Below are 57,100 nucleotides of genomic sequence, written 5' to 3'. Positions count from 1 at the left end.
CTGGTTTCAAGTCAGGCCTTTTCGACGGGTGTGTGTCTGAATATTCTGCGTCCGGACGGAGCTGTTAAATGCGGGTCTTTTGCCCATCACGCCCCGTCGGATGCTGAACGTGAAAGACAGCGCAAAATGCGCATCGCCGAAGGGCTTGCCTGATTTGATCGAAGCCTATGAGCAGGGTGGTCAAATTTAAAAAAAAGCAGCGGATAACCCGCTGCTTTTTCGTTTGTCGTGTGATCTGTGTTGCAGGTGGTGCGAGGGATCAGGCCTGTTCGCTGACAGCCGGGGCGGGGCGCAAGACAGCAGTAACAACGACCGAGGCAACGACAAGGGCGATGCCGCCAAGTTCAAAGACGCCAAGTGCGCCGATGAAATCAAACATCACGCCACCAATGATGGCGCCAGCCGCGATTGCGGTTTGGAAACCGGCAACCAGAAGCCCGCCGCCGCTTTCGGCTTCATCTGGAACCATGCGGGTGATCCAGGTCGACCAGGCGACCGGCACACCGCCAAACGCCATGCCCCAGATCGCGACAAGAACGATGGTCGGATTAAGCGCGCCATTGATCAGGACCATGGCAAGGGCGCAAAGCCCCATGATGAAGGGCATCAGGGCAATGGTCATGCGCAGTGATCGCGCAATCAGCACACCGGCCAGATGGGTGCCGAAAAAGTTGGCGACCCCGAAGCCCAGCAGCACCCCGGAAATCCCCGCCGTTGCCACACCCGTGACGTTTTCAAGGAACGGGCGGACATAGGTAAACAGGGCAAAGTGCCCGGTAATGATGATGACCAGTGACAGCAGCCCGAATTTCATGCCCGGACGATTGATCAGATCAACAAGGGTGCGTAACGATGCCCGTCCGCGCGGTGGCAGGGATGGCAGGGTTGCGAACTGTACGACGAAGGTAATGACGCCGATCCCCGCAGCCAGCAGGAAGACCGCACGCCAGCTGATGATATCGCCAAGGAAGCTGCCCACCGGGGCGGCAAAGACAGTGGCAGCCGAAACGCCACTGAACATGATGGCAAGCGCACGCGGCACATGGTTTTCTGGCACCAGTCGCATGATGGTTGCCGCCGACATTGTCCAGAAACCGCCAAGCGCGATGCCCAGAAGAACGCGGCCAACCAGCAGGAAGGCAAAATTTTCTGCCGACGCAACGATGATGCTTGAGACCACCAGCAATATCGAGAAGGAAAGCAGGACATTGCGGCGGTCAAACCGGCGGGTGACGGTGGCAATCAGAAGGCTTGTGATCAGGGCCAAAAAGGCCGTTGCCGAAATGGCCTGACCGGCGAGGCCTTCGGACACCGAAAGGTCCGACGCAATCGGGGTTAGAAGACTGACCGGCAGGAATTCGGCCGTGACCAGGCCGAATACCCCCAGTGTCATTGAAATGACGGCGGCCCATGCAGCAGGTGCTGGCGCGACGGCGGACGTCTGCGCAGGCCGGGCGTCGGATTGTGGTTCACTCATGCGGTAGTCCTTTTAAAGGTGTTTGTGCATTGCACCTAAAATAGACTGGACCGTTCGGACGATCTATGACAGTTTGTCTGAATTAATTGATCAATCGTCCGGAATGTCATGTCCCCCATCCCGAATGCCGCATTCAACAGCCCGTCAAACCATATCGAAGGCCAGTTCAACGAAGCGGGCCATGATATGGTCAATGACCTGCTGTCGGGGGTGCGATTGCGCGGACTGGATTATCGCCGGATCGAGATTTCGGCACCTTATGGCCTGCGCTTTGGCGAGGATATGGATGACACCCGCGCCTGGTTTCACTTTATCGGGCAGGGTACAGTTCATCTTCGCACCAAAAGCGGGGCGGTGCATGTTCTGGGTTGCGGGGATGCGGTATTGCTGCCTTGTGCGGGCATTCACGATCTTTACAGCGAAGATGGCGTTGCCATGCGCAGTGTCGATGCCTTTGAAAAGGCACCGCTTTGTGATGCGGCGTCTGAAATCCGGGCGTGCGAAGCGGATGCCTGCCGGTCAAAGGACAATCTGATTTTCAGCTGTGCGATGGAATTTGATCTGGGGTGGCTGCATCCGCTGGCGCATCTCAAACCGGAAATCATGCATATCGAAACCGTGCCCGATCATGATCCGCAAATTCCCGCGATCCTTGATGTCATGACCAGCGAATTGCGCGCCAAGCGCCCGGGTTATGGCGTGATCCTGACAAGGCTTGCCGATGTGGTGGCCGCCGCCATCCTGCGGCGCTGGGTCGAGGCGGGCTGTGATGTTTGCGGCTGGGTCGAGGCCGTGCGTGATCCCAAGCTTGCGCGGTTGCTGGCCGCCTTGCACAAGGAGCCGGGCCGCAACTGGTCGGTTGCCGATATGGCATCGGAAATGGGGATGTCACGGTCGGTCTTTGCCGAACGGTTTGTCGAGCTGACCAAGGCCACCCCGCAGCAATATCTGACCAATTTGCGCATGCGTCTGGCCAGCCAGTGGATCGGGCGTGAAAACCTGTCGCTTGACGAGGTTGCCGAACGGCTTGGCTATGCCTCGGTCGCGGCATTCAGCCGCGCGTTCAAGCGCACCACCGGAAAATCACCCGGCGCCATCCGTCACATGGATTATGCTGCGCCGTAAAGGGCCTGGCGGGCAGTTTGTGTTGCTGATCGCAGATGATCAAGCAGGCTGTCGCGATGCTGGCCAAGGATTGCCGGTGATGCGCCGAAAACCGAAAAGCCTGAAATCATTTTGCCATGCTGGGTCGTGATCGGAACAGCAATGGCATAAATATCATTTTCACGTTCGCCATTATTGGTGGCAAAGCCCTGTTGACGGATCGTTTGCAGTTCGTCCCGAAGGGTTTTTATGTCGGTGATGGTGTGCTCGGTCATGCCATGCAGTTGGGCGTTCTTGAAATAGCGGTCCTGATCTTCAGAGCCCATATGCGCCAGCCATAATTTGCCGTGCGCCGTGCAAAAGGCATCCAGTTTCGAGCCGATCCGGATATCGACATAAAGCGGCCGGTCGGGCAGGGACTTGGCGATGCAGACCGCCATGTCGCGATCAAATTCGGTCGCCATGCAGGCTTCCCCGGTGTCACGCGCCAGCTGATCAAGGATCGGTTGCAGAAGGGTTGGCAGATTGCCGTCATGCAAAACCCGTTCGCCCAGATCGGCAAACATATATCCCAACCGGAAGACCCCGCGTGATGATGCCCGCAACGCGCCGGCATGGACCAGCGTGTGCAGGAAACGATGTGCGGTAATCATATTGATGCCAAGCGCGTCTGCGGTTTCCTTTGCCGTCAGTTCGGACTTTCCCGCGGCAAAAAGATCCAGAATTTTAAAGGCCTTCAGGACAGATCCATTGAGCTGGCTGGTCATGATTTTCCATTCACATAAAACGCCACGGGTCAAAGTCGGACGCGATGCTTGACGCCGCCCGGATTTCAATAATAAACTATATTATAAATCATATTTCAAATATAGAAATATTGAAAGAGTAAAACAAGAGGCGTCTGATGACAAACGACACGCGTGACAAATCCGGTCAGATTACCCTGACCGCCGGCGGGGCGGTTCTGGCCCGCATGAAGGCGATCGGGATTGATTATATCTTTGCCAATTCCGGCACCGACTTTCCGCCGATCATCGAAGGTCTGGCCGAGGCGGCGGCAAAGGATATCGATCTTCCCAATGCTTTGATCATGCCGCATGAAAATGCGGCGATGGGCATGGCGCATGGCTATTACCTTGCGACCGGAAAAACGCAGGCCGTTATGGCGCACACCAATGTCGGTCTTGCCAATTGTGCGATTGGCGCGATCAACGCCGCGACCGAACATGTGCCGGTCGTTCTGATGTCGGGCAGAACCCCGGTGATGGAAAAGGGCCGCCTTGGCGCGCGCACCGTTCCGATCGGCTGGGGCCAGGAAATGCGCGATCAGGCGGCCTTGGTACGCGAAAGTTCGAAATGGGAATATGAACTGAAGTTCCCCGAACAGGTGCCCGAAGTCGTTGATCGTGCCTATGCCATCGCATCATCGGTGCCCAAGGGACCGACCTATGTCAGTCTGCCGCGTGAGGTTCTGTGTGAACCCTGCCCGGGGGACGAGATTGACGGGCCGCTTCGCATGCAGCCGGTACCGGTTGCCCCGCCGCAAGCCAGTGTCGAGCAGGCCGCCGACATTCTTGCCAATGCCAAGAACCCAGTGATCATTGCCCAGCGCGGGACGGGAACAGCCGAGGCATTTGGCCGTTTTTCCGAGCTGGTCGATCAATGGGGCATTCCGGTCGTGCAATATTGGGCGATCCAGCTTGCCATTGGCACCGAACATCCGATGTTTGCCGGGATGGATCCGGCACCCTGGCTTAAGGATGCCGATGCGGTGGTGGTGATTGATTGTCTGGCGCCCTGGTCACCCGATATCCACACATTGCGTCCCGATTGCAAGGTGGTTCAGATCGGTCAGAACCCGCTTTATTCCCGTTTCCCGGGGCGTAACTTTGCCGCCGATATCTCGCTTGTTGGCGAGACCGGTGATGTCATCATGATGCTGGCAGATGCCATGGATCGTCGTCATGCCGATCATGCTGCGACCTGTTCGGATCGTCGGGGCAAAATTGCCACGATCAATGCCGAAACCCGCAAGAAAGCACTGGCGATGGCCGATGCCGGGGCAGTGGACCCGATGACCAAGGCCTTTGTATCGCGCTGTCTGTCCGATGCGATTGCCGGTCGTGCGGCAACGGTGTTTTCCGAGCTTGGCTGTCCGTTGGAGCCACTTTCTCTGTCGGAACATGGCAGCTGGTATCAGGAACCGCATTCCGGTGGGCTTGGCTGGTCATTCCCGGCATCAATGGGCTATCAGCTGGCCGACAAGGACAAGCTTGTGGTCGCGACCATGGGGGATGGTTCCTACATGTTTGCCAACCCGACGGCATGTCATCAGATCGCCGAGGCGCTTGAACTTCCGATCCTGATCCTTGTTCTGAACAATAATGAATGGGGTGCGGTGCGCCAGTCGGTGGCGGGGATGTATCCGAACGGCTATGCGGCGAAAACCAATGAAATGCCGCTGACCGCGCTTAAACCCAGCCCGGATTTCACCAAGGTCGCCGAGGCCAGCCGTGCCTGGGTTGCCAAGGCCAAGCGTCCCGAAGACCTTCCGGGGATCCTGCTCGATGCCATCAAGCATATCGACACCAAGCGTACCCATGCGCTGGTCGAGGTAACGATTGCGCCGTAAGGCACGATCGTTGCAGTTGCCATGTTGTAGCGCCCGGCCTTGTGCCGGGCGTTTTGCGTATTAATGCCTGCTTTGTCGGCAGAATGGAATCCCTGCTTGCATCCTGTGCAATTTCATTATTTCATTGCGTAATGCTTTGAATTGCCTGCCCGGAAGGAGCCAGTATGGATCGTGTTGTCGGAACCTCGGGACGGATTGCGTTTGCCAGCGCGATGCGCAACCTGCTTGCAGATGTTTATCCCGAACACGATCACGAAGCACTGGTGCTGCGCGTTTTTGACGAACTTGGCCTGCCGGTCGAAGGTGACGGGCCGGAACCCAAAGAGGAAAACCTGCGCAAATGGGATCAGCGCGATGCGTTTCTGATCACCTATGGCGACAGCATCCATCAGGACGGCAAAAAGGGCCTGCAAAGCCTTGGCGAATTTCATCGTAAATGGCTGAAGGACTGGCTTACCGGCATTCATATCCTGCCATTTCATCCCTTTACATCCGATGACGGATTTTCAGTCAGCGATTTCAGCCAGCTTCGCACGGAACTTGGCGATTGGGATGATGTCGAGGATCTGGCAAAGCACGGCACGGTGATGGCCGATCTGGTGGCAAACCACATATCGGCGTCGCATCCCTGGTATCAGCAATTTCTGGCCGGTGAAAAACCCGGTGTTGACTACATCAAAACCGCAAGCCTTGAAGATGATCTTTCCGATGTGGTGCGCCCGCGCAGTCATGCGTTGCTGAATGATGTCGTGACCAAGGATGGCGAAAAGTTCGTCTGGTGCACATTCAGCTATGATCAGGTCGATCTGGATTATGGCAACCCGGATGTGTTTTTCGAAATGCTGCGCGTGGTGTTGAATTACCTGAAGCATGGCGTGCGCGTGGTGCGGCTTGATGCCATCGGCTTTATTTGGAAGGAAGTCGGAACGACATCCATCAATCTTGATCAGACCCATAAACTGATCAAGGCCATGCGCCTGGCCTGCAATGCGCTTTATCCCGATGTGCTGTTTATTACCGAAACCAATTTGCCGCTTCTGGAAAACCTGTCCTATTTCGGCAATCAGGATGAAGCACACCTGATTTACAACTTTTCGCTGCCGCCGGTGATCATTCATGCGTTGCTGAGCGGGCGGAGCGATTATATCCGCAAATGTATCATGGCGATGCCACCGGCACCGGCGGGCTGTACGTTCTTTAACTTTACCGCCAGCCATGATGGCATTGGTCTACGTCCGGCCGAGAACCTTATTCCCGATGAAGATATTGATGGCCTGCGCGAGCATGCGCTCAAGATGGGCGGCCAGGTCAGTTACCGTGCGCTTAAGGGGGGTGGGCAAAAGCCCTATGAGCTCAATGTGACGCTTTACAGCATGCTGGCGGAAAACTTCGCCGGAGAAGCGACCATGGGGCTTGAACGGTTTGTGATGAGCCAGGCAATTGCCATGTCGCTTGAAGGGATCCCGGCGATCTATGTCCAGACCATTCTGGCAACGGAAAATGATCAGGCGGCGTATGAGGAAACCGGTATTCCGCGCCGCCTGAACCGCAAGATCTGGAAGCTTTCCGATGCAGAACGGGTTCTGTCCGAAGATGGTCCGGCCAAATCGGCGTTTGATCAGTTGCGCGCGCTTATGTCGATCCGTATGGGGCAACCTGCGTTTCACCCCAATGCCACGCAATATACCCTTAATCTCGGTCCGGATTTGCTGGGCATCTGGCGGCAGTCGCATTTGAATGAACAAAGCATTTTCTGTGTCTTTAACCTGACCGAGACCCAACAGGATCTTGATCTTTCGAAGATCAATCTGATCATGACCGAAGGCTGGCAGGATTTGATCACCCAGCAAGTGATCGAAGATTACGACGGGATCATGAAACTGGCGCCCTATCAGATCGTGTGGATTTCCAACCGGGACGGGCGCAACCGTACCGAAAGCCGGTTGCTGCAACGCTATCGGGATGCCATGCCGGTCTGATCGGTTTTTCAGATTGTGCAAAAAATACGCAGCCGATGCGTTTATCGTTGCGTCACAAAATGTGCTTTGCAAAACTCGTGTCCAGATAGCAGGACATAGAGGGCAATTTACGCACATGGCGTATGCGCAGGAAATCGAAATTCCGCACTTGCCCGATGATACAGAAAGCCGCGTAAGATCCTATTTCGAGGTTTGGCAAGCGGCGGCAAAGGGTGGCAAGGTTCCTGACCGAAAGGTGCTGAACGGTCATGTTCTGGCGCCTTGGGTCGATGATATCTGTATCTATGAATATCTTCCGCAAAAGCGTGATTTTATCATCCGCATCGATGCCCCGAACATCATTGACGCCAGCGGCGAAGATTATCATGGCTGTTCACCCCGGCAGATTGATCTGGATTTTGGCACCACATTACACGCGACATTGCTTGAGGTGATCGATCACGGCAAGCCGGCCTTTCACCGCATCGGTTATGAACGCAAGGTCTGGGAAGAATGGCTGCGTCTTTTGTTGCCTATGCGGGCAACCGACCGGCAGGGGCGGGTTATCGAACAGGTTTTCGTCACCCACTTCTTTTATCGCGGGGCATCGTGATTATTTGGCTTTCATACTTGTTTCGGGGCGTGATTTCCCCACGTGCATATCTGGGAAAATGCCATGATACCATCACGCGCGCTTGAATCAGCAGACACCGAACTGGACGGGTTGCCCGAGGACGTTGATGTTCGGGTCATTGCGCTTGTCGATACATGGTATGATGCATGGACCCAGACCGGGATAAATAGCGTGCCGTCACGCGCCATTCTGAATGCGGAACGTCTGATCCGCTGGCGCGACGAGATCAGTGTTTACGAATATCTGCCGGTCCGGAATGACTTTTTGGTGCGTATTGATGCACCGTCAATTGTTGCAGCCACGGGCGAAAATTTTCAGGGATCTACCCCGCGCGAGATCGACCTGAAATATGGCACCTGTCTGATGGCGGCATTGCTAAAGACAATGTACGAAAAGCGGCCGACTTTCCATTATGTGAATGTGGCCGAAAATCATGCCAAACACCGTCATTGGTTGCGTGTCCTGTTGCCGGCGCAAACCATGGACCAGTTTGGTGACCCGATCTATCAGGTGCTTGGCGCACGTTTCCCCTACGAGCCGATGCACTATATCTGACGGATGTGCAATGGCCGGGCTTGGTGGTTCGCATGACAAGGAAGTGCCGCTGGATCGGCTTGGCGCGGATGCACCGGCCGGGGCGCATGCGCTTTTGGCATTGTGGGGCCAGGCTGCTGCACGCGGCAGAATTCCGACCCGTTGCGACTTTACCCCGGATACGCTGTCACCATGGATTGATGATATCAGCATCTATGAATATCACCCGGACAAGGATGATTTTCAGATTTTGCTAGAAGGTGAAAACATCATTGCGCTGACCGGCGAGGATTGGCGCGGTGCCTTTGCCCGTGAAGTGGATTGCCATTTTTCAACAGCATTGCATGCAGCCCTGTCCGCGGCACGCAAAACAGGCAAGCCACAAATCCATCATTTGCAGATCTTTCAAAAAGACTGGCGCAAAGGGGTGCGGCTGTTATTGCCGGTGGTTCTTGAACGAAAAGGCCAGGAAGACGTTCTTCAGGTCTTTCTGGCCATATTTCCATTCCCCGATCATACGCAATAGCAGCGAACCGCAAGCGCGTTCGACGCCGCGTGCCGGATCAAGCCCCGCTCTTAACCCTTGCCGATCTCGGTGTCGTTCAGATCGTCTTCGACCGCACTTGAAAGATGTTCGAAAATGTCGCCCATCGCACTTTCAACACGCTGCCAGCTGGGGATGAACGGGCTCTCAAGCGGGTTGTCGAGATAGTGCTGACCGGCACTGATGATGACTTCCGACAGAACCTCGACGCATTTTTCTTCTTCGTCGCGATTGATTTTAAGGCCGTTAAACAGGGCATCGGCACGGTATTGCTCAATCAGGTCGAGTGCCGCGCGATAATAGGTTGCCTTAAGGGTGCGGAATGTCTCGTGCGAGAAAATCGTGCCCTGTGTTGCCAGTTTGCGGAACAGGGATTTGGCGATGTCACCCGCCATGCGCGACAGACCGTCATCTTTTTGCGCCGGGTCGAATTCGCGGTGCTTGTGGTCATAGATATCGGCGATATCGACCTGGGCCAGACGATGGACCGTGTGATTGCGATACATTTCCGAAAGCATGGAAATTTCAAGTCCCCAATCGGACGCAACCCGCAGGCCATAGGCAACATCGGTGCGGATCGCCATTTCACCGGACAGGGAATAGCGGAAACAATCGAGATAATTCAGGAAATCGGTCTTGCCGACCACCTGTTTCAAAGCGCGGATCAGCGGGGTGACAAACAGGCGACATACCCGGCCCTTGAGGGTGCCATTGGCAACACGGGCGTAATATCCCTTGGCAAAGGCGAAATTGAATGCCGGATTGGCGATCGGGTACATCAGCTTGGCCGGAAGATCGGGCGTATAGGTCGCAATGTCGCAATCATGAATGCCGATCACGGAACTGCGCCCCGATGCCAGGGTGTAGCCCATGCAATACCAGACATTGCGGCCCTTGCCCGGTTCGTAACGGGCCAGACCAAATTCATCAAGCCGGTCATGAACACCGCGCAGGCGCGGCCCGTCATTCCACAGAATGCGCACATGTTGCGGCAGGTCTTTGAAAAATTCGCGCGCATGAAGATATTGCTGTGCATTGGCGCGGTCCAGACCGACGACGATCTGATCGATATAGGTCGCCTGTTTGAGACCATCGACAATGGTTGTCATGGCCGGTGTTTCAAGTTCCGAATAAAGGCAGGGCAAAATCAGGGTCTGGCGCCTTTGGCGGGCAAAGGCAGTCATTTCATAGGCGAGTTCTTCCGGGTTGCGGTCAAGAATGCGATGAAGGGTTGTGATCGGGCCACCCTGATGGAAATCAGCCATGAAGTACCTCGCTGTTTTTATTGGTATTGGTTAACTGGTCGAGAAGGTCGTTGATCGCAGCGTTCCAGCCCGCAGGTCCGGGGGCGGGCGCGATCCGAAGATTGGCATGGTCAAGCAGCGGCGATGTCCGCGCACCATGTTTGGTTGGAATCTGAATGGCAAAATCGGCCTCGGCCAGCATCGGGATGTCATTGGGGGAATCCCCAAGTGCGATGGTGGTGAACCGTTTGGGCGGTGAGGTTTCGTTTTTGCCGCTTTGCGACAGAGCAAGCCATTGCAGAATGCGTTTCATGGCTTCGCCCTTGGTTGACGGGCCGCACAAGGTGTGGAAACGGCCACCCTTGACCAGTTTCAGGGACCATTTTTCGGCAATGGCGCGCGCGGTGGTGACATCCTGCTTGCTGGGTTGCCAGATCAGCGGATCGGAACAATGGCGTTGACCGGCGCGAATGGCATCGTCAAGCGGAAGACCGGTCTCCGATGCAATGATTTCCGGCTCGACGGTTCGAAAACTGCCAACAGGGACGGAAACGGCATCGCGGATCTGATTGCGCGCAGCATCGATTGTTTCGGATGACGGGCCAGCCTGTTCGATTTCGCCATTCAGGGAAATGACGCCGCCATTTTCACCAATCAGCCCGTCAAACAGCATGGATTGCTGATTGATATGTTCAAGTTCGGCAAGTGTTTTCGAGGATACAGCAATTAAGGGGATGGCAAGCTGTTTCACGCGATCAAGCGCCGGACGGGCGGCGTCCCAGCCATAGGTGTCATGATCAAGCAATGTGCCGTCAAGGTCGGTAAAGATGGCGATGGCGCGGCTGTTTGGCATCATCCCGTTCTGTCGCGGTTTTTGACATGTGCAAGACCGTAAACTGGTCTCTTGGTCAGAAGCTTATCACAGTGATCGGGGCGGATCGACCTTTGGGAAGGTTAATTTTTGATCACAGCGATAATTTGATCAAAAAACATGCGATGGCGTCGGGTGCGCAATACCGGTTTGGGGGCGGACGCGCATTTTCCTCTTCAATATCACCAAATGATGTTATTGTTGGTATGGTATTGATCCATCAATGGTTTTTACAGCGCCTGTCACGGTCACATTTTCCGGAGATGCCTATGGGGTTATATCGGGAAGCGCATGTGCGATGGTTGCAAAGAACAGTTGTCATCGGGTTCATATGTGTTGCGGTCATCCTTGATGTCGCGGCAACCGCCCGTGCCGGATCGGTCATTATGCCGGCAAAAGGCCAGAATACCCACAACCAAGCCAACACCCACACTCAAACCAACACCGACCCCCATGCCGGTGGTAATGTTGGCGATGATGCCAGAAGCCGGGCAGGGGATGTGATCCGTATCGGTGATGCCCGGCAAACCGGTCCGGGCAAATTGAAACCCGGATATGAGGTCTGGGTGGCGGTGGGCGAATGGCCGCCGATGATCAGTGAAACACTTCCTGATTTCGGCAAACATGCCATACGGTTCCAGACGATTTTCAATGCGATGGGATTTGACGTCCGGTTCATTTTCGTCCCCTGGCAACGCGCTTATGAGCAAACCCGCCAGGGCATCTATGTCGCGACATTTCCGTGGCTTCGGACAGTCGAGCGCAGGGATGCCTTTCATATTCCGCGCTATCCGATTGCCCAGGCCCATCAAAAGGGATTTTACAAAAAGTCCCGTTTCCCCGAGGGGATCGATATCAACGCGTTGCGCGATGTTGTCGGGCTTGGCCTGCGTCCGGTCGGGATTGCCAGTTACTGGTATGAACAGGAATTCAGACGGCTTGGCATCGAAGCCGACATTGTAAATAACCCGGAATCCGCCTGGCGGTTTCTGCATGCGGATCGGGCCGATATCCTGTTTGAAGAAGAAGCCGTGGGCTGGCACGACCTGACCGGGCTTTTGGGCGAACAGGTGGCCGCACGTTATGCCACCACCAACACCATTACAACCAATGACATGTTCATTCTGTTTTCGCGCAAACATCCGTTCGGCGCGGAACTGATGCAGGCCTATGAAACCTTCATGATGTCGGATGACGGACAGGAAATCTGCAAGGAATGGGCGTTGTGCAAATCCGATTTCGTCACAGCCCCCGGGACGGCCGATGGCGGGGATCAGGCGCCGTCTGGGCAATTGAACTGAGCCAGACCAGGCGGCAATTAGGCCGCAAGAGCCAAAACCAGATCAAACCTGATCCATAACCAAATGTGGATACGTGTTCGATTTGTCCAATCATTATCCCGGTTTGTCCATTCTGTCCAACTGCGAACAGGCGTATTCTTTCCGCAATGGAATGGTTCTTATTCCAATAAAAACCAACAACCGTGATCTTGTGAGGAAGCCGTCATGCATGTCCCTGTCGTCATTATCGGTTCCGGCCCCGCCGGTTTGCTTCTTTCCCATCTGTTGCATGTGCAGGGAATTGATTCCGTCATTCTGGAACGCAAAAGCCGCGACTATGTCGAAGGCCGCATCCGTGCCGGTGTTCTTGAAATGGGGACAGTCGACCTGATGAAACGGGTCGGGGTTGATGCCCGCATGAACAAGGAAGGCATCATTCACGGCGGCATCTATATCAGTGTGAACGGCAAGCGCACCCATGTGAATATGGAAGAGCTTACCGGTGGATCAACGGTGATGATCTATGGCCAGACCGAAGTCACCAAGGATCTGATCGCAGCGCGTCTTGCCCATGGGGGCGAAATCGTGTTCGAAGCCGAAGATGTCAGCCTGCATGACATTGATGGTGATGCGCCGCGTGTTCGATATGTCAAAGACGGCAATGAAGTAGAACTGCGGTGCGACTATATTGCCGCATGTGACGGGTTCCATGGTGTCGGCCGTAAGACCCTTCCGGGTGTTCAGGAATTCGAGAAGGTCTATCCGTTTGGCTGGCTTGGCGTTCTGGCCCATGCAAAGCCGGTGGCCGATGAACTGATCTATGCCAAGCATGACCGTGGTTTTGCGCTGTGTTCGATGCGTTCGGAAACTGTTGTGCGCCATTATGTTCAGGTGCCCAGCACCGATAAAATCGAAGACTGGTCCGATGACCGTTTCTGGGCCGAATTGCGCACCCGCCTTGGCGAAGAAGATGCCGAACTGGTCAATGAAGGCGAAGTGTTTGAAAAAAGCATCGCGCCGCTGCGCAGCTTTGTCGCCGAACCGATGCAGCATGGCCGCCTGTTCCTGGCGGGCGATGCCGCCCATATCGTGCCGCCGACCGGTGCCAAGGGGCTTAACCTTGCAGCCAGTGACGTGCACTACCTGTCCGAAGCGCTTATCGCGAAATACAAGAAAAACCGCGAAGACCTGCTTGCGACCTATTCCGATACCGCACTTGCACGTGTCTGGAAAGCCGAGCGGTTTTCCTGGTGGATGACCTCGATGCTGCATACGTTCGGGGATCAGAACGAATTTGACGGCCGCATTCGTGATGCCGAATTGCAATATATCCTGTCATCCAAGGCAGGATTGACCAACCTGTCGGAAAATTACGTCGGTTTGCCTTACTGATTGACGTAACGGGGATACCCACCCCCGTCGAAGAGCACCCACTCTTCATTTCCGCCCAGAAATTTCCGACAGGAACATGGAACGGCCCGCAGCCCACGCGGGCCGTTCTTTTTTGAGCAGTTGGTAATCAACCGTTCCCGGTGCCGAAAACGATCATGAAATCGGTCTGGGCCGGGCAGGCAAAATCACCAATCGCATCGTCATAGGCAAAGCGATAGACATGCGTTGAGACCGGCGGGGCCAGATTGGTGACATAGGTCGAATTGTTTGCGCCAATAACACCGGTCGCTTGGTCACAGGTTTTCGATGATTTGTATTTCCCGGCACAGCAAAACAGATCCTGATTGCTGTCATTATTGATCTTGGCGTAGCTGCACGGGCTCATGCAGCCCTGATATTTGCCATTGCTGGTGACCGTCAGGTCCCATTTGGCCGGCGCATCGCCCTTGTTATAGCCCTGTGGCAATTGCGAGCTGCTTTGACAGGTCTTTTCACTGTCAGTGATCCGGGCAAGAAAGATATCCGGGCCATATTTGCCAGCCCCGAGAATATTGGAATTTTCCGGTGGCACGGTATAGGTGCAATAGGTTGGCTTTGCCGGATAGCCGGTGACCGAAATGTTGTATCCGTCGACCGCCGAAATATCAAAATTGGTCGAACCTTCCGGGGAAGGGGCGCCGTTTTTGATCGGGACGGCCTTGTGGGTGAATTCGATCTTGGTGGCATAGGGTGTCTGACCTTTGCCATATCCGCCGGTTTCCACCCAGTCGTCACTTGCCGACTTTTTATAGGCCGTGACGGTAAAGCCATAGGATGTCAGACCGGCAAGCGGCGTTTGGGCGGGTGTCGTTCCATCCCCATCGACATAAAAGGTCGCACTTTCCCCCTTGGCAATTTCATAAAGATTGAGGTTGTTGGCGCAGTTGGAATTGTCGGGGTTGGCCGAAACCGTGCAATGTTCGCCGATGCGGATCTGGGCGTATTGGGTATCGTTCTTGAAGGTGATCTTGCGTTTGGCGTAATCGACATTGGTCGGGTTTGTCGGGGCCTGATCAATCGCCGGCCAGGCAATTGCCCCCGTCGCCAGGGTATAGACATTGGAATTTGCGACCGGCTTGTTGATCACGGCCCCCGGGCAGGTGGTCGTCGTTGCGATCTGGCCGTTTGTCAGGACCATGTCGCAACCGTGCCAGGCCGCGTTTGAATCCTGATAATAAAGGGTGAAGTTCGCATTCGTGGCGCCCGGCGTATAGTCGCCAAGGAAGGCTTGCTGGGTTGTGGCGTACAGATAATCGACCTGTGTGTCATTCTGATAGACATAGACCGGAAAACTGATCGCAGATCCCGGCAATTGCCACATCAGATAGCTGGTGGTTGTTGCCGCGGCATGGGCGCAGACCGGAAGGGAAAATGTCAGCAAGGCTGCACATAAAGTCCCCTTGAAGGAACGCAAGAAACTTCTGAACATTGTTTAAGGCTTTCAATTACATGAATGATGGATTGAGAAGCGGTCGCATTCAGGACGTTTTGCCATGGCAATTGTGATGGCAGCACGCATATCAGGGCAATCGATATCGACCGGGTCGACAGGATCCCGGTGCCACTAAAACATCACAATTGAAGATGGAACCAAAGCCGGGCGGGGGCGTTTAGGGGGTGTTGCTGTTTTCAAAACAACAGGAGAAAACCATGGCGACCAAGACCGAGACGACTGCAGATACCGCAAAGCTTCAGGCCGATGTTGATGCCCTGCGCAATGATCTGGCCGAAATCACCAAAACCCTTAAGGCAATGGGTGGTGATGCGGCACAGACCAGAACCCAGGCGGCTGCAGAACGCATTCGTGAAGTTTCCGGTCAGGCCCGTGAGCAGTTTGATCACGCACGCGGTGTGGCCGTGGATCAGGTTCGCGAGAACCCGCTGGCATCTGTTGCCGTGACCTTTGGCGTTGGCCTGCTTGTTGGCCGTCTGCTGCAGAAATGATTGATCAACTGACAGATAGTCTGGCTGATCTGGCAAGAGCCGCGGCACGCAAGTGCGCGGCTTTTGCCGCCATCGCGATTGTGATGCTGATCGGGGCCGGTTTTCTGCTTGCGGCCATCTATATGGCGCTTGCAGCATCGTTTGGTGCGATTGCTGCTGCCACTGCATTGGGTGGAACGCTGGTGACGCTGGGATTGATTGCACTTGCGATCATTCTGCAACGTGATCCGGGTGATGCGGTTGATCAGCCCGATGCCGATGCGCAGATGGCAGCCGGGCGCAAATCCGAAGACGACATGCTGTTTGATCTTTTGGTGCATTCCGCAGTGACCGGTTACGCCACCGGACAGGGTAACAAGCCGCGCATGCAGACCGGGTTCGAACAGATCGTTAGCGATCTCGAAGCACTGGGCGTTTTTGATCGTCCGCCGGGGCGTGTGGATACGGCACCGTCAGATGAAAATCACGATACAAAAATGGCGGGATAGCATCAGCATCCCGCCATTTTAATTTCGATCGGGTCCCGGCCTATTCGCCGTGGAAATGTACCGTGCCGATATAGGGCAGGTTGCGGTTATTCTGGGCATAATCGATGCCATAACCGACCACGAATTCGTCAGGAATATCAAAGCCGCAGAAATCAATCGGGATTTCGACTTCGCGGCGCGACGGCTTGTTCAGAAGCGTGCAGATTTCCAGACGGTTCGGATCGCGGGTCTTAAGCAACCGCACAACTTCCGACAGCGTATAGCCGGTATCAATGATGTCTTCGACCAGAAGCACATCCTTGCCACGGATCTGGCCGTCCAGATCCTTGACGATGCGCACATTGCGCGAACTTTCCGTAGAGTCGCCATAAGATGATGCGACCATGAAGTCGACTTCGACCGGAACGGTCAGTTTGCGGGCCAGATCAGCGATGAAAACAAAAGAGCCCCGCAACAGTCCGACAACAATCAGTTTTTCCGTGTCTTTGAAGCTCTCGTTGATCTTGGCGGCAAGCGCGTCGATCTGGGTGGCAATTTCGTCCGCCGTGATCAGCGGCTTGACATCATAATCGGCCATAAATTCTGGTCCTGAAGCGTTGGGTTGTGATGTTTGGCTTGCTAGCACACGAAGGTCGCTATGACCAGCCTGTGAATGGTAACAGAAGTATAATCCCTTAGATTGCAAACAGATTATCGCGCCTTGGGCGAGGCAAATTGCGCCATTGCGCGGCAGAGGTGCGCCACGACACAGGTAATGCAAAGCCACCCATCAAGATGTTGGCGAGACGAGGCTGTTTTCAATGGTTGAGTGCGGGATAAGTGATTTGAGATTACGGCTGCGCACCAGGTTCAGGAAAGCCTGTGCGGCGGGTGGCAATGTGCGCCCTGATCGCCAGATCAAGCCGATCTGTCGCAACAGCACCGGGCTTTCAAGCGGCCGGAAAATAAGCGGTGAACGCCCCAGAACCGGCAAGGTCAGCGATGGCAGGGCGGTTATGCACAAACCTTGTGACACCAGCGCACCCGCAGTTGCCAGATGGGCAACTTCAAACCGCGGACGAAACAGGAAACTGTTTTGGGTGCAGGCCGCATCAATAACGGCGCGCACACTTGTTTCACGCGACATGGCGACCATCGGCTGTGACAGGATTTCTTCCCACTTATATGTGCGTTCTTCCTGAAGAAAACTTCCGGGTGCCCCGACGGCGATGAACTTGTCACTCAGCAGGCGTTGAAAAGACAGATTGTCGCTGTCTTCGACCACGTCGGCGGTAAAGCCGATATCGGCACGGCCCATTTCAACTTCGCGCAGCACACCTTCCGAAAGCATGTCATTAAGCTGAACATCGACGTTGGGATGGGCATCCATGAATTCGGCAATCAGCGGCGGCAACAGCCCGGCGGTCACCGATGGTAGTCCGGCAATCGTCAATTTGCCGCGCCGGGTATTGAGATAGGTGTCAAATTCAGCCAGTGCGGAATCCGTGGTGTTCAGGATCCGTTCGGCGAGTCTGAGAAACATTTTGCCCTGATCGGTCAGCGCAACATTGCGCGTGTCACGGTCAAACAGGCGGGCCTGCGTGCGTTCTTCGATGCGGCTGATCTGGCGGCTTAATGTTGATCCGGAAATTCCAAGTCGTTGAGCTGCTTTGCGAAAACTGCCCGTTTCTGCCAAAAGACAGAATGATCGAATTTCGTCCGTATCAAGATTAATGCGTTTCATGCATCAATTATCTCACTATTTGATCTTCCTGCAATAAAAAAACTGAACCACACTTTCGGTCCGTCGAAAAAATCAAAGTCAAAACAAATCGACGGAACGTCAAACATGCCGTTAAAGGCATAGGGAGGAATACATTATGAAATTCACGAAACTCGCCTTGGCGGGCGCGCTTGCCATTGGTCTTTCCGTACCTGCATTCGCACAGGACAAATTGCTGATCGGGTCAACATCGGCATCATCATCGCATTACGGTTATTTCGTTTCTGTCGCCAAGCTGATCAATGATGCCGATAACGGTATCGAAGCATCGGTTGTCGAAACCGGGGCGACCATGGATAACCTGCGCCGTATTGAGCGCAACCAGATCGACCTTGGTCTGGTGACCACCAACGTCGCCCAGCATGCCTATTCCGGCAGCAAGGGTTTTGACGGCAAGGCGATGGAAAATCTGGGTCTGCTTTGGGTTTATACCGGCGCCCCGCAGAACGTTATTGTGCGCGAAGATGCCGGCATCAACAGCCTGGCCGAACTTGCCGGACAGCGTTTCAACCCGGGTATCAAGGGATCGGCAACCGAAAGCACGACCGAGGCGGTGTTTGCCGCACTTGATCTGTCATCGGATTATGTACGCGGATCGACCACCGATGTTGTCGACATGATCAAGGACAACCGTGTAAGCGGATATGTGAAATCCGGTGCGGGCCTTAAGCTTGACAGCTCTACCCTTGATATCGCGACCTTTACCCCGATCAAGGTGCTGAGCCTGACCGATGCGCAAAAACAGGCACTGATCGAAAAAATGCCTGACGTTTCGGTGGTGGATATCCCCGAAGGTGCGGCCGATGGCATTCCGGCCTATTCGACCTGGAGCTTTGGCGTCGGTGTCGGTGCATCGGCAAGCCTGTCCGAAGACGCGGCCTACAAGATCGTTGATGCCATCATGGCCGACAAAGAAGTGCAGGGCGCGGCAATGGCCAGTGTGAAGGGCGTCGATCTTGCCAAGCTGACGCTGCAATATGCCACCATTCCCCTGCATCCGGGTGCGGCGAAATGGTTCCGCGAACATGGATATGACATCCCCGCGAACCTTGACCCGGCCAAACAATAAGAAACCAGAATAACAGGGGGAAAACCGCCATGTCTGTGCGCATCCGCGACGGGTTTGCGTTGCTTGTTGGTATTTTTGTCTTTTACACCGCGGCGACGGGCCCGTTTGAAAGTCTTGTTCAAAGGGCGGTTTTCCTCGCACTTGTGACCTGTTTGGGGTTGTGTCTTTATCCGCTGGGCAAAGACACAAGCTGGCGAAAGCTGGGATTGGTTGTGGATCTTGTGCTTGCGGCGGTCACGGTTGGTGCCTGTGCCTATATTGTTGTGAACTACGACGAGATCATGACGACCCTGCCATGGGCGACCCGTCTTGATATGGCTCTGACCGTCGGGCTGGTTGTGACCGTTCTTGAAGTCGGTCGCCGTGCGGTCGGGGCAATTTTTCCTGCCCTTGTGATTGCCGGTCTGCTGTATGCGTTGCTGGGCAAATATATTCCCGGAAGTCTCGGGCATCGCGGGTTTGATGTTGAATTCGTTACCGAGACGATTTTCCTGGGTGATCTCGGGATCTGGGGCATGCTGACCGGGGTTGCCGCGACGGTGATTGCCGCCTTTGTCCTGTTCGGCGCCTTGTTGCTTCATACCGGTGGCGGGCAAAGCTTTATGGATCTGGCGATGCGTCTTGGCGGCCGACAAAAAGGCGGCGCTGCGAAAATCGCGATTATTTCGAGCGGCCTGTTTGGCATGATTTCCGGATCGGCGGTGGCCAATGTTGCGACGACCGGCAATTTCACCATCCCGATGATGCGTCGTCTGGGTTATCCGGCACCCCTTGCTGCCGCGGTCGAGGCCGTGGCCTCAACCGGCGGGCAGATTGCCCCGCCGATCATGGGGGCGGCGGCCTTTGTCATGGCCGAAATTCTTGGCATTGCCTATGTCGATGTCATGATCGCGGCAATCATTCCGGCCATCCTTTTTTATCTTTCGGTGTTTGTGACCGTTCATATCGTTGCCACCAGACGTAATCTGAGCCTGGTGCCCGAAGACGAGCTTCCGGCATGGTCCGAAATTCTTGCCCTGCGCAAGGTGTTGCCGATCATTGCTGCCCTTGGTGGTCTTGCCATCGGGATATTCATGGGCCGATCGGTTGCGACATCGGCATTTTATGGCATGGCGGCGTTGCTGGTGGCCTTTGTCCTGACCTCGGCCGGGCAGATATCGGTTGCCGAGATGGCAAAGCGGGTTCTGGACGGGGTGATTGATGCCGGCAAGGGCATGGTGATTATCGGTGTCTTGCTGGCCGGCGCGCAAATCCTTGTTTCCATGATCAACATGACCGGGATTGGTGTGACGCTCAGTTCCATGATTGTTGCGATTGCCGGTGATTCAACGGTTCTGGTGGCGGTGATTGTTGGTCTGGTGTGCCTGATCATGGGCATGGGGCTTCCGACCACGGCGGCCTATGTGCTGGTTGCGGCGGTTCTGGCCCCGGCGATGACGGCGGTCGGGATCGAACCGCTTACGGCACATCTGTTTGTTTTCTATTTCGCGACCATTTCGGTCATCACGCCACCGGTCTGTGTCGCGGTATTTGTCGGGGCGGGGATCGCCCAGACCAACTGGCTTCCCGCCGCGTTCGAGGCGGTGCGTCTTGGCGCGCTGACCTATGTCGTGCCGTTCATGTTGCTGCTGTATCCCGGCATGACCGGCGACGGTGGCGTCATGGCAGTGACCAACGCCATTTTGTCGGGGCTTGTTCTTGTTGTGGCGATCCCGGCCTTGCTGGGCGGGCAGCCGTTGCTGGGGCGGGTATGGCTTGATCGCGGCATGCTGGTAATTGTGATTGCCATTGCATTGTGGCCGGCTTTCCTGACGCCGGTGATTGCCGCGGGCCTGCTGGGCGGGTTGCTGTTTTGGGGGCGCGATGCCCGTCGTGCTGCGATGGAGGGTGGACAATGAAGACCATCCGCATCGGAACCGGTGCCGGTTTTTCCGGCGACCGCATCGAACCGGCCGTCGATCTGGCCGAGCGTGGCGATATTGATTATCTGGTTTTTGAATGTCTGGCTGAACGGACCATCGCGCTGGCGCAACAGGCAAAAATGCACGATCCCGACGGCGGCTTTGATCCGTTGCTTGAACGGCGCATGCGTGCGGTTCTGCCGATCTGCCACAAAAAGGCGATCCGGGTGATTTCCAATATGGGGGCGGCAAACCCGGTGGCCGCGGCACGGCGCACGGTCGATATCGCGCGCGAACTCGGCCTTTCGGGCTTGAAGGTGGCGGCGGTTGTTGGCGATGACGTTCTCGATATCCTGTCACCCGATCAGTTTCGCATTGATGAGGCCGGTTGCACCCTGGCCGGTTTTGAAAAACAGGTGGTGTCGGCCAATGCCTATCTCGGCGCGGGGGGGATTGTTGATGCGCTGGCGGCGGGGGCGGATGTCGTTCTGACCGGTCGTGCGGCCGATCCGGCGATGTTTCTGGCACCACAGATATTTGAGTTTGGCTGGCAGATGGATGACTGGACCCGGCTTGGGCGCGGGACGCTTGTTGGTCATCTCTTGGAATGTGGCGGGCAAATCACCGGGGGCTATTTTGCCGATCCGGGGATCAAGGATGTGCCGGATCTGGCCCGGTTGGGCTTCCCGATTGCCGAGGTTGCCGAAGACGGCAATGCCGTCATTACCAAACTTGCCGATACGGGCGGTTTTGTCACGGCGGCAACCTGCAAGGAACAGCTTCTTTACGAAGTTCATGATCCGAAACGCTATATCCAGCCCGATGTGGTTGCCGATTTTTCCAACGTCGAGATTACCGAAATCGGACCGGACCGGGTTGCGATTACCGGCGGTGACGGATCGGCGCGGACCGGCACGCTCAAGGTATCGATCGGCTATGTCGATTCCTGTGTCGGTGAAGGTCAGATTTCATATGCCGGTCCCGGTGCCGAAGCCCGCGGGCGTCTTGCTCTTGATATCCTCCATCAACGGCTTTTGCTTGCCGGGATCGCGCATGAAGAAGTCAGGGGGGAGCTGATCGGGGTGAATTCGGTGTTTCAGGACGCCAAATCGGGGCCATCAGAACCGGCGGAAGTGCGCCTGCGCTTTGTGGTGCGGACCCGTGATCTTGCCACTGCCGCACGGATCGGCGAGGAGGTCGAAAGCCTGTATCTTAACGGGCCGGCCGGTGGCGGCGGGGTGACCAAATCCAAACGGGAAATCGTTGCGATCGTATCGGGACTTCTGCCCGAAGACCAGGTGCGCACGCAGTTTGAAATGATGGAGGCCTGATGTTGCAGTTACGCGATATTGCGCATTCGCGCACCGGGGACAAGGGCAACATTTCCAATGTGTCGGTGATTGCCTATCACCCCGAAGACTGGCCGCTTCTGATTGATCAGGTCACGGCAGAACGGGTGCGCGCGCATTTTGGCACAATGATTTCGGGCAAGGTCATCCGCTATGAATTGCCACAGATCGGGGCCCTTAATTTCGTGATGCATGATGCGCTGGGCGGCGGAGTGACAAGGTCACTGGCACTTGATCCGCATGGCAAATGTCTAAGCTCTTTGATCCTGTCGCTGCCGATCAACAAGGCCGGGGCATAGGGCATCAAACACCGCCGGGTCAAACCGGCAAGGAACCAAAAAAGGGTGGCGTGATTGCCACCCTTGGGTCATCGGTGATCTGTTTGCCTTTGCCCGAAATTTTCCGGTATTTCCCGGTGTTTTTCAGTGTTCTTCAGTCCGGGCGCGCTTGATCAGGCGGCCCTGAAAATGACCGGGCTGTCGCCTTCGTGCCATTGATCATATTTGGTCATGGCCCGTTCAAAAAAGGACGAGGCCAGAAAATCATCCAGCCAGCGTTGGACATGCACAAACGGCATGGCATCAAACGCATCCGGGTCGGTATTGGCGAACTGGCGGATAAACGGCGCAATGGCAAAATCGGCCAGGGCCGGGCGTGACCCGAACAGGTATTTGCCAACCGCAAGCCGCCCGTCCAGACGATTAAGGATCTTTTCCGCATCCCGGCGATGTTCGGCGGGATCGGCATCCTCGTAGCGGGTATGGTATTTGTAACGATCAAGATGATGCTTGAACGGCCCGTCATTTTGCGCAATCAGCGCCAGCATGTCTTCAAGCGTGCCGCTTTCGGGGTTTAGCCAGTCAAGCGGATCGTTTTCTGCAAGCGCCCAGACCATGATTTCAAGGCTTTCATCAATCACCGTCCCGTCAGGAAGGATCAGGACCGGCACCGTTGCCTTGGGCGATGCATCGATCATGCTTTGCGGCTTGTCGCGCAGAACCACTTCGCGCAGTTCGACATCAATTTCCGCTGCCAGAAGCGACATCCGTGCCCGCATCGCATAGGGGCAGCGCCGGAAACTGTAAAGGATCGGGCGTTCGGGTGATGCGGTGGCGCCATGGTCGGTATCGTTCCCGGTCGATGCGTCATCGCGTGGCGGGATCGACGGACCGTCAGCAGACGGCATAAGGTCGGTGGTGTGATCAATTTCGGGCATATAACCGGATTAAACGGTGCGGGGGGTGAATGCAATGTCATTTGCAATGTCGTCGGTAATATCATCGCAACGTCATCGCAATATCATTCGGGGAAAATCGGTCAAATCGCGGTTTTTTGATGCTGCGGGCTTGATTTCCGGGGGCAGTTTGTGAAAGGACAGTGCACCAGTTTTACGCACAGAGACAGGAAATGGGGCAGACGCCAAGGCGTCTATGCGATATCCTGTGATCTGAGAGATTAAAGCCGATTGGAAAGAACAAGGGGCAAGTCCTATGACACCGACCGAAATCGCGCGCGTTACCGATTATCTGCGCCGCACCTTTGACAATAACCAGATCGCGATTGATGCGCCGAAGAAAAAAGGCCATCCGATCGAGATGCGTATTGGCGATGAGTTCGTCGGCGTCGTGCATCGTGACGAGGACGAAGGCGAAGTCAGCTATTCGCTTAATCTGGTCATTCTTGAAGAAGACCTGCCGCCGGCACCGTGATCGGTCCTGTTATTGCAGGAAAATAAAAACGCCCCGGGCCTTGTTTCCCGGGGCGTTTTTTTTTGTCTGTCGGATTGCTGCGATCAGGCCGCTGTTTTGGCATCTTCGGATTTGATGACCTTGTGGTTGTCTTCATTCATGCCAAGTTTCCAATAGCTTGAAATATAAAGATCATCCTTGCCAAGGCCGCGTTCTTCTCGGAAGTAGCTGCGCAGTTCCTTCATTGCGGTGAATTCACATGCCGCCCAGACCGACGGGCGTCCATCGCCCCAGGGAAGCTTTTTGACCACATCGACAAGGGCGTTGCTGACTTCGCCCGGACGCGGATTGATCACCCATTCGATGGTAATGTTGTCGGGCTTGGCAAGGGGCTGAATATCGGCTTCCGAGCGTACTTCGATCACCGCATAGCCACGTGCATCGACCCCCAGCGTTTCGAGATTGACCGAAACCGCGGGAAGGGCCGTCATATCCCCGACAATCAGGAACCAGTCGGCATCCGGATCAACCAGCTTTTTCGGGCCGGGACCACCGACCGTGATCACATCGCCGGGTTTGCAATTGACCGCCCAGTTCGATGCCGGGCCACCATGGTCATTATGATCTGACCCATCGCCATGCATGACGAAATCAAGATCGATCTCGCGGCCCTGATCGGTCATGCGGTCATGACGCACGGTATAGGTCCGGCGCAATACCCGGTCCTTGTCATCGCCATCAATCGGAAAGATCAGTTTGACATAGGCGCTTTCCTGATCTTCGGGAAAGCCTGCCATGCCGTCACCGCCAAGGGTAACGCGCAGCATATTGGGGGTGACTTGCTTTTTTGCGATCACGACAAGATCGCGCGGGGCAGGTCTGTTCATGAGAAACTCCTAAGTCCTTTGGTGCGTTTTGTTTTTTGCACCATGTCCTATCCGCAGGGATCAAGGTTATCAGCCATAAGATTGGCGATTTCGACAAAATCCCTGATTTGTTGGGGGGTAAGACCGCGTGTCATTCGGGTTCTGACATCTTGCTCGACCGTGCGGAATGCTTCCATGCGGGTCTCGCCTGCGGCTGTCAAATGCAGTGTCTGGCTGCGTCGATCGATCGGGTGCGGGCGGCGTTCAATCAGCCCGTCATTTTCAAGTTCTTTCAAAAGCCGCGTGATGCGGCCTTTGTCCTGACCGGATTTTTCGGCCATTTGCTGGGCGGTGATGCCCGGAATGCGGATGATCCATTTCATCACGCGTTTGTGCGAAATCGGCATCGGCATATCGGCATCGACCATCGCATTCATCAGACTGCGTTTATAGGCATGAACAAGCCGATGCAGGGTTTCACCCGGGACATGTGCCTTATCCGATGCCTGGTCTTGTGCCTGATCCTGTTCGATCATGATCTTTCTCGCTTTATCACACATTCGCGGCAATCAGGCCGGTGCGAAGGGCATGGCGCCGGCCTTCGCAAATCAGGGCCGATGCCAGGGCCGCACCACTTGCCACCATCATGATGGTATCAAGCTCAAACCCGCCACCGGTGCCAATCAGGATCGCGGCCAGTGCCGCACCCACCGATTGTCCGGTCAGGCGCGCGGTCGATAACATGCCACTGGCCCCGCCGGAACGATCACGCGGTGCCGATGTCAGCATCAGGCGGTTATTGGGCGCCTGAAACAGCCCGAACCCGATCCCGCACAGGGCAAGCGCGCCGATAATCCCGGCATAGCTTCCGCCTTCCGGTACAAAGGTAATGGCATAAAGCCCGATCGCAAACACCATCATGCCAAGCCCGGTCAGACGGATCGGCGAATATTTATCGGCCAGTCGTCCGGCAACCGGGGCGGCAACCGCGGTGGCAAGCGGCCATGGCGTCATCAAAAGTCCGGTGACAGTCGCGCTATAACCCAGCACGTCATGGAAATAGAATGGCAGAGTAACGAACGCAATCATCTGCGCACAGAAACCGCAAATCGATGATCCGATGGAACAGGCAAAAACCGGCAGTTTCAAAAGGTCAAGCGGCAACATCGGCCGGTCCTTGGGCAATTGACGCCGCACCAGAAACGCACCGGCAATGACCGCCACGCCAAATTGCGCACCAATCAGGGCCGGGTCACTTTCGGTGCCGACATTGCCAAGGGCCGAAATCAACCCGCCAAAGGTCAGCACATTCAAAAACGCGCTGATGAAATCAAACCGGGTGCGGCTTGGCGCGTTAAAGGGCAGGGTGAAATAACCGACAATGATCGCCAGGATCGAAATCGGCACATTGATCAAAAACAGCCAATGCCAGCTTGCAACCGCCAGAATGGCCGATGCAATGGTCGGGCCGCCTGCGGCCGATACCGAAACCGTCATGGCGATCCAGCCAATGGCACGACCCAGCTTGGCCTGCGGGAAGATATGGCGCATGACCGCGCCATTAATGCTCATCAATGCCGCACCACCAAGACCCTGCAACACGCGCGCAGCAGTCAGAAACTCGATATTCGGGGCCATGGCACACAGGAATGATGCAATCCCGAAAATCGCAATGCCACTCAGATAAACCTTGCGAAACCCGATGGCCTCGCCAAGTGCGGCAAGCGGCAACAGCGCAACGACGATGGCCAACTGATAGGCGGTGACAACCCAGATGGCATGGGCGGGCGAAACGCCCTGATCCTGCGCAATGATCGGAAGGGCGACATTCATGATCGTACCGTCAAGCACAGCCATCATGATGGTCAGCAACACCGCCATTGCGGCAAATCCGGCCCGCGGGCTTGGCAATCCATCCGGGTAAATGGTGGTCGAAATCTTCATGGGGCGATTTCACTTTCAGTCTTCGTGGCAACGCAGAACAGCTCGTCCCGAACGGACGGCACAGCACTGCGCAATTCGGTGACACGCGAGGGGTGCGGGGCGGATGCAGAAGCCGGGGAATGGGGGCGAAAAGCTTCTGCATCCGTAATCTTAATTGGTTGACTATATCAACTACATGAAAATGGTTGATTGTGTCAACTAAATTTTAAGGCCTGCACTTCCGGGTAGTTCCGATCCGCGCCATTGGGGCGTAACATCAAGGAAATGAACAGGGAGGACAGAAGATGAAAACCGCAATGATGCTTGCTATCACAGCAATGATTGCGCTTGGCGTACAACCCGCACCAGTACAAGTCGGATCAGAACCGACAATCGTTGATCAACAGATCGAACATGGCGGCGGCTGCCGCAAAAGTTCCCCGCCCGGTCAGTGTTGCCACATGGATCGCAAGGCCGGGACGGTGCATTGTCACTAAGGCTTCGCAAAATTAGTTTCTATTTGTTTGTATAAATGTTATTAAAAGTTTGCGTGAGGGAGCAGTGGATATGTTGCAGGTCGTCTATGCCCGTGAGGCCAGAAAGGCGCTGCGCAAAATTCCTGCAAAGATACGTCAAACGATCCTGGAAAAGATCGACCTGATTGCAGAAAACCCGTCGCGTACGGACCTTGATATCAAACCGCTCAAGGGTGTTGCGGCAAGCAGGCTGCGCGTCGGGCAATATCGGGTGATCTATACCGAGGATGGCATCATTCTTGACGTGATCAAAATCGGCCCGCGTGGCGACATTTACGACAAGCTTTAGGAGACCGGCGATGAACGCGCCTCATCAGATCATTTACAAGGACGACAAACCCGAATTCGCCGTCGTGCCGTGGGATGAATATATCAGGGTCTTCCAGCCGGCCGAGGATGAGCTGGACCTCATGGCCTACCATCAGGCCCTCGCAAAAGATGACGGCGTACGCTTTCCGGCTGCGGTCATAAAGCGCCTGAGCGACGGCGAAAATCCGGTCAGGGTTTACCGCGAATATTATAATATGACGCAGGAGGAATTGGGGGAGAAGGTCGGTGTTACCGGAACCTATATCGGTGCCGTTGAGCGTGCGGCGCGCCCGCTTTCCAAAAAACTCGCAACGAAGATTGCGTCACTGTTCAAGGTTGATGTGGATGATTTGGAGCTTTGGGGGTGAAAATGATGTTCTGCACTCACTGAAGAATGGGGCTTAATCCTTTCCCGGCGAAAGCTATATGAATTTTTTAGAGTGATCCAAAGCTTCAGCCTTTATCGTTTTATTGATTATTTGCACGCCGCTGTTGGAAAGTTTGGCGACGGTAACTGTGACCCCTTTTCTGCTCGTCTCGTAGTCGGAGATAGGGATGATGTCTGGAACCCATTTGGGGCGACAATGGTGTGGGGTAATGTCGAGCTTGTTTTCCAATAGCAAGCTGAGGGATCCCAGAATTAGGTAACCTATCCATTTTGTTAGGTTCCATGTGGTATTGATGAGCGGAAAATCTAAGAAATAGTGGTCAAAAAATATTTTTCCTCGTTTGGGGTGATGATGGATACAAAAGTTAGTTTTTGTTGACTGGCCAATTGATGATCGATGCATTTGCAAGGACCGAAGTGATTTTCCAGACGGTAGACCATCAATCAAGAGATCATTGAAATGCTTGTTGGACTCCAAAATTATCTTAGATAGCTGAGATGCTATTTCGTTATTGGGAAAGTTGCCCAACACGTTCACGAGTTTAGAGTACCTATCTGAGTTTTGGTCAAACTCTCTGTTTATCTGTAGGCAGAGTTTGTCGAGAGCCGACCGGCCGTGGAACAGAAAGGATTCAAAGTCTATGCACGCTTCTACTGCGGATAGGCTGAGGAAGGAGTCTTTTGGGACGTCGATAGATTTGATGTTCTTCAAGTGACCATCAATTTTCTTGCTGTAGTAAAGGCAAGATTTGTATTTTTCTAAACAGGCGAAGAAACCGTCGAGCCTATTCGCTTTTTTTGGGTCGCAGTCGTTAACGCTTCGAGAAATAAAGTTCTGAAGAGTGTTCAGTTTTGACTGTGAAACGATAGTTAGGCATTCGAAGTCGTTTGTTTCATAGCCTACTGCTTCGAACTGGTATTGCTTTCCCTTTTTGTTGAAGTCGAATGACATTTTGTTTTGTTACCTCTTGGTACGCTTCGAACAGTCAATTCACGTTGATCAAGGTAACATTATTTTTGGCATTCAGGCTAATTTCTAAAGAAGACAACCACTCAACAAATATCCCCCAGTAGGGGCTTCCCAATCAACCATCTCGCCAAGGCAATAGGTGCCGGGGCGTTTGATGAGTTGGAAGTTGTCATCGAGTTCTTCCCAAGCGACACCGCCGGCGGTGCTGATGGCCTCGTCGATTGGGCGGGGCTTTTTGATTTTAAGGGGGAGGTTTTTGATCGCGGTGGCCAGTTTAGCCAGATCGTTTTGAATGTCGCGCGGGGTGACTTCGAAAATGAGTGCTGTTTTGGTGGTATCAAGGCCAAGTGTCTTGCGCAGGTGATTGCCAAGCGAGTTCTTGCCGCGTGGTTTGGCAAGGCGGGTGGTGACGTCATCAAGTGTTCGGTCGGGGCAGAGGTCGAGCGTCAGGGTTCCCACCCCGGTTTCAAGCCATTGATCACGAAGCGTTGCAGATATGGCATAAACCGCACTGCCTTCGATCCCGGTTTTGGAAATCACAAACTCGCCGCGCACGGTCTGGGGGCCGCAGGTCAGCGTTACGGCCTTGACCGGGGATCCCGCACATTTGTCGATCAGATGATCCGTCCAGTCGATGTCAAAGCCGCAATTGGCCGGTTTGAACGGGTTGCATTTGATCCCGGCATTCATCAGGATTTCCATCCATTTTCCATCCGATCCCAACCGTTTCCAGCTTCCACCACCAAGGGCGAGGATGGTGATATCGGCATCTGCCGTCACGTCGCCATCAGTTGTTTTGAAAACCGCCTGACCGGCATCGTTCCAGCCAGTCCAGTAATGGCGGTAATGGATCACGCAGCCCAACCCATCAAGGCGCCGCAACCAGGCACGCAAAAGCGGGCTTGCCTTCATCGCGGTCGGAAAGACCCGGCCAGATGAGCCGACAAAGGTTTCAATACCAAGCCCCGCGCACCAGTCGCGGATTTGAGCGGGGCCGAATTTGCGCAAATGCGGTTCGAGCCGGGCGCGCGATGCGCCATAGCGGGTCAGGAAGGTTTCCAGATCCTCGCCATGGGTGATGTTAAGCCCCGATTTCCCCGCCATCAGGAATTTGCGCCCGGCACTTGGCATGCCCTCATAGATCGTTACCGCATAACCATCACCGGCCAGCCGTTCTGCGGCCATCAGGCCAGCCGGACCGGCACCGATCACCATGGCGGTTTGGCCATTCGGGGCTGGTTTTACGGGTGTGCTGGCTGTGGTCATGATCGGCCTTGTGATGCGATGCGGTTCTGTTGGGCGGTTTTAGCTTCTTTGGCGGGGATTGGCAATTTGTGCTGATGGTCCTGTGGTGCCAGGGGGAAGAGGCCCGCGCCGTCGAACGGGCCACGAAGGGCGGGGCCTAACCCGACACGTCACGCCCGCACAGGCGGGCATCCACCGGGCGGGCACAAAACGCAAGGGTGTGGAAGATTGGCAAGTATCGAGCATTCTCAACCGCATATGGGGATGCGGTCGCAGGGATTTCTCGCCTGTATCAGGTGATGATGAAATATCATTTCATGAATGGCGGGTTGTTGGGTGAATTCGACCCTTTTTGTCGCAGTTTGCGCCAAACATTGGCAATTTGTCGGCATTTCGGATAACAAAAAATCAGAAGAGGCAAACAAACCAAAAGACGACCAACAGGAGGAAACATGCGTTCTTACGATCTGGTGAAGGGGATCGGCGCGATTACCCGTCGTTCCATGCTGGCAACCGCACTTGGCGCCATTGCATTTGGCGCGGTGTCATTCGGGCAGGGGGCTGCGCAGGCGGCCGAGAAAATCAACATTGCGGCACTGACCTTTGTTTCAAGCTCGCCGTTGTTCATCGCCAAGGAAAAGGGCTATTTCGCGGACGAGGGCCTTGATGCGGAAATCACGTTCTTCCGCGCCGCTCAGCCGGTTGCCGTTGCGATTGCATCGGGCGATGCCGATTTTGGCGTTACGGCCTTCACCGGCGGGTTCTTTAACCTGGCAGGCAAAGGCGCGCTTAAGGTGATTGGCGCACAGCTTCATGAAGATCCGGGCTATGACGGATCGGCGATTCTTGCATCCAATGCCGCCTATGAAGCCGGTTTGACGTCGGTTGACAAACTGGGCGGGCACAGCTTTGCCCTGTCGCAGGTTGGGTCAAGCTTCCATTACATGATCGGCAATGTCGCGGAAAAAGCCGGTGTTGATATCGACAGTATGGAGCTGAAGCCGCTGCAATCGGTTCCCAACATGATCGGTGCGCTTAAAAGCGGGCAGGTCGACAGCATGATCATCGTACCGCACATCGCCAAGCCGCTGGCAAATGCCGGTGCGGCCCATATCATCGGCTGGGTAAAGGATTATGTGCCTTATCAGGTTGGTGGTCTTTTCACGTCGACCAAGAATGTCGAAGAACGCCGTGACGTGGTCGAAAAATTCGTGCGCGCCTATCAGAAAGGTGTGGCTGATTACCGTGCGGGCCTTCTGGCGACCGATGCGGATGGCAAGCTGATTGAAAGCGATACCACGAACGAGATCCTCGAAATCGTTCACAAATATGTCTATGCCGATGACCCGGCCGAGAAGGCCTATCCGAAAATCCGCAATGGCGCGATGTTCATCACCGAGGAAGGCAAGCTTGATGTCGAAGACGTCAAGGCACAGGTCAAATGGTATCAGGAGCGCGGCTATGTTTCCGAAAGCGCCGATCCCGATACCTTCATCGATACCAGCTTCATCGCGCCGCTTGGCCAGTAAGCGGATGTGATTTCAAACCGGGCCGGAACTGTTGCGTTCGGCCCGGTTGTCTTTGGGACGCCTGTTTTCCCGAACTGCCACCACGAATGTTAATTATCCAAAGAGTTGGCCATGCGGCTTACCATCAAAAATGTCAGCCATCGCTATGATCAGGTCGAAGCATTGCGCGACATTGATCTGACGATTGAACCGGGCGAGGTTGTTGCCCTGATCGGGCCTTCGGGCTGCGGGAAATCAACGCTTTTGTCGATCATTGGCGGGATGCTCAAGCCCAGTTCCGGTGACGTCCTGATTGATGATCAGGCCAAACCCGAAGGGTGCCTTAACCCGCTGACATATGTGTTTCAGGATTTCGCATTGCTGCCCTGGCGCACGGTTGCGGGCAATATCAGTCTGGTTCTTGAAGACCATCCATTGTCCAAAGCCGAACGGGATGCCCGGATCGAAGAAGTTCTGGCGCAAACCAATCTGTCGGATTTCCGCGATGCCTATCCCAAACAGCTGTCTGGTGGCATGAAGCAACGCGTGGGTATTGCCCGTGCCCTTGCGGTGCGCCCGGCGGTGCTGTTGATGGATGAGCCGTTATCGGCCCTTGATGCGCAGACCCGCATTCTGTTGCTTGATGAATTTTCTGATCTGTTTGCGCGCACCGGCATGACTGCGGTCTATGTTACCCACAACCTGAACGAGGCGGTGCGTCTGGCCCATCGGGTGGTGGCACTGCGCCGCCGTCCGGGCACGATCAAGGAAATCCACAGCATAGATATCCCGATCAGTGATCGCACTGAGGGCATGGCCGAACTGGTTGCCCATGAACAGGCGCTTTGGAACCTGATCCGGGATGAGGCGATTGCCGCGGACAAGGAGCTTGAAAATGTCGCGTGAGGTCGCAAACAGCACTTCTGATGGCGCTGATAACAAGGTCCGTTTTCGCGCCACCGGCTTTAATCCCAAGGCCAACCCGGTTGCCGCATGGGCAAGCTTTGTGGTGGTGATTGCCCTTTGGCAATTGGGATCAAGCACCGGGTTTATTTCCGAACTGGCAATGCCAAGCCCGGTCGCGGTGGCCCAGGCACTTTGGCAATTGATTGTGTCGGGTGATCTTTGGCGCCATCTGGCGGCATCGCTTCAGCGCCTTGTTGGCGGCTGGGTGATGGGGACGGTTGCGGGCCTGATCGTCGGCTTCCTGGTCGGCATGTTTACCTGGGCGCGTTCGCCCGGTGTGGCATTGGTATCCGCCCTGTTCCCGATCCCGAAAATCGCGCTTTTGCCGCTGTTTATCATCTGGTTTGGCATTGGCGAGCCGTCAAAATTTGCCACCATTGCCTTTGGCGTGTTTTTCCCGACCGTGATCAACACCTTTGGCGGGGTCGATAACGTCCAGCGAAATCTGATCCGCATGGGGCAAAGCTTTGACATGCCGATGTGGTCGGTGATCCGCAAGATCATCCTGCCCGGTGCATTGCCAACCATCCTGTCGGGGTTTCGTATTTCCTCCTCGATCGCGATTATCCTTCTGATCGCAGCCGAGATGATTGGGGCACAATACGGGATTGGTGCACTTATTCTTGCGGCAGGCAACCTGTACCAAACCGATCAGCTGATTGCCGGTGTGGTGGTTTTGTCGCTGCTGGGATTGTGCGTATCCTGGCTGCTGGGGCGGCTGGATCGCTGGTTGCTTGGCTGGCGCTAGGTCCTTCACAAAACACAGAAAAGCCGGACAATTGTAACGATTGTCCGGCTTTTTTTATCTGTGATCGGCCCGGAACCTGGCCGGCGGCATGCCGGCCTTTTTGGCAAAGAAACGCGAAAAATATCCGGCATCGCGAAAGCCGAGTTCACCGGCGATTTGTTGAACCGCGATGTCGGTATAGATCAGGGTGCGCTTGGCCTCCAGCATCAGGCGGTTTTGCAACACCTCGCTTGCGGTCATGCCATAGATATCCTTGGCAATGCGGTTGAGCTGGGTGGTGGTGACGCCGATTTCGCGGGCATAGAATTCAAGCGGTTTGTGATGTTTGTAAAACCGTTCGACCAGCATCTGGAATTTGCGAAATTTCGCGGTTTTCTGTTCCTGACGCGACAGATGGGCCGGATCACCTTGTGGCGCGATCCGCCCGACATCAAGCAACAGCAATCCCAGAATATGACGAAGCGCAAACAGACGCCCGGTATTGTGGCTGTAATATTCGCGCGCCAACTGTGAAATCAGGAAATCAACCGGCCCGGATGGCTGGTTCTGATCGGGGTCAAGATTGGTATCAACACAGATCGCCTGATCAAGCCGGGCGAGCAGTTTGGGGGCCGGGGCCAGAATTTCCTGAAGATGATGATCGGTCAGGGAAATGACCCAGCCATCAATATCATCACTGAATTTGAAACCATGCACCGTGCCCGGCGGGACGGTAATCAGCTGCCCGGCCTGCATGGTCAGGTTCTGGTCATCAAAGCTGATTTCGGCTGTGCCCCGGGTGATGTAAAGCAACTGAAACAGGTTGGTGTGACGGTGCGGCTTGATATGCAAATCATGCAGACGTGACCGTTCCGGGATGCTTTCAAGATGAAAGAATTCCGGTTCGGTGATCGGTTGCTGTTCGCTGGTTTCCACGCCATCGGGAAAATCATCGGCGAAACCATCGGACACATCCCGGTCAAACGCGTCGATTGGCGATTGTGCGCGATGGGCGTCGCGTTCGCCATACAGTTTGTAAATCGGGATGCTGTTGCGCATGGGGATCCTGATGGGGTTCCTGATGGAGTTCCAGACGATGGTGGTCGGGTTTGAATGAAGTCTATCCGGTTTCAGACAGGACCAAAAGGGACCAAAAATACCCAAAAGAAAAGCCCGCCACAGGGGAATGGCGGGCTTTTATGATCAGCAATGTTTCGGCTATCCGCCCAGCATCGAGGGGACGAACAATGTCAGGACCGGCACAAAGATCAAAAGCAGAATACGAATGATCTCGGCCCCGAAGAACGGCATCACCCCGCGGAAGGTCTGGCTCATGGGGACACCCTTGGCCAGTGCGTTGATGATAAAGACGTTCAGTCCGACCGGCGGGGTTATCAACCCCAGCTCCACGACAATGAGTGCAAGGATACCGAACCAGATTTTAAGGTCCTCGGTCCCCATGCCATAGGCCGCGGTCGCCGCCGTTGCCCAGTCACCACCATTGATATCAACAAGGGCAGGCCAGAAGAACGGGATCACAACCACAATCATGGAAAGACTTTCCATGAAGCAGCCAAGCAAGATCAGCGCCATCAGCATCAGAACCATGATCAGCCACGGGTCAAGGCCACTGGTTGCGGCTGCTTCTGCCATATAGGCCGGAAGGTTGGCACGGCTGAAAAAGCCCTTGAGGATTTCCGCACCCAGCAGGATGAAGAAAATCATCGAAGACGTAATCGCCGTATCCTTAAGTGATTGACGCAGGCCTTCCCATGACAGGCCGCCTTTGCCTTTCCAGCGCATATAGGCGCCGTAAACAAGGATTGCGAACACACCCACACCGGCGGCCGGGGTCGGCGTGAACAGACCGGCACCAAGACCCAGAATGATTGATCCGAAAATCACCATCACCGGGATCAGACGCAGCAACGCTTCCTTGCGTTCGGCGGGCGGCATCGGTTCGGGTTTCGGGGCCAGTGACGGGTTCAGGCGGACCTGAATGGCGATCACGGCCATAAAGAACACAACGGCAATCAAGCCCGGAATGATCGCGGCCTGGAACATCTGAATGATCGATGCTTCGACCGTGACGGCATAAATCACCAATGCGACCGATGGCGGGATCAGAATGCCAAGCGTTCCGCCAGCTGCCAGCGTGCCGGTTGCCAGACGCGGCGAATATTTCAGACGATCAAGTTCCGGAAGGGCAACCTTGCCCATGGTCGATGCGGTGGCAAGCGATGATCCGCATACCGCACCAAAACCGGCACAGGCCCCGATGGCTGCCATGGCAACACCACCACGGAACCGGCCCAGAATGGCGTTCACCCCCTGGAACAGGTCGCGTGACAGGTTGGCCTGACTTGCCAGATATCCCATCAGAACAAACAGCGGAACGACCGACAATTCATAGTTCGACACAATCCCGTACAGCAGCGATTTGAACTGCTGAAGATAGGGGTCGAAACGCAGGAACGGGAAAAACAGGCTCAGCACATAGTTGCCGCCAATGCCAACGCCAACCATGGCAAGCCCGACGGGAACACGCAAAGCCAGAACGAAAAAGAGAACAGCAAGGCCACCAAGGCCGATCAATTCGCGCTCAGACATCGGCCTCTCTTTCGAAAATCTGACTTCCGGCAATGGCCGCCCACAGGAACATCGAAATGATGCCCGGGACATAGAACGGCCAGATGGTCCAGCCGAGAATTGCCGAAAGGGTATTGTCGCCACGAACCTCGATCAGGCCATTGACCATCATATAACCAAGGAACAGCGCCAGTCCGGTCATGAGAATGCTTGAAACCACGTCAATTGCGCGGGCAAACCCGTCCGGGAACATTTTGATGAACACATCAACGGCAACGTGACCGCGATGTGCCTGGCAGTAGGGGAAGAACATCAGGGCAGCCGAGCTGACAATCATGCTGACGAAATCTTCATAGCCGATAATGGCCGGAAAGTTGGCGTCAAACAGCCGGGCGATCTTGTCCAGACCAAAGGCGGTAACGTTGACAATCGTTACAACGGCAATCAGCAGGGCAAGCAGGCCACCGATAACGGCGAACCATGATGCAGCCTTGTAGAGCACGTTTTTCATATGTCTTACAATCTAGAGGGCAATCTAGCGGGAAAAACAGGGTCACGCATCGGTATGATACGTGACCCCACAAGATTTTCCAGTAACTTGATATCGTTACTTGGTATGGGCCAGAACGGCTGCTTTTGCGTCTTCGACGAGTTTCGCGCCGTCGATGCCGTTGGATTTGGATTCTTCGATCCAGCGATCAACGACCGAGGCAGCGGCATCATCGAAGGTCGCTTTTTCAGCGGCAGTCAGTTTGACAACCTGACCCTTGCCTTCGTTGATCATTTTCTTGCCGACTTCTTCAACATTGTTGAAGACATCGCCAATTTCGGCTGCGAAGTCGCGGCCGGAGTTGCGATCGATGATTTCCTTGAGATCATCCGGAAGGCTTTCGTAACGATCCTTGTTCATTGCAAACAGGAAGGTCGAGGTGCCAAAGCGCGAATTCACGCCTTCGCCTTCAACAGAATAGGAAATCAGTTCAGCCAGTTTCAGCGGCGGAACAACTTCGAACGGAACCAGACCGCCATCGACCACGCCAAGCGACAGTGCCTGCGGCAGGGCCGGGACCGGCATGCCAACCGGCTCTGCGCCCCAGGATTCAATAACCCAGGAACCGGTACGGGTCGGGGTACGCAGTTTCAGACCTTTGACGTCATCAACCGTGCGGACTTCCTTTTCCGTCAGATGGATGGCCTGACCGGCATGGACGTGAACCGCCAGCGGGTGGATGTCTTTAAGGTCTTCGGCGAATTCGTCCTTAAGATCCCACATCGCAAGGTTGGTTGCGCGCGCGTCACCAAGATGCACGCCCGGCAGTTCGAAAACTTCGATGCGCGGGAATACGCCCGGGGTGTAACCCGGAAGGGTCCAGACGATGTCTGCAACGCCGTCACGAACCTGACGGTACAATTCCGGCGGGTTGCCGCCAAGCGACATGGACGGGAAGATTTCAAACTTGATACGGCCGTTTGATTCTTCTTCGATTTTCTTTGCCCACGGCTCAATCATTTTGGACTGTGCCGGTGCCTTCGGACCCAGGAAATGGTGGATCGTAAGCGTGACTTCCTGTGCGTGTGCGCCGAACGACACCATGGTCGCAACAGCTGCACCCGCAAGCAATTTGGTGATGTGTTTCATTCTTCCTCCTTTGAACGTCTTGTCGCGGTCATGACGCCGACAAACGTTTCAGCCATGATGCGCATCTAGCGTGCGAAGTTTTCCAAGATACTTGGTTGTTGTTTTTATTATTATTTTTGGAATGGCCTGCGTTTGGTGCAATTCTGCCATACCGAATTGGAACCAATCTAATGGGCACGTGATGGTTATGTATAATGATATGTCCGCACATTTGCATAACCAAACGATTATGTATTAAGGCCTGAATGGGTTGCGTGATGCAGTGCCGCTTCTTCGCGCACAGCATTGATCAGCATCTCGACAGGCGGTGAAATCGGCGAGTCAATCCGGGTCGTCAACCCGACGGGTCCAAAAGTGTCACTGGTATCTATCGGTAATTCAACAAGATGGCCCTCGGCGATGTCAGATGCAACAGCCCCGTTCGAGATGATCCAGATCGCATCGGTTTCGCGCGTAAAGGCGCGTCCGAATGATGTTGAAACCGTTTCGATCCGGTCGGGAAGGGCGCCGATGCCATGGGCAATCAGCATTTTGTCGACCGTCGGATGAATGATCGCATGTTTGGGCGGTACCAGAACGGTGAATTCGCGGATACGCGTAATGTCGGGATTTTCATCGGTCAGCAACGGATGCCCCGGACGCGCCACCAGCGAAATATGTTCCGAATATAAATGTATGAATGACAGGCCCGACATTTGATCGGGTTCGGCCAGCCGCCCGACCACAAGATCAAGCTCACCAACGCGCAATTGCCCCATCAGCATCACGTTCGGACCGGCAACCACCTTGACCGTTGTGTCGGGACTAAGGGATTTGAACCGGCGGATGGCATTGGGCATGACGCTGGCGGCGACGGTCGGCAATACACCAAGATTGATCGAAAGACCGCCCTGCATGCGAACCTGGCTGATGCTGTCGACACCCTGGCGAAGGGCGGTGACGCTGGCCCCGGCATATCGCAGGAAAACCTTGCCGAAATCGGTCAGGGTCACGCCGCGTTTGGACCGGTCAAACAGCCGCGCATCAAGATGTTCTTCAAGTTCGCGGATGGTTTTGGAAACGGCGGGCTGGGTGATGGACAGGGTGTCGGCGGCCTTGACAACGCTGCGCTGACGCGCGACTTCCAGAAAACAGGTCAGATGACGGAATTTAATGCGTTGATCAAGCATGTGTGCCTACGTCGCGTCGTTGTAGAATAAAGTAATCAGAACACAATGCATAATTATATAGTTATGCAAAATACGCAATTCCTCATTTTACATAACCAAAACCATCTGCGAAATTGTGCGCAAATAAGCAGGGTGGAAACGACATGAGTCTACAAGTCGCCCCGATCAACGGGACACATATCCATTACAGCCAGTCCGGGCCGAAAGACGCGCCTGTGCTGGTGTTTTCGAACTCGCTTGGTACCGATCTGCGCATCTGGGATGATGTTGTTGCGGCATTGTCTGAGCGCTTCAACATTGTGACCTATGACAAGCGCGGTCATGGATTGTCAGGCATCGGTGATGCGCCATATGACATTGCGTTGCATGCCAATGACCTGATCGGGCTGCTTGATCATCTTGGCCTTGGCAAGGTGATCATTTGCGGTCTGTCGGTCGGTGGTCTGATTGCCCAGAAAGTCACGCAATTGCAGCCCGAACGCGTTCGCGGCCTGATCCTTTGTGATACCGCCCCCAAGCTTGGTGATTATAACGGCTGGAATACCCGGATCGAAGCCATCAAGGCCGACGGGATTGATGTTCTGGGCGATGCGATCATCGAACGCTGGTTGTCGCCGACGTTCCGCAAGGACCGTCCGCTTGAAACCGCGATGTATCGCGACATGCTCGTGCGCACGACAGAGGCCGGCTATATCGGCACCTGTGTGGCGCTGCGCGACGGTGATCTGCGCGAAGCGGCGGGCAAGATTGCGGTTCCGACCTTATGTATCTGTGGATCGGATGATCTGGCAACACCGCCCGATGTGGTGCGCGAAATGGCGACCATGATCCCGAATGCCGAATTTGAATTGATTGACGGGGTCGGGCATTTGCCCTGCATCGAAACCCCGGATTTGCTGACCCGGTTGATCGACCGATTTACCAAGGAGAAGAACCTTGTCTGAGAGCCGGTATGACATTGGCATGAAAACCCGCCGTTCCGTTCTGGGCGATGCGCATGTGGATCGTGCGTCAAAAAACATCACCGAAATTGATGAAGGTTTTCAGCGCTATATCACTGAAAATGTCTGGAATGGTGTCTGGACCAGCGACACATTCACCAAACGCGAACGGTCCATCGTTACCATCGCCCTTCTTGCGGGGCTTGGTCACGAAGAAGAACTCGCCATGCATATCCGGGCGACCCTGAATACCGGGGCGACACGCGATGATATCCGTGAAACCCTGATGCATGTTGCGGTCTATGCCGGCGTTCCCGCCGCCAACACGGCATTCCGCATCGCCAAACAAGCCTATGCCGAGATCGACGCGGCATCCAAGGGAGAGTAAGTTAAATGTCCGTTTTCAAACCGCGTGACTGGGGATCCCACGCCCCGTTCATTGCTCCGGGCTACAAATCCACCATTCTGCGTGGCCCGTCGCGCCCGCCGCTGGCGATCAAGTCCGGCCTGACCGAAGGCACCGGACCGCGTTTTGCCCCGGCCAGTGTGCGTGCACTTGATTTCGACCTGACCAAAAACGGGATCACCAACGGCGAACCGCTTGGCGAACGCATTGTGGTGCATGGCCGTGTCATGGATACCGATGGGCGCCCGCAGCCGAACATTCTTGTCGAAATCTGGCAGGCGAACGCGGCAGGCCGTTACGTGCACAAGGTTGATCAGCACGAAGCGCCGCTTGATCCGAACTTCCGCGGTTCGGGACGCTGCATGACCGATGAAAACGGAAATTACAAATTCTATACCATCAAGCCGGGCGCCTATCCTTGGGGCAACCATTTCAATGCCTGGCGTCCGAACCATATTCACCTGTCGCTGTTTGGTCCGGGCTTTGCCACCCGTCTGGTGACCCAGATGTATTTCCCGGGTGATCCGCTGCTTGAACTTGATCCTATTTTCCTGGGCACCGAAGACCCGGTCGCACGCGAACGTCTGATTGCCAAATTCTCGATCGACAAGACCGAGGAAAGCTTTGCGCTGGGTTATCAGTTTGACATTGTCCTGCGCGGACGCAACGGCACCCCGATGGAGAATTAAGTCATGGCATATGGTGAAACCCCTTCACAGACGGTTGGTCCGTATTTCGCCTATGGCCTGACAGCAGGTCAGTATGGCTATGATTTTACCGATATCGCCGACCCGGTTGTTGCCGGCCCGGATGCCAAGGGTGAACATATCCGCATCACCGGCACTGTGTTTGATGCCGAAGGCAACCCGGTCAATGACGCGATGATCGAAATCTGGCAGGCCGATGCCGATGGCGTTTACAGCGAAAAGCCGGTCGATGTTGCTGATGCCGGTTTCCGTGGTCTTGGCCGGTGCGGCACGGGCACGGATGCCAAAAACCGTTTCTGGTTTGATACGGTCAAGCCGGGCGTCGTTGCCGATGCCCAGGCCCCGTTTGTCAATGTGATCGTGTTTATGCGCGGCATGCTTGTTCACGCCTTTACCCGTTTTTACTTCGACGACGAAGCTGAACTGAATGCCACGGACACCGTCCTGCAATCGGTTCCGGCAGATCGTCGCGACACCTTGATCGCCAAGCGTGTCGAAACCCCAAGCGGGATCGAATACCGGATCGACATCCACATGCAGGGGGACGCGGAAACCGTGTTCTTCGACGTGTAGGCCGATCTGGTCCGATGGCTGCGTCCGCTGCTTTGGGGAAAGCCGGCGGTCGCAGCCATCGATCCGATTTCCCGCATGATGCGGGGCAGTTGCCCCGAATTTGTTTTGTTCTGTTTTGGTTTGACACCACAGGAGTTTTACCGTGGTTGCACGTTTCATGTCGCTTAAAGAGGCTGTCGCGTCCTGCGTTAAGGATGGCGACACCATTTCGATGGAAGGCTTCACCCATCTTATCCCGCATGCTGCCGGGCACGAAATCATCCGTCAGGGGATCAAGGATCTGACCCTGATCCGCATGACGCCCGATATGATCTATGATCAGCTGATCGGTGCCGGATGTGCTAAAAAACTGATCTTTTCCTGGGGCGGTAACCCGGGTGTTGGTTCGCTGCATCGTCTGCGCGAAGCGGTCCAGGAAAGCTGGCCGCACAAGCTTGAAATCGAAGAACATTCCCACGCAGCAATGGCCAATGCCTATGACGCCGGTGCGGCCGGTCTGCCCTGTGCGGTGTTCAAGGGATATCGTGGTGCGGAACTGCCGCGCGTAAACCCGAACATCAAGTTCATCAAATGTCCGTTCACTGGCGAAAGCCTGGCTGCGGTTCCGTCGATCCGCCCGGATGTGACGGTTGTTCACGCCCAGAAAGCCAACAAAAAGGGCGATGTCCTGTTTGAAGGCATCGTCGGTGTTCAGAAAGAAGCCGTTCTGGCCGCCAAGAAATCCATCGTGACGGTCGAAGAGATCGTTGATGATTTTGGCGATATCTCGTCAAACGCTGTGATGCTGCCGAACTGGGCGGTTACCGCGATTGTTGAAATCCCGGGTGGGGCGCATCCGTCCTATGCACAGGGGTACTACAAGCGCGACAACGCGTTTTACAAGGCATGGGATCCGATTGCCCGCGATCGGGAGGCCTTCCTGGCCTGGATCGAAGAACATGTCATGAATGGCGGTCCCGAAGATTTCGCGGCCAAGCGTGAAGCAAACAAAGGCTAAGCGGAGAAAAGATCATGGTTGAATATACCCCGACTGAAATGATGACGGTATCCGCCGCACGCGCGCTTAAAAACGACGATGTGTGCTTTGTTGGTATCGGTATGCCGTCTGCGGCCTGTAACCTGGCGCGACTGACTCATGCACCTGACATCACCCTGATTTATGAAAGTGGCACGATTGGCACCAAACCGGACGTTCTGCCGCTGTCGATCGGTGATGGTGAACTGTGCGAAACCGCTGTGAACACGGTTCCGGTGCCCGAAATGTTCCGCTACTGGCTTCAGGGCGGCAAGATTTCGGTCGGTTTCCTTGGTGCGGCCCAGCTTGATAAATACGGCAACATCAACACCACCGTGATTGGTGATTACGACAACCCCAAAGTCCGTCTTCCGGGCGGTGGCGGTGCGCCGGAAATCGCAACCAGCTGTGGCGAAGTTTTCCTGGTGATGAAACAAAGCAAACGCGGCTTTGTCGAAAAGATCGATTTCGTGACCTCGCTTGGTCATGGCAAGGGCGGTGATGATCGCGCGTCCTATGGTGTGGATACCAAAGGACCGTCGCGTCTGATTACCGATCTTTGCATCATGGAACCGCATCCGGTCGGCAAACAGTTCATCGTGACGTCGATCCATCCGGGCGTAACCCGCGAAGAAATCATCGAAAATACCGGTTGGGATGTTGAGTTTGCCGACGAAGTCGCCGAAACTGCGATCCCGTCCGAGAAAGAATTGCAGGTTCTTCGTGAACTGCATGCTCGTACCGCCAAGGCCCATGCGGGTCAGCAGTAAGAGTAATAACAAGGATCTTAGAAATGGCTGACGCATATATTTGCGATTACATCCGTACCCCGATTGGCCGCTTTGGTGGCAGCCTGTCACAGGTACGTGCCGACGATCTTGGCGCGGTGCCGCTCAAGGCACTGGTTGAACGCAATCCCGATCTTGATTTTGGTGCGGTTGACGATGTGGTCTTTGGCTGTGCCAACCAGGCAGGTGAAGACAACCGCAACGTTGCACGCATGTCATCGCTTCTGGCCGGATTGCCCGAAACCGTAACCGGAACCACGGTCAACCGTCTGTGCGGTTCGGGCATGGATGCGATCATCATTGCCGCACGCGCGATCAAGGCGGGCGAAGCCGACCTGATGATTGCCGGTGGCGTTGAAAGCATGTCACGCGCACCGTTCGTGATGCCCAAGGCAACGTCGGCGTTTTCGCGCAATGCGGAAATCTATGACACCACCATTGGCTGGCGGTTCGTCAATCCGGTGATGAAAAAGCAGTACGGCGTGGATTCCATGCCCGAAACCGGTGAAAACGTTGCCGAAGATTTCAACATTTCGCGCGGGGATCAGGATGCCTTTGCCGTGCGTTCACAGGAAAAGGCCGTCGCTGCCCAGCAGAACGGGACCCTTGCCCAGGAAATCACCCCGGTGACCATTCCCCAGCGCAAAGGCGATCCGGTTGTGGTGGATACCGATGAACATCCGCGTGCGGGTACCACGGTTGAAACCCTTGCCAAATTGCCGACCCCGTTCCGCGAAGGCGGTTCGGTAACCGCGGGTAACGCATCGGGCGTCAATGACGGGGCGGCTGCCCTGATCGTGGCATCCGAAGCCGCGGTCAAGAAATATGGCCTGAAACCGATTGCCAAGGTTGTCGGTGGTGCGACGGCGGGTGTAGCCCCGCGCATCATGGGCTTTGGCCCGGCACCGGCATCGAAAAAGCTTCTGGCACGTCTGGGCTGGACCACTGATCAGCTTGATGTCATCGAACTGAACGAGGCATTCGCATCCCAGGGTCTTGCGACCCTTCGTGATCTTGGCATCGCCGATGATGACGCGCGTGTGAACCCGAATGGCGGGGCGATTGCCCTTGGTCATCCGTTGGGCATGTCGGGTGCACGTATTGCCGGTACGGCGGCCCTTCAGCTTAAACGCACGGGCGGCAAATACGCATTGGCGACCATGTGCATTGGTGTCGGTCAGGGGATTGCGATTGCGCTTGAAGCAGTCTGATCCCGGGAACGATTTGCCTATGAGTTGAAAGACGCCCCTGTGCGCTCAGATGTTTCTGAACGGGCAGGGGCTTCTTTTTGCGTTGTTGACCATCCCGTTGCACAGCGCGACACTATGAATTCGCACCTGATTACCATGGTGGATTTGACCTGATGACGATTTCGCCTTTTGACTCGGCCCTGCTTGGAGGGCTGTTTTCCGATCCGGAAATTGCGGCCCTGTTTGATGACAGGGCACAGATTGCCTCGATGTTGCTGTTTGAATCTGCCCTTGCCGCGGCAGAAGCCCGCGCAGGCGTCATTCCGGGGGAAAGTGCCGCACGGATTGCCGAAGTTTGCCGCGATTTCAATCCGGACCCGGCGTCTTTGGCGGCGGGAACGGCAAGTGCCGGTGTACCGGTCCCGGCCCTGGTCAAGGCATTAAAGGCCGAAATTGGCGGTGAAGATGCCCGGTTCGCCCATTTCGGTGCCACCAGTCAGGATGTGGTTGATACCGCACTGGTATTGCGGTTGCGCGATGCAATCGGCATCATCCGTCGGCGCATTCGCAAACTGGCCAGATCGCTTGCGGCCCATGCCGATACGCATCGCAAGACCGTGATGATCGGGCGCACCCGTTCACAACAGGCTGTTCCGACAACATTCGGCCTGAAGGCAGCCGGTTGGCTGGCACCGCTGGTGAGGATCGACCGGCGGATCGACAGCTTGGCTGCGGATTTGTTGCGGCTGTCCTTTGGCGGGGCGGCGGGAACGCTGGCATCGATCGGGGCAAAGGCTGCCGATGTCGAAAGCAACCTGGCCGAAGAACTTGATCTTCCGGCATCAGACATGCCCTGGCATGCGCAGCGTGATGTTCTGGTGGATTTCGCAAGCCAGTTAACAGCGTTAACCGGCGCGCTTGGCAAAATGGGTCAGGATCTTGTTTTGCTGGCGCAATCGGAAATCGCCGAAGTCCAGCCGGGCAAGGGCGGTGGGTCATCGACCATGCCGCATAAATCCAACCCGGTGCAGGCCGAAATGCTTGTGACACTGGCACGCTTCAATGCCGGGCAACTTGGCGTTTTCAGCCAGTCACAGCTTCATGATCATGAACGTTGCGGATCAAGCTGGCTTCTGGAATGGCTGACCTTGCCGCAGATCATTATTGCGGCGGGAACGGCATTGGCGCAGGCCGTCGATATGGTGCCGGACCTTAAAATCAATACCGGGCGCATGGCCGAAAATCTTGAATTGTCGCGCGGGGCGATGCTGGCAGAAGCCGCGACCTTTGCTCTTGCCGACCATATCGGGCGTGATGCCGCGGACAAGCTAGTCAAGGACGCCATTGCCAAATCATCGGCAAACGGGTCGAACCTGTTTGATGAATTGCCCAAATTGACCGACGCGCCGGTAAACTGGGCACAGGTCGGTGATCCTGCAAACTATGTCGGGCAGGCAGATTTGTTCATCGATCGTGTTCTGGGGACAGCCAAACGCGGATTGCGCGACTGATCAAACCGGTTTCAAATTCAAAAGGCTGCCAGCGACAAACCGTTGGCAGCCTTTTTTAAGTGGGTTGGCCCGGTTTACGCAGGCGCTTTTCAACAGCATAATTGTGGATCGGAACGCCATTGATTTCAAAGTCGCGCCGTTCGACCACGGAAAACCCCTGTTTAAGCAGGAAGGATTTGGCAAGTTCGCTGGCCTCGGAATAGAGCTTGCCGATATTTTGCGCATTAGCAGCGTTTTCAAGTTCACCATAAAGGCTGGCAACCACCCCGGTTCCTGCCACATCGGGGCTGGCATATAAAAATCCGATATGCCCATCGGGTTCAACATCGCCAAAGGCAACCGCACGATCATTCTGATCAACCGCGACCAGGCAATAACGCCCGTCGGTCATCAGTTTTTTGAACTGATCGGGATTTGGTTGCAGGCTGGCCCAGATCGCCACCTGTTCCGGGCCATATGATTTCGGGCCGAGTTCGGCGACCGCCCGGGCATATATGTCGGTCATTGTCGCGGCATCTTCGTCGCGAAACCGGCGAATGGTGATCATTGCGCTGATCCCCACGCGGTGTCAAAGAACCGGACTTCAAGTTCCGTTGCCCGCGCAAAGAACGAAAGGCAGCCGTTGCGTTCCGATGCCGACAGGGTGGGGCCAACCTGATCAAGCTGATCATTCAGATAGCCAACCACACTTTCAAAATACGCACCGACATGAAGATCAAGCCATTCGGCATACCAGAAATCCTTGGGGCGCTCTGTCAGGGACCGGTTGACCCGGTCCGCCCAGCCAAGATAGGTGCCTTCGGCCACGGCAAGTACGGCCAGCATATCGGCATAGCTGGTGCCATTGGCGGCATCGGCCATCAATTGTTTGAAATCGCTGGTGGCAGGCCAGTCGGGCTGTGTTGCGCGGGCTTCATCGGTAACGCCAAGTGCGACAAAGCATCGCTCGAAATAGGTGTTTTCAGCCCCGGTCAGAAGAGCCAGAAACTGGCAGCCGGGAATGCGGTCCTTCAATGTCGGGGCGCGCGATACCGCCGCAGCCAGAAGGGCAACAAACCGGTCGATAAAGCGATGATCCTGAATAAGATAGTTTTCAAGATTACGTTTGGGGATTGCCGCCTGACCCCAGGCATCCGTGAAGGGATGATGCGTGACGCGATGCCAGTTTTCAGCAACCGATGCCTTAAGCCAATCTGAAAATCTGCCGTCCGGGTTGGCGCGTTTCCATTCGGGATAATCCGGGGCGGATGAAGCCGCAGCAGGCTGGGGGATATCGATCGTCACGGCACGGTTCCTGATGTGTTTTGATGTGTTTTGATTTTTCCCCTTTTTACATGCCGCTCATACAAGGGCAATAATCCAAATCACATGTCTTCGAATTGGCCGCCAATTGATCATTATCAATGTAAATCAATACATAATGATATAATGCTTGTGTGATCTTACAGCGACGGCCCAAGGAGGATGTCATGGCAAATGTCGGGATGATTGATCGTGTATTGCGTGCCTGTGTCGGTGCGTTTCTGATTGCCTTGCCGCTGATTATGGCAACACCCGAACAGGGGATGGTGGCCTATGGGACATTCGGCTGGGTGATGGTTGCAGCCGGGATTGTCATGTTATTGACCGCGGCCTTCCGGTTTTGCCCGCTTTATCTGTTGCTGGGTGTTCGGACCTGTCCGCTTTCGAAATAACGTGCGGGTTGCTGTCAGTCGTCTGCACATGACAATTTTCTGTTCAAGCGGTTGCAACGACCGCGCTATAGTGGCATCCGTATCAGTTAAGGTGTTCTGCGCATGTCCGTTTTGACGGGCAGATTGCGGTACGCCATCGGCAAGACATAACGGAACAGAAAAATGAAACGCCTGAGCGACGACCTGACGGTATCCCCGCAATTGCCACTTGATGCGATCGACGAGATTGCCAAGGCCGGTTACAAGACCATCATCTGTAACCGCCCGGATAATGAAGACCCGGGCCAGCCATCCTTTGCCGAGATTGCCGCCAAGGCCGAAGCCGCCGGCATCAAGGCAATTTTCCAGCCGGTCGCAAGTGGCAATGTCTCGGACGCCGATGCCGACGCATTTGCCGCCAATCTTGCCGCGGCGGAAAAGCCGATCTTTGCCTATTGCCGGACCGGCACGCGTTGCACGATCCTGTGGTCGCTGGCCAATGCCGGAAATTTGCCGGTTCAGGACATTATCAAATCGGCATCGGATGCCGGTTATGACATGTCGCCGCTATTGCCGCGCATTGCTGCGCGCGCCTAATTGCGGCTGTCCGTGTATTGACCTTTATGCGATGGGAACGGTCCCCATCGCATAAATGCGCGGCACGCCTGCCAAAATTGCACTATCGCATTTTTGCAAATCATGTCGATATGACAGGACGGTATGATACCGTGTGTCAGATTTTCTGCTGTGGGTGTGACTTTGAATACGCGTGAAAAGGCCAAAATTGATATCCGGTTGGCCATGCCTGGCGACATTGATGCGCTGTGCGAGATTGAAGATCAATCCTTTGAAATTGACCGGCTGAACCGGCGCGCATTCAAACGCTTTGTCGGAAGCGAAACCGCGCGTCTGTGCGTTGCCTGCACCGATGATGGCTTGGTTGGCTATGCGCTGGTGATTTTCCGGCGCAATGTTGGACTTGCGCGTCTGTATTCCCTGGCGGTATCGCCGCAATGGCGCGGGCAGGGGATCGGGCAGCAATTGATCACCCGGGCCGAAGAACTCAGCCTTGATTTCGGTGCGCCAATCCTGCGTCTGGAAGTCAGTCAGAAAAATGATCGCGCCATTTCGCTGTTTCATGCGGCGGGCTACACTGAGTTTGCGCTTTATCCGGATTATTACCCCGATCATTCCGACGCGTTGCGCATGGAAAAGGTATTGGTGCCCAATGCCCTGCGTCTGCCATCCCCCATTCATTTCTATCACCAGACATTGCCATTTACCTGCGGCCCGGCGGCCCTGATGATGGCGATGAATGCGCTTGATCCGTCACTTGAACTTGATCGCAATCTGGAAATTGCCCTTTGGCGCGAAGCAACCACCGTGTTCATGACATCGGGTCACGGCGGATGTGGTCCACTGGGACTGGCATTGGCGGCCAATCGTCGCGGATTTGGTGCCGAGGTGCTAAGCAGCCGCGACGGGCCGCTTTTTGTTGATACGGTGCGCAAACCCAAAAACCGCGAAGTGGTCGAACTGGTGCATTATGATTTTGCCCGTCAGGCCCAGGATGCGGGCATTGCGGTGACGACCGGACCGTTTGGTGTGGCCGAAATCGAAGAACGTGCCAAACAGGGAAAGATGGCGCTGGTCCTGATCAGCCAGTACCGCATTTACGGTGACAAGATCCCGCATTGGGTCGTGGTGTCGGGCTTTGATGACCGGTTTGTCTATGTGAGTGATCCCGATATCGGCGATGATCACGAACCGTTTAATGGCAGTGATTGTTTGTCGGTGCCGATCCTGCGCAACGAATTTGACCTGATGGCCAGATACGGGCGCGACAAACTGCAAGCCGCCGTCTTCATAGACAAAAAGGCCGGGTAAACCCGGCCTTTTTTTAAGGTGCGATTGCGAATTCAGGGGCGGGCAATCTTGCCCAGAAGATGCGCAATGATGCGGCGATATAGCTCCATGCCCAGAACCACGTCCTCGACCCCGGCATCGACATTGGGGTTGTCGTTCACCTCGATCACCATCGGGCCATGCGGGGTTTCCTTGACATCCACACCATAAAGTCCGTCGCCCATCAGACGGGCCGCGGCAAGGGCGGTTGCAACGATATCGGCGGGCGCATCTTCAACGGCAAGCGTTTCAAACCCGCCTTCCTCGAAACTTTTGCCATCATCTTCATGTTTGACGATCTGCCAATGGCCCGGCGCCATGAAATAGCGGCTGGCAAAGATCGGCTCGCCGCCAAGAACACCGATACGCCAATCAAATGTCGTTTCGACATATTCCTGAATGACCAGAAGTTCCGAGTTTTTGAACATCTCGGTCGCGACTTCATTAAGATGTTCGGGGGATTTCACCTTGCGCACCCCGCGCGAGAAGCAGCCATCCGGAACCTTGAGAACCGAAGGGAAGCTGAATTGCTGGCCGATTTCGGCAATGCGGCGCTTGTCAAAAATCGCACTTTTCGGGGCCGGGATACGATGGGTGCGCAGTAACTCGGCCAGATAGACCTTGTTGGTACAACGCAACATCGAGTCCGGATCATCAATCACCGGAATGCCTTCCTTTACCGCGCGTTTGGCAAAGCGATAGGTATGGTGATCAAGGGCCGTTGTTTCACGGATCAAAAGTGCATCAAATTCCGAAAGATGATGGAAATCCTTGGCCGTGATCAGTTCGGCCTTGGCACCAAGATCGGATGCGGCCTGAACAAAGTTTGCCAATGCTTCCTTGTCTGACGGCGGCAAAACTTCGTCCGGGTCATGCAGGATCGCGACCAGTGCGGTCGGCGGGGTGACGTTGCCCTGCTTGCGCACACGTCCGCGCAAATAGGCGCGAAGGGCAGCTTCAAATTCGGCAAGGTTGCTGTCATCAAGCTGGCCAAGGGACGGGGCTTCGATTTCGCGCAAAATCTTGCGGTCCTGCTTGTTCAGATGCAGGCGCAGGATCGGGCAGCGGAACTGGTCAAACGCCCGTTCGGCGATCTGGCGGAACCGTTTGTCGGCTGTGCGTCCGAAATAGACATCAATATGATCCGGTGCCTGTTCCGGGCCATGGCCCGATTTTGCCAGCGCATCAATGATCTGCGGGCTGAGTTCCGAACGCGCGGTTTTCTGAAGACGTTTCCAGTTAAGGTCCAGAAGCACATCGGCCTCGGGAATGACACGTTCGGCGCGCGCAGCAGCCAGAAGACTGCAATAATAGCCGCGCGACAGATATTCATAGGATTGGCACAGGTTGATCACACGGCGGTTGCGCACCCCGTGATCAAGCGCAAGATAGTCACGCACCCGCATGACACGCGCCCCCGAAACAGCAAAACGCTGATCGGACAGGCGATCAACAAGGATCAGTGGTGCACCGGTGGCAACCGCCGGGGTGACATCGGTCTGACCGTCATAGAGCGCATGTTCAAGGCGAATGCCGTCACCGCCATCTTCGTAATAGCCCGGAAGATCGGCGACCTTCTGATAGCCGTGGCGCTCATACAGATTGCGCGCGGTGTCGTTTTGAACCCGCACTTCAAGGCGCATACGATGGCAACCGGCATCCATTGCCAGATTCTCGAGCCCCGCCAGAAGCTGTGTGCCAAGACCTTTGCCGCGCCATTCCTGTGAAATAGCAAGCGAGTAAATCCGGGCGACGACCGCATTGGCCCGCAACAGCAGCAATCCGTATCCGACAATGGCCGGTTTATCGGCATCGCCGGCATCCGCAACAAGCAGACGCGCAGATGCCTGACGCAAGAAGCGCGAAAAAGAGGCGCGTGAAATCAGGTCGCTTTGAAAATTGGTGGTCTCAAGGGCGCAAAGCCCATCAAGGTCGGCACGTACTGCGTTGCGAATAATGACGGTATTGGTCTGGGTCGAAGCCACGAGACGGACCTCCTGCGATTGGATGTGATGCATATGTTGCGCGCAACTCCCGGTACGCTCAAACCAAAAAGCTCACAAGTGCGAATATTGTTCACAGCCATGCCATTTTTTCATGGGAAGTGGCACAGGTGACACTCGACCTGTAAGATGAATGAAAATATGGTGTTTTCAGTTCGCTGTTTTGAAAATAGCAACAATTCTGTTTGCAACAATCCCTGATGGGATCAAAGGGTATAAAAGAACGCCAAACGATGTTAACTGGCGTCACCTGACCGGACACAAAGCACAAGGGATATGACGTTTGACAAGCCGCATCCGCCGCAAACTTGGATCATATGGGCGATCTGCTGCGATCGTTCCGCTATTGATGGCGGGAACGATGCTGGCTGCGTGCTCATCTGACGAAGGAATTGGCGGGCTGGATTTCGGGTTTGGCAATGGCGAATCAGAAGCCCCGGCTGATCTGCGCACCACCATCCCCTATGAGGTGGTGCTGACCGGCATTGACGATCATGAAGAACAACTGATCGAGGCTTTGAACGCGGTCAGTACTGCGCGCCGGTTACAGTCACGCCCGACCGCATCGCGTGCCGGACTGCAACGACGGGCCGAAGATGATGTTGAACGGTTCCAGGCGGTTCTGCGATCCAAAGGATTCTATGACGGCCAGATCACGTTCGAGATCACCGAAAAAACCGGTGATGACGCGCCCGTCGAAGAAAACGGCAATCCGGCGGGCAGCGAGAATAATGAAAATGACGATGTCACCGCAAATGACACGGTGAATGGCACCGCATCGCAAGACACGGTTGATGACGCTGATAACCGCGACAATGGTGCAAACGGTGATAACGGTAATAATGGTGAGAATGGCGATGGCGCACCCACACCGCTTGTTCTGACCTATATGATTGATACCGGTGCGCCATATCTGATTGCGTCGGTTGATCTGGTGATTGTGCGCCCGGACGAAGTCGTCGAACGCCCGGCAACCGATGCCGAACTTGAAAGAACCCGCCTGCAAATCGGTCAGCGCGCCACGGCAGAACCGATCATTCTTGGTGAACAATTCGGTGTCGATATCCTGCGCGATCAGGGCTATCCGCTGGTCAAGGCGACCAAGCGCACGGTGATGGCCGATACCGCACAGAAAACCATTTCGATCAAATATGCCTTTGAAACCGGGCCAAAGGCCAATTTCGGCGCGGTCACGGTCAATGGTGCCGAAGAGGTCGATCAGGATTTCATCGCGGGATATCGCAGCTGGCGGGCCGGCGAACAATACAGTCCCGAACGGGTGCGCGAAACGCGGCGCGATCTGGCGCAGACCAACCTGTTTGACAGTGTGATCGTCAAGGTCGCAGGCCGGGTGGGCGAAAGCGGCGAGATCCCCGTCGAAATCAATGTGGTCGAACGCAAAGTGCGGTCAATCGGCGGCGGGGTTGATTTTTCGACCGCGGATGGCCCGGGCGCCAACGCATTCTGGGAACATCGAAATCTGTTCGGTGCCGGTGAACGGTTGCGGCTTGGTGCCGATGCCTCAAGCCTTGAACAGGGTCTAAGTGCAGAATTCAAAAAACCGCAATTCCTGCAACGCAAACAGGCCCTGGTGGCCGAGGCGAATGCAAAAAACAACGATACCGATGCCTATCAGGGTGCAACGGTTGACAGTTTTGTCGGTGTCGAACGTCCGCTTGGTGAAAACTGGTCGACGACCCTTGGTGTGACGGCGGAATATTCCGACCTGACCGGGTCGGATTCCCCGAACGAGGAATTCTACCTTGCCGGTTTGCGCGGTATCCTGCGCCATGACAATACGGACAATCCGCTTGATCCCACGCGCGGAACGCGGTTTGAAATCAATGTGTCGCCCTATATGGGGCTGACCGATCATGATACCAATTTCACATCGGTGTCGCTGTCCGGGTCGCAATATCTTTCGATTGATGATGACGGGGATTATGTTTTGGCCGCACGGGCGCGGACCGGGACAATCATTGGCGAGGAACGCGGCAATTTGCCGTCGAACAAACGCTATTATTCCGGTGGCGGCGGGTCGATCCGTGGTTATGAATATCAGAAAGTCGGCCCCCTTGATGATGATCATGATCCGCTTGGCGGGCGTTCGGTTCTTGAACTCGGTTTTGAGTTCCGGGCCCGGGTCACCGAAAGTTTCGGCGTCGTGCCGTTTGTCGAAGGCGGCAATGTCTATGCGCGCAGTGAACCCGAAGACATTTCCCTGTTATGGGCGGCCGGTCTCGGTTTCCGGTATTACACCTCCGTCGGGCCATTGCGCTTTGACGTTGCCGTGCCACTTGATAAGCGTGAAAATGTCGATGATGACTATCAATTCTATATCAGTCTGGGGCAGGCATTTTGACCAGGTCTGAACTTCCGTCAGAGAATAAGCCGCATGAACATGAACGCCGTAAACCAGCCCTGAAATGGGCGCGTTACGGTGCGTTTGGTGTTGGGGGGGCCGTCCTTGCGGTGGCTGCTGTTGTCGGGATTGCCGGAACCGGCCCGGTATTGCGCGCATTGACGCCGATGATCAATGAAACGGTTTCGGCTGCGACTGACAGTTCATTTGAGCTTGGCCGGATTGAGGGCAGCTTGTGGACCGGACTGACACTTGATGATCTGCGAATGGAACGCGCGGCAGACGGCTTTCACCTGGATCTTGACCAGGTCGATTTTGACTGGTCGCCACTGGCCCTTTTGGGCGGGAAATTGCAAATCAATCATGTCGGTTTGCAAACGGCCAGCATCGTGCTTCCTGATGGCAGTCTTCCCGATACCCCCGATGACGAAACACCCGATGAAAGTGGCGGGTTCAGTTTGCCGCTTGCTGTGTCGGTTGATGCGATTGATCTTCGCGAAATTGCGCTGGTTGAACCGGTTTCGGGCAAGGGGTTTTTATACAGCCTCAAGGCCAATGGCGCGATCGGCACCAATCTTTCGGCGACAGCTGCGCTGAATTTGCAGCCACTTGATGGTGGCAGCGATCAGCTTGATGTCGATCTTGATTTTGATGGCCCCAAACAGCGACTGTCGGCCAGAATTGACGGGGAACTGGGCCGCGAAGGTGTGGTCATGACCCTTGCGGGGGTGACGCCCGATATTGCACCCGATGTGCGCATCAAGCTTGCCGGGGATGGTCCGGCCGATGACTGGAGCGGCAAACTTGAACTGACCGCAGGCGGTTATGCGGCGCTGACCGGCGATGTCGGTGTGCAATTGTCATCCGATATTCTGGCCTTTTCGCTGGATGGCGGGGTTCAGACATTTGACCGTATTTCCGGTGATTTGCCCGAACCGTTAAGGGGGGATATTGCCCTTGGCATTGGCGGGGCATTCAATGCGGATGATCAAAAACTTGCCTTTGATCGCATCACGGTGGCGATGGCAGATGTGCTTGATCTGTCGGCAAGTGCACATCTTGATCTGGCCGAAAACCTGATTGCCGCACGGCTGGATGGCGATATTGATCCGGCCTTGTCCGGACTGCTTGATGATGCGGTACGCTGGGGGCAGGTTGCACTGTCGGTCGAGGCCAATGGCGATCTTGCCATGCCCGGTCTTGTCGTTGCGATTGATGGTCAGGATGTTGCAACACCGGTTTCGACGATCGCACGCATGCAAGTGCGCGCCAACATGCCGGCATCTGATGGGGACGGGCCGGTTGCGGCAAGCCTTGATGCATCGACATCGGGCACCGTCTGGCAGGACAGTGATCTTGGTGCATTTTTGGGTGCGGATCAGGAAGTTTCGCTCGATGCGCTGGTCAACCCGGATTTTTCGAGGATATCGGTCGGCAAGCTGGTGCTGACTGCGCCGCAAATGGCGGTCAACGGGTCTGCTGAAATTGATGACACATTTTCGCTTAACGGCGCCAAGCTGGTCGGTGATGTTGCCGATCTGTCGATCTTTGCGCCGATTTCCGGTCTTGATCTTGGCGGGCAGGGGAAGGTTACGCTTGATAATCTGAGCTGGTCGGAACAGGACGGTCTGAAAAGTGATGTGACGGTTTCGGGCACGCAAACCGTGTTCGGGATTTCCGATCTTGACCGGATTGTCGGACCGTCCCCCACGATTTCGGGCAAGGTTGCGCTTCTGCCCAACCTTGATCTGGCGGTTGATCTGGATGCGGTAAATGCCGCAACGCTCAATGGGCCGGTCAAAGTCGACATCACAAACGAATTTGAACGTCTTGCTGTTACCGCCGATCTTGATGTCGCGCCGGGCACGGTGCCACCCGATATCGGGGTGACGATTGCACCGGCAAAGCTTTCGGTGCGTCTGGACGGGGATATTGCCGCCCCGCCCGGTCAGATTGACCTGCGGGTGCCAAATGTCAAAGCCGGCGGACAACGCATTGATAATGTTGTGTTATCGAGCCGCATGTCATGGTCTGATCAGGCGGTATTGGCGCTGCGCAATAGCGGTTCGTTCAATCTGGGCAAGCATGCCTATGACATCGCGGCGAATATGCGCCTGCCGGAAAATGAACTGTTGATCAACGACATTCTGTTGCGCGGTGAATTTCTGGATCTGGGCGGTGAACTTGTTCTGCCGGGTTATGTCGTCCCGATGAAGGGCAGTCTTGAGCTAACCAAGCTTGATGCCGAAATGCTTGGCGATTTCGGGGTGCCCTTTGCCAATGGAACGATCAGTGGCGATATCGGCTTTGTGCCGGAAAACGGGCGTCAAACCGTCACGCTGTCGGCCTTGGCCAAAGGGTTGCGTATTGATCAGCAGCCCGATGGCAATCCGGCAATGATCGAGAATGTGAATATTGCCGCGACAATCCGTGATGCCTTTGCCCAACCCGATATCAAGGCCAATATTGATGGCAAGGATATCGTCTTTTCACCCGTCGCCATTGATGACGTTACCGTCGGGATCATGGGTGGGCTGGATGCCTTTGACGTCACGATGAACACGACCGGATTTTATCAGGGCAATGTTCCGATGTCGGCGGATTTGGCTGCGAATATCGGGTTGGGTGATGATATCCGTGTGGTTGCGGGCAAGTTCGACTTCGCGCTTAGTGACCAGGCCATCAAACTGCGCAGCCCGTTGCAATTTGTCATGGCAGCAAACGGTCAGCAAAACCTGGATGCTGATGTAACCGTCGGGTCCGGTCGTCTGGTGGCAACGGTTGCGCAGGAAGCAGGTCAGCAATCGATTGCCGGTGACCTTTCGCTTGATGATGTCGATCTGGGGCCATGGGGCCGAATTGCCGGGTATGACGGGGTAAGCGGTGTTGCAAATCTGTCGGCCAGCTTGCGCGAGACCAAGGGCGCTTTGCCCGTGGCTGCCGTCAAAGGTCGGATCAGTGGCATTACCGCAAACACGGTCAAGGATATGGAGCCGTTTGAAATGGTTCTTAACCTTGATCTTGCCAAGGGGATCCTTAACGGTACGGCCAATCTTGGCAATCGTGATGTCAAAATCCTGTCGGCACAGGGGACAGTCCCGCTTGCGGTTTCGGTCCTTGCGCAGAATTTCAGTCCCGATCTTGCCGCACCGGTATCGGCAAGTGTGCGGATGAATGGCGAAATTGCCGAATTCTGGCCCTATGTATAGAGGATTGCACTTATAATCCGTCAAACTTGCACTTATCGCGCTTTTCCGGCTCAAATTAAGTGATTTTATCAC

General features: G+C 55.3%; 55 protein-coding genes (1 of these 55 cut by a window edge). 34 read left to right on the top strand and 21 right to left on the bottom strand.

Going from position 1 to position 57,100, the window contains the following annotated elements; translation table 11 throughout:
- Positions 1–153, top strand: partial view of a dihydrofolate reductase family protein gene (locus tag WA429_RS20325; RefSeq protein WP_287464832.1) — the final stretch only. The gene continues 522 nt to the left of window position 1, outside the view; 153 of the gene's 675 nt are visible here — the last part of the coding sequence; the start codon falls outside the window, past its left edge; the stop codon is at positions 151–153.
- A 106-nt stretch (positions 154–259) separates the two neighbouring features.
- On the opposite strand, the gene WA429_RS20320 is transcribed toward WA429_RS20325, so the two are convergent.
- On the bottom strand, positions 260–1,477 hold the full coding sequence (locus WA429_RS20320) for an MFS transporter (RefSeq protein ID WP_287464833.1): 1,218 nt from the start codon (positions 1,475–1,477) through the stop codon (positions 260–262).
- A gap of 108 nt (positions 1,478–1,585) precedes the next feature.
- Between WA429_RS20320 and WA429_RS20315 the strand changes: the two genes are divergently transcribed.
- Positions 1,586–2,602: an AraC family transcriptional regulator gene (locus WA429_RS20315; protein WP_287464834.1), complete on the top strand. Its 1,017-nt coding sequence runs from the start codon at positions 1,586–1,588 to the stop codon at positions 2,600–2,602.
- Here the strand turns inward: WA429_RS20315 and WA429_RS20310 are convergent.
- Positions 2,587–3,348, bottom strand: coding sequence for an IclR family transcriptional regulator (locus WA429_RS20310; protein ID WP_287464836.1), 762 nt, complete (start codon positions 3,346–3,348; stop codon positions 2,587–2,589). The genes WA429_RS20315 and WA429_RS20310 overlap by 16 nt on opposite strands.
- A gap of 137 nt (positions 3,349–3,485) precedes the next feature.
- On the opposite strand from WA429_RS20310, the gene WA429_RS20305 reads away from it, so the two are divergent.
- From WA429_RS20305 to WA429_RS20285, 5 genes are all read left to right on the top strand, one after another.
- On the top strand, positions 3,486–5,213 hold the full coding sequence (locus WA429_RS20305) for a thiamine pyrophosphate-requiring protein (protein WP_101246393.1): 1,728 nt from the start codon (positions 3,486–3,488) through the stop codon (positions 5,211–5,213).
- A gap of 164 nt (positions 5,214–5,377) precedes the next feature.
- Positions 5,378–7,192: a sugar phosphorylase gene (locus tag WA429_RS20300; RefSeq protein ID WP_101246392.1), complete on the top strand. Its 1,815-nt coding sequence runs from the start codon at positions 5,378–5,380 to the stop codon at positions 7,190–7,192.
- Between the two features lie 115 nt (positions 7,193–7,307).
- Entirely contained in the window at positions 7,308–7,784 is a 477-nt protein-coding gene (locus WA429_RS20295; protein ID WP_101246391.1) for a hypothetical protein, read from the top strand.
- 63 nt (positions 7,785–7,847) lie between these two features.
- The gene (locus tag WA429_RS20290) at positions 7,848–8,360 is read left to right on the top strand and encodes a hypothetical protein (RefSeq protein WP_147250646.1); all 513 of its coding nucleotides are present in this window, start codon (positions 7,848–7,850) and stop codon (positions 8,358–8,360) included.
- Between the two features lie 10 nt (positions 8,361–8,370).
- Positions 8,371–8,865: a hypothetical protein gene (locus tag WA429_RS20285; protein ID WP_287464840.1), complete on the top strand. Its 495-nt coding sequence runs from the start codon at positions 8,371–8,373 to the stop codon at positions 8,863–8,865.
- A gap of 50 nt (positions 8,866–8,915) precedes the next feature.
- On the opposite strand, the gene WA429_RS20280 is transcribed toward WA429_RS20285, so the two are convergent.
- Together WA429_RS20280 and WA429_RS20275 are read right to left on the bottom strand one after the other, a co-directional pair.
- Positions 8,916–10,148 carry a glycosyl transferase gene (locus WA429_RS20280; protein ID WP_101246388.1) on the bottom strand — a complete coding sequence of 411 codons (1,233 nt, stop codon included), beginning with the start codon at positions 10,146–10,148 and terminating at the stop codon, positions 8,916–8,918.
- The gene (locus WA429_RS20275) at positions 10,141–10,980 is read right to left on the bottom strand and encodes an HAD-IIB family hydrolase (RefSeq protein ID WP_287464841.1); all 840 of its coding nucleotides are present in this window, start codon (positions 10,978–10,980) and stop codon (positions 10,141–10,143) included. Before WA429_RS20275 ends, WA429_RS20280 begins: the two co-directional genes overlap by 8 nt.
- Before the next feature lie 287 nt (positions 10,981–11,267).
- On the opposite strand from WA429_RS20275, the gene WA429_RS20270 reads away from it, so the two are divergent.
- Both WA429_RS20270 and pobA read left to right on the top strand, forming a co-directional pair.
- Positions 11,268–12,299, top strand: a complete 1,032-nt coding sequence (locus tag WA429_RS20270; protein ID WP_287464842.1) for a hypothetical protein — start codon at positions 11,268–11,270, stop codon at positions 12,297–12,299.
- Between the two features lie 204 nt (positions 12,300–12,503).
- Positions 12,504–13,670: a 4-hydroxybenzoate 3-monooxygenase gene (gene pobA / locus WA429_RS20265; RefSeq protein WP_068517339.1), complete on the top strand. Its 1,167-nt coding sequence runs from the start codon at positions 12,504–12,506 to the stop codon at positions 13,668–13,670.
- Positions 13,671–13,797: 127 nt separating this feature from the next.
- Here the strand turns inward: pobA and WA429_RS20260 are convergent, their stop codons facing one another.
- A complete protein-coding gene (locus WA429_RS20260) occupies positions 13,798–15,138 on the bottom strand; it encodes a thaumatin family protein (protein ID WP_287464843.1) in 1,341 nt (446 codons plus the stop codon).
- A 221-nt stretch (positions 15,139–15,359) separates the two neighbouring features.
- On the opposite strand from WA429_RS20260, the gene WA429_RS20255 reads away from it, so the two are divergent.
- Together WA429_RS20255 and WA429_RS20250 are read left to right on the top strand one after the other, a co-directional pair.
- A complete protein-coding gene (locus tag WA429_RS20255; RefSeq protein ID WP_068517341.1) occupies positions 15,360–15,653 on the top strand; it encodes a DUF883 family protein in 294 nt (97 codons plus the stop codon).
- Positions 15,650–16,141, top strand: coding sequence for a hypothetical protein (locus WA429_RS20250; protein WP_287464845.1), 492 nt, complete (start codon positions 15,650–15,652; stop codon positions 16,139–16,141). Before WA429_RS20255 ends, WA429_RS20250 begins: the two co-directional genes overlap by 4 nt.
- Before the next feature lie 40 nt (positions 16,142–16,181).
- Here WA429_RS20250 and hpt read toward each other — a convergent pair whose 3' ends face one another.
- Both hpt and WA429_RS20240 read right to left on the bottom strand, forming a co-directional pair.
- The gene (gene hpt, locus WA429_RS20245) at positions 16,182–16,718 is read right to left on the bottom strand and encodes a hypoxanthine phosphoribosyltransferase (RefSeq protein ID WP_068517343.1); all 537 of its coding nucleotides are present in this window, start codon (positions 16,716–16,718) and stop codon (positions 16,182–16,184) included.
- Positions 16,719–16,910: 192 nt separating this feature from the next.
- Positions 16,911–17,864: a LysR family transcriptional regulator gene (locus tag WA429_RS20240; RefSeq protein ID WP_068517344.1), complete on the bottom strand. Its 954-nt coding sequence runs from the start codon at positions 17,862–17,864 to the stop codon at positions 16,911–16,913.
- Positions 17,865–18,000: 136 nt separating this feature from the next.
- Here WA429_RS20240 and WA429_RS20235 point away from each other — a divergent pair, with 136 nt between their 5' ends.
- From WA429_RS20235 to WA429_RS20220, 4 genes are read left to right on the top strand one after another with little or no spacing between them, the layout of a single operon-like run.
- Positions 18,001–18,972, top strand: a complete 972-nt coding sequence (locus WA429_RS20235) for a TAXI family TRAP transporter solute-binding subunit (protein WP_114113968.1) — start codon at positions 18,001–18,003, stop codon at positions 18,970–18,972.
- 29 nt (positions 18,973–19,001) lie between these two features.
- Complete coding sequence (locus WA429_RS20230) at positions 19,002–20,870, top strand: TRAP transporter permease (RefSeq protein WP_287464847.1); 1,869 nt, start codon at positions 19,002–19,004, stop codon at positions 20,868–20,870.
- Entirely contained in the window at positions 20,867–22,204 is a 1,338-nt protein-coding gene (locus tag WA429_RS20225) for an acyclic terpene utilization AtuA family protein (protein WP_287464849.1), read from the top strand. Before WA429_RS20230 ends, WA429_RS20225 begins: the two co-directional genes overlap by 4 nt.
- Complete coding sequence (locus WA429_RS20220; protein ID WP_369813516.1) at positions 22,204–22,521, top strand: AtuA-related protein; 318 nt, start codon at positions 22,204–22,206, stop codon at positions 22,519–22,521. Before WA429_RS20225 ends, WA429_RS20220 begins: the two co-directional genes overlap by 1 nt.
- A 152-nt stretch (positions 22,522–22,673) precedes the next feature.
- Here WA429_RS20220 and WA429_RS20215 read toward each other — a convergent pair whose 3' ends face one another.
- Positions 22,674–23,438 carry a glutathione S-transferase gene (locus WA429_RS20215; RefSeq protein WP_287464851.1) on the bottom strand — a complete coding sequence of 255 codons (765 nt, stop codon included), beginning with the start codon at positions 23,436–23,438 and terminating at the stop codon, positions 22,674–22,676.
- Between the two features lie 274 nt (positions 23,439–23,712).
- On the opposite strand from WA429_RS20215, the gene WA429_RS20210 reads away from it, so the two are divergent.
- Positions 23,713–23,931 carry a DUF3126 family protein gene (locus WA429_RS20210; RefSeq protein ID WP_068517348.1) on the top strand — a complete coding sequence of 73 codons (219 nt, stop codon included), beginning with the start codon at positions 23,713–23,715 and terminating at the stop codon, positions 23,929–23,931.
- Between the two features lie 83 nt (positions 23,932–24,014).
- Here the strand turns inward: WA429_RS20210 and WA429_RS20205 are convergent, their stop codons facing one another.
- The 3 genes from WA429_RS20205 to WA429_RS20195 are packed head-to-tail and all read right to left on the bottom strand — an operon-like array spanning position 24,015 to position 26,720.
- Positions 24,015–24,797: a siderophore-interacting protein gene (locus WA429_RS20205; RefSeq protein WP_287464852.1), complete on the bottom strand. Its 783-nt coding sequence runs from the start codon at positions 24,795–24,797 to the stop codon at positions 24,015–24,017.
- 47 nt (positions 24,798–24,844) lie between these two features.
- Complete coding sequence (locus tag WA429_RS20200) at positions 24,845–25,312, bottom strand: MarR family winged helix-turn-helix transcriptional regulator (protein ID WP_068517351.1); 468 nt, start codon at positions 25,310–25,312, stop codon at positions 24,845–24,847.
- A gap of 16 nt (positions 25,313–25,328) precedes the next feature.
- Positions 25,329–26,720, bottom strand: coding sequence for an MFS transporter (locus tag WA429_RS20195; RefSeq protein ID WP_287464855.1), 1,392 nt, complete (start codon positions 26,718–26,720; stop codon positions 25,329–25,331).
- Positions 26,721–27,266: 546 nt separating this feature from the next.
- Between WA429_RS20195 and WA429_RS20190 the strand changes: the two genes are divergently transcribed.
- Complete coding sequence (locus tag WA429_RS20190) at positions 27,267–27,524, top strand: type II toxin-antitoxin system RelE family toxin (protein WP_286887881.1); 258 nt, start codon at positions 27,267–27,269, stop codon at positions 27,522–27,524.
- A gap of 10 nt (positions 27,525–27,534) precedes the next feature.
- Positions 27,535–27,912: a helix-turn-helix transcriptional regulator gene (locus WA429_RS20185; RefSeq protein WP_287464856.1), complete on the top strand. Its 378-nt coding sequence runs from the start codon at positions 27,535–27,537 to the stop codon at positions 27,910–27,912.
- A 54-nt stretch (positions 27,913–27,966) separates the two neighbouring features.
- Here the strand turns inward: WA429_RS20185 and WA429_RS20180 are convergent, their stop codons facing one another.
- Positions 27,967–28,884 (bottom strand): hypothetical protein, encoded by a 918-nt coding sequence (locus tag WA429_RS20180; protein WP_287464857.1) that lies wholly within the window; start codon positions 28,882–28,884, stop codon positions 27,967–27,969.
- An 84-nt stretch (positions 28,885–28,968) separates the two neighbouring features.
- The gene (locus WA429_RS20175) at positions 28,969–30,168 is read right to left on the bottom strand and encodes a TIGR03862 family flavoprotein (RefSeq protein WP_287464858.1); all 1,200 of its coding nucleotides are present in this window, start codon (positions 30,166–30,168) and stop codon (positions 28,969–28,971) included.
- 431 nt (positions 30,169–30,599) lie between these two features.
- On the opposite strand from WA429_RS20175, the gene WA429_RS20170 reads away from it, so the two are divergent.
- The 3 genes from WA429_RS20170 (at position 30,600) to WA429_RS20160 (ending at position 33,369) form a co-directional block, all read left to right on the top strand.
- Positions 30,600–31,676: an ABC transporter substrate-binding protein gene (locus WA429_RS20170; protein WP_082817687.1), complete on the top strand. Its 1,077-nt coding sequence runs from the start codon at positions 30,600–30,602 to the stop codon at positions 31,674–31,676.
- 111 nt (positions 31,677–31,787) lie between these two features.
- On the top strand, positions 31,788–32,561 hold the full coding sequence (locus WA429_RS20165; RefSeq protein ID WP_287464861.1) for an ABC transporter ATP-binding protein: 774 nt from the start codon (positions 31,788–31,790) through the stop codon (positions 32,559–32,561).
- On the top strand, positions 32,551–33,369 hold the full coding sequence (locus tag WA429_RS20160; RefSeq protein ID WP_220153978.1) for an ABC transporter permease: 819 nt from the start codon (positions 32,551–32,553) through the stop codon (positions 33,367–33,369). Before WA429_RS20165 ends, WA429_RS20160 begins: the two co-directional genes overlap by 11 nt.
- Before the next feature lie 54 nt (positions 33,370–33,423).
- On the opposite strand, the gene WA429_RS20155 is transcribed toward WA429_RS20160, so the two are convergent.
- The 5 genes from WA429_RS20155 to pcaQ all read right to left on the bottom strand — a co-directional run bounded on the left by WA429_RS20155 (position 33,424) and on the right by pcaQ (position 38,745).
- Entirely contained in the window at positions 33,424–34,407 is a 984-nt protein-coding gene (locus tag WA429_RS20155) for a helix-turn-helix domain-containing protein (protein WP_287464863.1), read from the bottom strand.
- Between the two features lie 159 nt (positions 34,408–34,566).
- Positions 34,567–35,958 (bottom strand): TRAP transporter large permease, encoded by a 1,392-nt coding sequence (locus WA429_RS20150; RefSeq protein ID WP_114113955.1) that lies wholly within the window; start codon positions 35,956–35,958, stop codon positions 34,567–34,569.
- Positions 35,951–36,448, bottom strand: coding sequence for a TRAP transporter small permease (locus WA429_RS20145; RefSeq protein WP_206927722.1), 498 nt, complete (start codon positions 36,446–36,448; stop codon positions 35,951–35,953). The genes WA429_RS20150 and WA429_RS20145 overlap by 8 nt, the downstream gene beginning before the upstream one ends.
- Before the next feature lie 96 nt (positions 36,449–36,544).
- The gene (locus WA429_RS20140) at positions 36,545–37,576 is read right to left on the bottom strand and encodes a TRAP transporter substrate-binding protein (protein ID WP_068517361.1); all 1,032 of its coding nucleotides are present in this window, start codon (positions 37,574–37,576) and stop codon (positions 36,545–36,547) included.
- Positions 37,577–37,803: 227 nt separating this feature from the next.
- Positions 37,804–38,745 (bottom strand): pca operon transcription factor PcaQ, encoded by a 942-nt coding sequence (pcaQ, locus tag WA429_RS20135; RefSeq protein WP_068517362.1) that lies wholly within the window; start codon positions 38,743–38,745, stop codon positions 37,804–37,806.
- 143 nt (positions 38,746–38,888) lie between these two features.
- Here pcaQ and pcaD point away from each other — a divergent pair, with 143 nt between their 5' ends.
- The 8 genes from pcaD (at position 38,889) to WA429_RS20095 (ending at position 45,876) form a co-directional block, all read left to right on the top strand.
- Complete coding sequence (pcaD, locus tag WA429_RS20130) at positions 38,889–39,689, top strand: 3-oxoadipate enol-lactonase (RefSeq protein WP_287464866.1); 801 nt, start codon at positions 38,889–38,891, stop codon at positions 39,687–39,689.
- The gene (pcaC, locus tag WA429_RS20125; protein ID WP_101246371.1) at positions 39,682–40,074 is read left to right on the top strand and encodes a 4-carboxymuconolactone decarboxylase; all 393 of its coding nucleotides are present in this window, start codon (positions 39,682–39,684) and stop codon (positions 40,072–40,074) included. The genes pcaD and pcaC overlap by 8 nt, the downstream gene beginning before the upstream one ends.
- Before the next feature lie 5 nt (positions 40,075–40,079).
- Positions 40,080–40,781 carry a protocatechuate 3,4-dioxygenase subunit beta gene (gene pcaH / locus WA429_RS20120; RefSeq protein ID WP_068517365.1) on the top strand — a complete coding sequence of 234 codons (702 nt, stop codon included), beginning with the start codon at positions 40,080–40,082 and terminating at the stop codon, positions 40,779–40,781.
- A gap of 3 nt (positions 40,782–40,784) precedes the next feature.
- Positions 40,785–41,372, top strand: coding sequence for a protocatechuate 3,4-dioxygenase subunit alpha (gene pcaG, locus WA429_RS20115; protein WP_068517366.1), 588 nt, complete (start codon positions 40,785–40,787; stop codon positions 41,370–41,372).
- A 142-nt stretch (positions 41,373–41,514) separates the two neighbouring features.
- Entirely contained in the window at positions 41,515–42,369 is an 855-nt protein-coding gene (locus WA429_RS20110) for a CoA transferase subunit A (protein WP_068517367.1), read from the top strand.
- A 14-nt stretch (positions 42,370–42,383) separates the two neighbouring features.
- Positions 42,384–43,157: a CoA-transferase subunit beta gene (locus WA429_RS20105; RefSeq protein ID WP_068517368.1), complete on the top strand. Its 774-nt coding sequence runs from the start codon at positions 42,384–42,386 to the stop codon at positions 43,155–43,157.
- A gap of 23 nt (positions 43,158–43,180) precedes the next feature.
- Positions 43,181–44,386 (top strand): 3-oxoadipyl-CoA thiolase, encoded by a 1,206-nt coding sequence (gene pcaF, locus WA429_RS20100; RefSeq protein WP_250283817.1) that lies wholly within the window; start codon positions 43,181–43,183, stop codon positions 44,384–44,386.
- Positions 44,387–44,538: 152 nt separating this feature from the next.
- Positions 44,539–45,876, top strand: a complete 1,338-nt coding sequence (locus tag WA429_RS20095) for a 3-carboxy-cis,cis-muconate cycloisomerase (protein ID WP_287464870.1) — start codon at positions 44,539–44,541, stop codon at positions 45,874–45,876.
- A 55-nt stretch (positions 45,877–45,931) separates the two neighbouring features.
- Here the strand turns inward: WA429_RS20095 and WA429_RS20090 are convergent, their stop codons facing one another.
- Together WA429_RS20090 and WA429_RS20085 are read right to left on the bottom strand one after the other, a co-directional pair.
- Positions 45,932–46,423, bottom strand: coding sequence for a GNAT family N-acetyltransferase (locus tag WA429_RS20090; RefSeq protein ID WP_206927717.1), 492 nt, complete (start codon positions 46,421–46,423; stop codon positions 45,932–45,934).
- Complete coding sequence (locus tag WA429_RS20085; RefSeq protein WP_287464872.1) at positions 46,420–47,160, bottom strand: TenA family protein; 741 nt, start codon at positions 47,158–47,160, stop codon at positions 46,420–46,422. The genes WA429_RS20090 and WA429_RS20085 overlap by 4 nt, the downstream gene beginning before the upstream one ends.
- Positions 47,161–47,345: 185 nt before the next feature.
- Between WA429_RS20085 and WA429_RS20080 the strand changes: the two genes are divergently transcribed.
- The 3 genes from WA429_RS20080 (at position 47,346) to WA429_RS20070 (ending at position 49,436) form a co-directional block, all read left to right on the top strand.
- Positions 47,346–47,570, top strand: coding sequence for a YgaP family membrane protein (locus tag WA429_RS20080; RefSeq protein ID WP_068517372.1), 225 nt, complete (start codon positions 47,346–47,348; stop codon positions 47,568–47,570).
- Between the two features lie 162 nt (positions 47,571–47,732).
- Complete coding sequence (locus WA429_RS20075; protein WP_068517373.1) at positions 47,733–48,146, top strand: TIGR01244 family sulfur transferase; 414 nt, start codon at positions 47,733–47,735, stop codon at positions 48,144–48,146.
- A 162-nt stretch (positions 48,147–48,308) separates the two neighbouring features.
- Positions 48,309–49,436: a peptidase C39 family protein gene (locus WA429_RS20070; protein ID WP_287464873.1), complete on the top strand. Its 1,128-nt coding sequence runs from the start codon at positions 48,309–48,311 to the stop codon at positions 49,434–49,436.
- Between the two features lie 32 nt (positions 49,437–49,468).
- Here WA429_RS20070 and WA429_RS20065 read toward each other — a convergent pair whose 3' ends face one another.
- On the bottom strand, positions 49,469–51,439 hold the full coding sequence (locus tag WA429_RS20065; RefSeq protein ID WP_287464875.1) for a GNAT family N-acetyltransferase: 1,971 nt from the start codon (positions 51,437–51,439) through the stop codon (positions 49,469–49,471).
- Between the two features lie 301 nt (positions 51,440–51,740).
- Here WA429_RS20065 and WA429_RS20060 point away from each other — a divergent pair, with 301 nt between their 5' ends.
- Positions 51,741–53,819, top strand: coding sequence for an autotransporter assembly complex protein TamA (locus tag WA429_RS20060; protein WP_287464876.1), 2,079 nt, complete (start codon positions 51,741–51,743; stop codon positions 53,817–53,819).
- Positions 53,816–57,028, top strand: coding sequence for a DUF490 domain-containing protein (locus tag WA429_RS20055; protein ID WP_336107797.1), 3,213 nt, complete (start codon positions 53,816–53,818; stop codon positions 57,026–57,028). Before WA429_RS20060 ends, WA429_RS20055 begins: the two co-directional genes overlap by 4 nt.
- The last annotated feature ends 72 nt before the right edge of the window (positions 57,029–57,100 follow it).

This window comes from Thalassospira sp. CH_XMU1420-2 (genome assembly GCF_037029325.1).
Lineage (GTDB): Bacteria > Pseudomonadota > Alphaproteobacteria > Rhodospirillales > Thalassospiraceae > Thalassospira > Thalassospira povalilytica.
This window is presented reverse-complemented; position numbering and strand designations above follow the sequence as displayed.

Excerpts from the sequence above, each read along its gene's own strand:
- WA429_RS20260 (WP_287464843.1), bottom strand. The coding sequence starts at position 15,138 with ATGTTCAGAAGTTTCTTGCGTTCCTTCAAGGGGACTTTATGTGCAGCC.
- WA429_RS20200 (WP_068517351.1), bottom strand. The coding sequence starts at position 25,312 with ATGATCGAACAGGATCAGGCACAAGACCAGGCATCGGATAAGGCACAT.
- WA429_RS20210 (WP_068517348.1), top strand. The coding sequence starts at position 23,713 with ATGACACCGACCGAAATCGCGCGCGTTACCGATTATCTGCGCCGCACC.
- WA429_RS20155 (WP_287464863.1), bottom strand. The coding sequence starts at position 34,407 with ATGCGCAACAGCATCCCGATTTACAAACTGTATGGCGAACGCGACGCC.
- WA429_RS20275 (WP_287464841.1), bottom strand. The coding sequence starts at position 10,980 with ATGCCAAACAGCCGCGCCATCGCCATCTTTACCGACCTTGACGGCACA.
- WA429_RS20290 (WP_147250646.1), top strand. The coding sequence starts at position 7,848 with ATGATACCATCACGCGCGCTTGAATCAGCAGACACCGAACTGGACGGG.
- WA429_RS20205 (WP_287464852.1), bottom strand. The coding sequence starts at position 24,797 with ATGAACAGACCTGCCCCGCGCGATCTTGTCGTGATCGCAAAAAAGCAA.
- WA429_RS20175 (WP_287464858.1), bottom strand. The coding sequence starts at position 30,168 with ATGACCACAGCCAGCACACCCGTAAAACCAGCCCCGAATGGCCAAACC.
- pcaG (WP_068517366.1), top strand. The coding sequence starts at position 40,785 with ATGGCATATGGTGAAACCCCTTCACAGACGGTTGGTCCGTATTTCGCC.
- WA429_RS20270 (WP_287464842.1), top strand. The coding sequence starts at position 11,268 with ATGGGGTTATATCGGGAAGCGCATGTGCGATGGTTGCAAAGAACAGTT.
- WA429_RS20230 (WP_287464847.1), top strand. The coding sequence starts at position 19,002 with ATGTCTGTGCGCATCCGCGACGGGTTTGCGTTGCTTGTTGGTATTTTT.
- WA429_RS20140 (WP_068517361.1), bottom strand. The coding sequence starts at position 37,576 with ATGAAACACATCACCAAATTGCTTGCGGGTGCAGCTGTTGCGACCATG.
- WA429_RS20215 (WP_287464851.1), bottom strand. The coding sequence starts at position 23,438 with ATGCCCGAAATTGATCACACCACCGACCTTATGCCGTCTGCTGACGGT.
- WA429_RS20235 (WP_114113968.1), top strand. The coding sequence starts at position 18,001 with ATGAAATTCACGAAACTCGCCTTGGCGGGCGCGCTTGCCATTGGTCTT.
- WA429_RS20075 (WP_068517373.1), top strand. The coding sequence starts at position 47,733 with ATGAAACGCCTGAGCGACGACCTGACGGTATCCCCGCAATTGCCACTT.
- WA429_RS20220 (WP_369813516.1), top strand. The coding sequence starts at position 22,204 with ATGTTGCAGTTACGCGATATTGCGCATTCGCGCACCGGGGACAAGGGC.
- pcaF (WP_250283817.1), top strand. The coding sequence starts at position 43,181 with ATGGCTGACGCATATATTTGCGATTACATCCGTACCCCGATTGGCCGC.
- WA429_RS20160 (WP_220153978.1), top strand. The coding sequence starts at position 32,551 with ATGTCGCGTGAGGTCGCAAACAGCACTTCTGATGGCGCTGATAACAAG.
- WA429_RS20295 (WP_101246391.1), top strand. The coding sequence starts at position 7,308 with ATGGCGTATGCGCAGGAAATCGAAATTCCGCACTTGCCCGATGATACA.
- WA429_RS20180 (WP_287464857.1), bottom strand. The coding sequence starts at position 28,884 with ATGTCATTCGACTTCAACAAAAAGGGAAAGCAATACCAGTTCGAAGCA.
- WA429_RS20105 (WP_068517368.1), top strand. The coding sequence starts at position 42,384 with ATGGTTGAATATACCCCGACTGAAATGATGACGGTATCCGCCGCACGC.
- WA429_RS20305 (WP_101246393.1), top strand. The coding sequence starts at position 3,486 with ATGACAAACGACACGCGTGACAAATCCGGTCAGATTACCCTGACCGCC.
- hpt (WP_068517343.1), bottom strand. The coding sequence starts at position 16,718 with ATGGCCGATTATGATGTCAAGCCGCTGATCACGGCGGACGAAATTGCC.
- WA429_RS20255 (WP_068517341.1), top strand. The coding sequence starts at position 15,360 with ATGGCGACCAAGACCGAGACGACTGCAGATACCGCAAAGCTTCAGGCC.
- WA429_RS20285 (WP_287464840.1), top strand. The coding sequence starts at position 8,371 with ATGGCCGGGCTTGGTGGTTCGCATGACAAGGAAGTGCCGCTGGATCGG.
- WA429_RS20250 (WP_287464845.1), top strand. The coding sequence starts at position 15,650 with ATGATTGATCAACTGACAGATAGTCTGGCTGATCTGGCAAGAGCCGCG.
- WA429_RS20280 (WP_101246388.1), bottom strand. The coding sequence starts at position 10,148 with ATGGCTGATTTCCATCAGGGTGGCCCGATCACAACCCTTCATCGCATT.
- pcaQ (WP_068517362.1), bottom strand. The coding sequence starts at position 38,745 with ATGCTTGATCAACGCATTAAATTCCGTCATCTGACCTGTTTTCTGGAA.
- pobA (WP_068517339.1), top strand. The coding sequence starts at position 12,504 with ATGCATGTCCCTGTCGTCATTATCGGTTCCGGCCCCGCCGGTTTGCTT.
- WA429_RS20240 (WP_068517344.1), bottom strand. The coding sequence starts at position 17,864 with ATGAAACGCATTAATCTTGATACGGACGAAATTCGATCATTCTGTCTT.
- WA429_RS20095 (WP_287464870.1), top strand. The coding sequence starts at position 44,539 with ATGACGATTTCGCCTTTTGACTCGGCCCTGCTTGGAGGGCTGTTTTCC.
- WA429_RS20190 (WP_286887881.1), top strand. The coding sequence starts at position 27,267 with ATGTTGCAGGTCGTCTATGCCCGTGAGGCCAGAAAGGCGCTGCGCAAA.
- WA429_RS20310 (WP_287464836.1), bottom strand. The coding sequence starts at position 3,348 with ATGACCAGCCAGCTCAATGGATCTGTCCTGAAGGCCTTTAAAATTCTG.
- WA429_RS20145 (WP_206927722.1), bottom strand. The coding sequence starts at position 36,448 with ATGAAAAACGTGCTCTACAAGGCTGCATCATGGTTCGCCGTTATCGGT.
- WA429_RS20300 (WP_101246392.1), top strand. The coding sequence starts at position 5,378 with ATGGATCGTGTTGTCGGAACCTCGGGACGGATTGCGTTTGCCAGCGCG.
- WA429_RS20185 (WP_287464856.1), top strand. The coding sequence starts at position 27,535 with ATGAACGCGCCTCATCAGATCATTTACAAGGACGACAAACCCGAATTC.
- WA429_RS20320 (WP_287464833.1), bottom strand. The coding sequence starts at position 1,477 with ATGAGTGAACCACAATCCGACGCCCGGCCTGCGCAGACGTCCGCCGTC.
- WA429_RS20080 (WP_068517372.1), top strand. The coding sequence starts at position 47,346 with ATGGCAAATGTCGGGATGATTGATCGTGTATTGCGTGCCTGTGTCGGT.
- WA429_RS20315 (WP_287464834.1), top strand. The coding sequence starts at position 1,586 with ATGTCCCCCATCCCGAATGCCGCATTCAACAGCCCGTCAAACCATATC.
- WA429_RS20150 (WP_114113955.1), bottom strand. The coding sequence starts at position 35,958 with ATGTCTGAGCGCGAATTGATCGGCCTTGGTGGCCTTGCTGTTCTCTTT.
- pcaD (WP_287464866.1), top strand. The coding sequence starts at position 38,889 with ATGAGTCTACAAGTCGCCCCGATCAACGGGACACATATCCATTACAGC.
- WA429_RS20090 (WP_206927717.1), bottom strand. The coding sequence starts at position 46,423 with ATGATCACCATTCGCCGGTTTCGCGACGAAGATGCCGCGACAATGACC.
- WA429_RS20225 (WP_287464849.1), top strand. The coding sequence starts at position 20,867 with ATGAAGACCATCCGCATCGGAACCGGTGCCGGTTTTTCCGGCGACCGC.
- WA429_RS20195 (WP_287464855.1), bottom strand. The coding sequence starts at position 26,720 with ATGAAGATTTCGACCACCATTTACCCGGATGGATTGCCAAGCCCGCGG.
- pcaH (WP_068517365.1), top strand. The coding sequence starts at position 40,080 with ATGTCCGTTTTCAAACCGCGTGACTGGGGATCCCACGCCCCGTTCATT.
- WA429_RS20170 (WP_082817687.1), top strand. The coding sequence starts at position 30,600 with ATGCGTTCTTACGATCTGGTGAAGGGGATCGGCGCGATTACCCGTCGT.
- WA429_RS20165 (WP_287464861.1), top strand. The coding sequence starts at position 31,788 with ATGCGGCTTACCATCAAAAATGTCAGCCATCGCTATGATCAGGTCGAA.